Raw genomic sequence first — 56,083 nt, 5'->3', positions numbered from 1 at the left:
GACGTGGCGAAGCCGGCCTGGTAGACGCCATTGTTGAGATCCGGGTAGACGCATTCGTTGATCTTTTCGATCTCCTCGCGCAGGTCCTCCGGGTAGAGCTCGGGGGCGTCGGGCTTGGCACACTCGCCCCACTGCGTCGCCAGGTCCTTGGAGAGCTGATCGAAGTCGTTTGTCACGACGGCCGTCGTCGGAATGTCGACCATGGCCGGCACCGTGATACCGAGCGGATAGTCGGGAACCCGATTGAAGTAGGCCTCCTGCAGGCGCTCGATGCCAAGGACCGGATCCTGGCCGCCCGGATCGAGGTCGAAGGTCCAGGAGCGCTCGTCGTGGGTTGGTCCCGCGAGCCCGAGCGAGATGGCGTCCTGCAAGCCCATGAGCTCGCGGACAAGAATGGTGCGGTGTGCCCACGGGCAGGCGCGTGCGGCGGCAAGGTGATAGCGGCCGGCCTCCACCGGCCAGGTCATGTCACCCACCTTCTCGCCCGTCGGTTCGCCCGCGGGTGCATCCGCAACGATCCGATCCGTGATGTAGCGGGTGTCGCGGTCAAAGGTGCCGCTGGTGTCATCGCTCATGATGTCTCCTCGCGTAGGGATGTGGTTAGCTCCACGGTAGGTCGATGACCCCGACATCCGCGAGGTGAGCGATGCGGGGACGACGAGTCTGCCGCCCCCGCATCGCCGAGCTAGGAGGCGGCGACCGCCCCAGCCTCCTGGAACTCGCGCTTCGCGGGAGTTTCCGCGGTGCGCAGCAACCGGGTAGCGGCCGCCGTCGCAAGGGCGAGTGCGCTGAATGCGGCAAGTCCCAGCAGGCCGCGTTCGTGGAGCCACCCGAATGCGAGCGCAGTGGTAGCGGCGATGCTGAGCGCCGCGAAGCCGAGGATCCCTCCCGAGCGTCGCAGTGAGTGATCGCGCGTCACCGCGAGGACTGTTCGCTGCTCGGTGAGCGTGACCGCCAGCAGGATGAGGAGGTTCGTCCCCATTCCGATCCACACGGGATGGACTCCGAGGTGGAACGTCGCCGGCTGCCAACCACCGAGCTGGTACCAGGCGAGACCCGCGCCGAACCCGCCCGCCATTGCGGAAAGAGCTGCTCGGCGGGTGGCGAGTGGCCAGAACAGCACCCCGATGATGGGGGCGAGCGTAGCGCCATTGCGCAACGTCCACGCGAGCACGTTCCACCAGGCCGATTCGCTCGTACGCGCAAACGCAAAGGCGATCATCACGACGGTAAGCACGACGAGCGATCGCCGTGTCCACGTCACGAGCTGCTCGGGGCTCGCATCGGGGCGGATCGCGAGTCCGACGTCGCGCCCAAGGCTCGTCGCGCCGGAGAACTGGCACGGTCCACCCCAACCGAGGGCGCACGCCCAGATGCCGAGGAAGAACAAGGCCGCCAGGGGAGCGGGCACCGCGGACGCGACGTATTGGGCGACGCCAATGAGACCGTTGGAGGCGCCCGGCAGCGTCAGGGCTGCCGCGATTCCGATGAGGGTACCGATCACGATGAACGGCACCGCGAGCCACGCGGCCGTGATCAGCCCCTGCCGGCCAGCGGCGGGCGTGCGGCACGATAGCGACATCTGGAACGCCGCCTGCGCGAGCAGCACGTTGACGATGAACGTACCGAACCAGGCGACGATGAGCCCGGTTCCGGCGCTGGACAGGGAGAACAGTTCCGGCCGCTGATCGCTTGCGGCTGCGAGCGCGGGCAGCCCCGGTGTGCCAAGGACCGCGACGGCGCCCACGCCCAGCATGAAGGCGAATGCGACACAGTTCGAGGTCTGGGCGAACGCGACCGAGCGCATGCCGCCGGCCGCGAGATAGGCCAACAGCAGCAGGGCAGTAAAGATGACGGTTAGGTGCACGGGCAGGCCGGTCACGACGTGCAGCGCGGAGGCGAAGGCGATTGCCGTCGCCACGGCCCACATGGGGAACGTGAAGGCTGTAATACCGCCCGCAATGCCGCGCGCGAGTCGGCCGTAACGATCGCCGATGAGCCCGGAGACGGTGACGACGAGGCGCTGTCGCAGCGGGGCGACGAGTAGTAGCGCAATGAGCAGGATCTGCGTGATCTCAGCGACGCCGTACCATAGCGCGGAAACCCCGGTGCGGTAGCTCAACTCGAGGATCGCGATAAACGATGAGCCCGAGAACAGGCCGGTGATGCACACTGCCACGGTCCACGGTGAAAAGGATCGCCCGCCGACAAAGAAGTCCGCAGCGCCGCCGGCTCGGCCCGCGAGAGCACGCGGGCCGAGAATAAGGAAGAGGGTGTACCCGAGCGCGAGTGTCACCGTCCAGATGCCGACGCTGCTCACGCGCTTACCTCAGCGCCGTTGAGCAGCCAGGTGACCTCGGGCGTGCAGCCGGCCTGGTGGAACAGGTTGTAGGCCGGGCAGCGCTTTTCTACCTGGTCAATGAGCTCAGCAAACTCATCAGTCAGCGCGGTGGCCTCAACCCACACCGTCGCTTCGAGCGAGGTGAATGACGGGCTGACGTCAGCAAGCCCGGCAAAGCCGCGACGGTCGAGCTTGGCCGTCGCCGTGTGGCGGATGACGGCGATATCGATGCCGCGCTCGCGGGCTACGAGCTCAATGAGCACTGTCAGGCAGCCCAGGAATCCACCGACGACGTAATCCATCGGGGTGGGGGCGGAATTATCTCCGCCGAGCGCGACGGGCTCGCCCGTCGTAAAGGAAAACGAGCCGACCTCAACATCGGTGCGGAGCGCTCCGGTCCAGGTGCCGCGGGCGCGGATCGACTTGAGTTGCGGGGTGGACGCGATCGCAGGGGTATCAACAGTAGTAGCGGTAGACATGAATAGTCCTCACGGTAGGACGCCAACGGCAGGCCGAAGTTGGGCAGAAATCTGCCGTGGCTACGGGATGGGGTGGGGCGTCGTACCCCGAGCAGTGCCGGGGTAACTGCGGTCTCACACCGCGGCGAGCATTCGTGTCATGGACAAAACCTCCATCGCACCTGGCGTTAGCACCGGGGCCGCATGGGCGGCGGGTTGCTGCAGCGTTATCGAGCCAGGACTCTCGGCTGCTCTGGATAGATGTCCCGCCAACCTAACGAGCGCTTGCTCCCATCACCCCCTGCCGTCCGCATGATGGACGCTAGGGTGAGCCTATGAGCTCGACGTTTGCCTGGGAAGAGCGGCTTCGCACCCACCTCGCCTCCGTTCCGAGTGCCGAGCGGCCCCTCGCTGTGACCGACGATGGCCGCAAACTGCGGACGGCCGCAGTCCTTGCCGCCCTCAGCCACGAGGAGGATCCGGTCATCATCATGGTGCGCCGCGCCGCGGCGCTACGATCCCACCCGGGCCAAGTCGCGCTTCCCGGTGGATCCATCGAAGCCGGCGAGAATGCGATTGAAGCGGCGTTGCGCGAAGCCCACGAGGAAGTGGACCTCGCCCCCGAGCGGGTGCGGGTCCTCGGGCATCTCGCGGACCACCGGACCGGTGGCTCGGATTTTGCCGTCACGCCCGTCGTTGGCACGGTGGGGGAGCCGGGCGAGCTTTATGCCAAGGACACCGGCGAGGTCGCGAGTGTCCACCAGCTTCACATCTCCCAGCTCGCCGATCCCGATCATCGTGCGACCGCGACCCTCATGCACGGCTATAAAGGTCCCGCCTTCGTCGTCGATGACCTCTTTATCTGGGGCTTTACCGCTCATCTGCTGGATGGGCTGATCGAGATCGGGGGCTGGGCGCAACCTTGGGACCACGCCAAGCAGCTCGATGTTCCGATGGACTTCTTCCGGCCCGAGGTTCGCTAGGTCGTGTCCTTGCTGCTATGACCGATAAATGCACGAAACCCTGCCGGTAGGCGGGCTACTAGCAGGGCGTGTTTTTCGCATAATCATCGCGAAAAATGTGGCGGAGGATGGGGGATTCGAACCCCCGAGGGCTTGCACCCAACACGCTTTCCAAGCGTGCGCCATAGGCCACTAGGCGAATCCTCCTGGATGGACACATCGATGATGTGCAATCAGTAATATTAGCGGCTTTGTGGGCCAGCGTCGAATCTGGCGCAGCTTTGCCGACGTGACGATGACCGCAACTATCGGTTACAGTAGTCGGTGGCCCCCACGTGACGTTATCTCACCCAACTCCCCCAGGGCAGGAATGCAGCAAGGGTAAGTGAGCTCTGGCGGGTGCGTGGGGGTCCTTGCTATCCCCAGGCTGCTTGACCGGGCTGACGATGTCCGTCCTTCGCCCTATGCTTCAAGGGTGAGTACCGCCCTGTATCGCCGCTATCGACCCGAGACCTTTGCTGAAGTGATCGGGCAAGAGCATGTCACCGAACCGCTGACCGCGGCATTGCGGGCTGACCGAATCTCTCACGCCTACTTGTTTTCGGGGCCGCGCGGCTGCGGTAAAACAACGTCGGCGCGAATCTTTGCGCGCTGCCTGAACTGCGCCGAAGGCCCGACGGACACTCCATGCGGGACATGCCCGTCGTGTGTGGATCTCGCCCGCGGCGGCAGCGGTTCGCTAGACGTCGTTGAGATTGACGCGGCCTCCCACAATGGCGTCGATGATGCCCGCGACCTGCGCGAGCGCGCCGCCTTTGCTCCCGCGCGGGATCGGTTCAAAATCTTCATCCTCGATGAGGCCCACATGGTCACGCCGCAGGGGTTTAACGCTCTGCTGAAGATCGTTGAAGAGCCGCCCGCGCATGTGAAGTTCATCTTCGCGACGACCGAGCCGGAAAAGGTCATCGGCACGATTCGCTCGCGCACGCATCACTACCCCTTCCGCCTGGTTCCGCCCGAGCAACTCTCCGCCTACCTCAACCACCTGTGCGAGGCCGAGAGCATCCAGATCGACAAGGGCGTAGTGCCGCTCGTCGTGCGTGCCGGCGGGGGATCGGTGCGTGATTCGCTTTCCGTGCTCGACCAACTCATGGCCGGCGCCATCGACGGCGAGATTGGCTACGAGCGCGCAGCCCAGCTGTTGGGCTACACCTCGGCGGGGCTGCTTGATGATGCCGTCGGCGCAATGTCGGGCATCGATGGCGCGGCACTGTTCCGCGTCGTTGACCACGTCGTCGAATCCGGTCACGATCCCAAGCGTTTTACCGAGGACCTGCTGCAGCGACTCCGCGACCTCGTCGTCCTCGCGATCGCGGGCGATGCGGGACGTGACGCCATCCACGGCGTTCCCGATGATCAGCTCGAACGCATGGCTCACCAGGCGAGCCAACTCGGGGCCCGCCGCGCATCGGTCTCGGCGGATGCGGTGCACGACGCGCTGATCGATATGTCCGGCGCGACATCGCCCAGGCTGCAGCTCGAGCTGTTGTGTGCCCGGCTCATCCTCGCCCAGACGCAGCCCGAGGCTCCCGCAGCTGAGGCCGTACCGGCGCAGGGGAGCGTTCCTGCCGAGCGGATGCCCCGCCCCGCGGACCGGCCCCTGCCGCAGATGCCAAAATTCGGTAGGGCGAGCGGACAGGAGCAGCAGCCTAACGCCCCGCAACGGCCAGAGCCCGCACCCGCTGCGAGCAAGCCCGAGCCGGCGCGCGAGGAGCGAGCGCAGCAGGTGCCCGAGCCCGAGCGCAAGGAGCAGCCACAGCCCGCGCCGGAGGCACAACGCGAGCCGAAGCAGGCACCAGCACCCGAAGCGCAACGCGAACCAAAGCAGGCGCCCGCACCCGCCGAAGCGGAGCGGGGCGCATCGGCCGAGGACGCCGACATGTTGCGCCGGCGCTGGGACGAAGTGCTGGAGGTGCTCAAAGGCATCAGCCGTGTTACGTGGACCCTCGTGCAGGATCACGCTGTCGTCGGTGCCGTCTCGGGCGATAGCGTCCCCGTGCTCTTCCAGATTGACCCGCTGCGGCAACGGTTTGAGAACGGTCCCCATGCCGAGCACCTTGCCGAAGCGATCTTCCAGGCCGTCGGCCTCCGCGTGACCGTGCACGGCGAGCAGGTCGGCGCGAATGATGCCGCACCGGTTGCGCCCGCGAAGAAGGAGCCGCAACCGGCACCGGAGCCCTCGCCCTCACCGCAGCCCGCGCCGCAGCGGCCCGAGCCCGTCCGGCAGGAGCCCCAGCGGCCTGAGCCCGTCCGGCAGGAGCCCCAGCGGCCTGAGCCCGCGCCCGAGCAGCAGGAGGAACCGGCTACAGGGAACTGGCCGGCGCCGCGCAAGCCTGGTGTGCCAATGCCAGCTGATGCGCCGGCCCCCGCTAAATCCGAAAAACCCGCCCCCGGGGTTCCGATGCCGGGAGTGCCCTTTCCGTCCGATCACGTCGATGAGCGAGGCCGCGAAACGAACACCGCCCAGCCGGAGCTCAAGCGGCCCGATGTCGCCTCCCCGCTGACCGGCTCGGCGACGCCGCAGGCCGAGGCTCATACCGATGGCCCGGAGCCGAGTGAGCCTCCCGACGATGAGGACGAATACGGCGGCGCCAGCGACGATGATCAGGTGGTCGACGATGCCGAGTCCGAACTCAGCGGCGTCCAGCTCTTGAAAGCCGAACTCGGCGGCGTTGTGCTCGAGGAGATTGACGAGACGTAATGGCGATCTATGACGGCGCCCTGCAAGACCTCATCGACGAACTCGGCCAGCTGCCTGGCATCGGCCCGAAGTCCGCTCAGCGCATCGCGTTCTATCTCCTCGCGGCCGACAAGGACCGCGTTGATGCCCTCGCCTCCGCGATCCAGATCGTGAAGGACAAAGTCCACTTCTGCGAAGTCTGCGGCAACGTCGCGGAAGCCGAACTGTGCCGAATCTGCGCCGATCCACGCCGCAGCGATGACATTATCTGCGTCGTCGAAGAACCCAAGGACGTCGCCGCGATCGAGCGCACGCGGGAATTTCGCGGCCGCTACCACGTGCTGGGCGGCGCGATCGATCCCATCAACGGTGTCGGCCCCGGCGACCTACGCATCCAGGACCTTATGACGAGACTCACAACGAGTGACGTCAGCGAGGTCATCATCGCGACCGACCCCAACATCGAGGGCGAGGCCACTGCGGCCTACCTCGCGCGGATGCTGCGCGGCCTCGGGGTGCCAGTCTCCCGCCTTGCCTCGGGCCTGCCCGTGGGGGGCGATCTGGAATACGCCGACGAGGTCACCCTCGGCCGCGCCTTCGAGGGACGCCGACGGCTGTAACTGCCCACATGGTGGTATTCCTGGAAAGTCCTGGCCGCCCGGTGCCTAGCATCGAGCAACACGAGACCCCAGGAAGGTTGCCATGGCGTTAATCGTCCAGAAATTCGGCGGATCCTCGGTCGCTGATGCCGCCGGCTTGGCCCGCGTTGCCGATCGCGTCGCCGCCACAAAGCGGGCTGGCAACGATGTCGTCGTCGTGGTCTCCGCGATGGGCGACTCCACCGACGAGCTCCTCGACCTCGCCGCTGCCATTACGAGCGAGCCACCCGCGCGTGAGATGGACATCCTGCTCACCGCCGGCGAACGCATCTCGATGTCGCTGCTCGCGATGGCGATCAACGCTCGCGGCGTGCCTGCCCGCTCCTACACCGGCCAGCAGGCCGGCGTCCTGACCGATACCGCCTACGGCCGCGCCCAAATCAAGCAGATGGCGCCCGAACGCATCGTGCGCAGCCTCGCCGAGGGCCAGGTCGCCATCGTCGCAGGATTCCAGGGGGTCAACGACGATAACGACGTCACGACCCTGGGCCGTGGCGGCTCCGATACCACCGCTGTAGCGCTGGCGGCAGCCCTGAAGGCCGACGTCTGCGAAATCTACACCGACGTCGACGGCATCTTCACCGCCGACCCCCGCGTCGTGCCCACGGCTCGTCGCATTCCCGTCATCACGACGGAAGAAACCCTCGAACTGGCCGCGCATGGCGCCAAGATCCTGCACCTGCGCGCCGTCGAATTCGCTCGCCGCTACAACGTTCCGCTGCACGTGCGTTCCTCGTTTTCCGACCTGGAAGGCACCTGGGTGCGCAATCCCACCAAGGAGGACCCGATGGAAGATCCGATCATCGCGGGCGTCGCCCATGACGCCTCCCAGGGCAAGATCACCGTTCTCGGCTGCCCCGACCGCCCCGGCGTCGCGGCCCGCATCTTCCACGTGTGTGCCGCCGCCGACGCCAACGTCGACACGATCGTGCAGAACGTCTCCTCGGATTCGGCGCGCACCGATATCTCCTTCACGCTGCCCATGGACCAGGCCAAGTCCACCCTCGCCGCGCTGGAGGCCGCCGAAGACGATCTCGGCTTCACGGGCCTGACCTACACCGAGTCGATCGGCATCCTCTCGCTCGTGGGTGCCGGCATGCGAACCCACACCGGTATCTCGGCCGCGCTGTTTGGCGCCCTGTTCGAGGCCGGCGTCAACATCCACATGATCTCCACCTCGGAGATCCGAATCTCCGTCGTGGTCGCCGCCGAGGATCTCCCCGCGGCGCTCAAGGCCGTGCACGCGGCCTTCGACCTCGATGCATCCACCACCGAAGCCGTCGTATATGGAGGAACCGGACGATGAACCTCACCCTTGCCGTAGTCGGCGCGACCGGCCAGGTCGGCGAAGTCATGCGCGATCTGCTTGCCGAGCGCGATTTTCCCGCCACCGCCATTCGCTTCTTCGCCTCCGCCCGCTCGGCGGGTAAGACGCTGAACTACCGCGGATCGGACATCACCGTCGAAGACGTCGCCACCGCCGACCTTTCCGGCATCGACATCGCCCTGTTCTCCGCGGGCGGCGCCACCTCCACCACCTACGCGCCGAAGTTCGCGGCCGCTGGCGCGATCGTTGTCGACAACTCCTCGGCCTGGCGCAAGGACCCCGACGTCCCCCTCGTCGTCGCCGAGGTCAACCCCGCCGACCTCGCGAACCGCCCCAAGGGCATCATCGCGAACCCCAACTGCACGACGATGGCGGCCATGCCCGTACTCAAGGTGCTGCATGACGAAGCCGGCCTGACGCGCCTCATCGTCTCCTCCTACCAGGCCGTCTCCGGATCGGGCCTGGCGGGCGTTGAGGAACTCACCGGCCAGCTGCGCGCAGTTCTCGCGGCCGAGCCCGCCGCACTCGTCACCGACGGCGCCGCGATCGACCTGCCCGAGCCGCGCGTCTATGTCGCACCCATCGGATGCAACGTCGTGCCGCTTGCTGGCGCGCTTGTCGACGACGGATCGAATGAGACCGACGAGGAGCAAAAGCTCCGCAACGAATCCCGCCGGATCCTGAACATCCCCGAGCTCGCGGTCGCAGGCACGTGCGTGCGAGTGCCGGTCTACACCGGCCACACGCTCACGATCAATGCCGAGTTCGCCGAGCCCATCACGCCACAGCGCGCAGCCGAATTGCTGGCCGACGCTCCTGGCGTCAGGGTCGTGGACGTTCCCACCCCGCTCGCGGCCGCCGGCACCGACCCCTCGCTCGTCGGGCGGATCCGCCAGGATCAGTCCGTGCCGGACGGACGCGGCCTTGCCTTCGTGGTGTCTGGAGACAACCTGCGCAAGGGCGCGGCCCTCAACACGATCCAGCTGGCCGAACTTTTCGCGGAGGAGCTGCGCTCGGCCTGACACCGCCGCGTCGTGCGGATAACAAACCAGATCGCCGCGATCACCGCGACGAGGATGACGGCCACGATGGCGATGAGATTCGCAAAGTGCCCCGGAAGCGTCGGCTTCCGGGGCACTCCTCGTTTTCTAGGCGGTGGCGCCGGGGCGCCCGATCGCCTTCCAGGCAAGGGGGAGGGTCGCGGCGGCAATCGCCCACTTGATTGCGCCGCCGATCAGGAACGGAGTCACGCCCCACTCCATGAGGAGACCAAAGGTCACGGGCGTGCCCGCTGCCGATAAGACCGCACCCATGTAGGGCACCCCGAACAGGAACGGGATGATCGAGGCGAGTCCGAAGCCTGCGATCGCGAGCAACGGCTTGCGGTCCCACGTGCGCTCGGAGAGGTATCCGATGAGCGCGGCGGCGGGAATGAAGCCCAGGATGAAGCCAAAGCTCGGCGCAAGGACCATCGCGGGACCGGCAGCGCCGCCGGCGAAGACGGGCAGCCCGGCGAGTCCAGCGGCGGCATACCCTGCCATCGCGCCTGCGCCGCGCTTCATCCCCAGCGTCGCGCCGACGAGCAGCACAGCGAGAGTCTGGCCCGTGATCGGCACCGGCCACATGGGCACCTCGACGCGCGCGAGCAGGGCGGTCAGCGTGATCCCGGCGACGATGAGACCGGTCGTGCGGGCAATCCGACCGGCACGGCTATCAGCGTGCGGGATTGCCGCGTCGGCGAGGACTGGAGAATACGTAGTCGTTGACATACTCGTCAGATTAGCGGCCGGCCGGTGAAAGCCCGTTGGCGGTCCATGCCAAAAAACTGCCGCCATTTTCGCGTGTTGCCCACGCGACTAAACGCGCGCTGGTCACAATGTGGTTACAGCTTGGCCGCAAGGTCGTAGCCGAGGGGTGAGTTGAGTTACTCTACCGTCAATCACTAATTGTGTCCGCGCACACGTGTGCGAGCTCCGGACCACAACGAGAAAGGGAGGCCGAACGTGACCTTACGTCGCCACTCCGCCCTCGCCGGTATCGCGGCAGCATCCCTCTTGCTGGCTGCCTGCGGCGGGAACTCCTCTAATGGATCAACCGCTACCCCAACGGGCGGCGGCAACGAAACGAGTGATGGTGGTGCCTCAACCGGCGTCGTCACCGTGAACTCCACCGAGCCGCAGAACCCGCTGATCCCGACCAACACGAACGAAGTTGGCGGCGGTAAGATCATCGACCTCGTCTTCGAGGGCCTCGTCTACTACGACGCCAAGGGCGCCGCGCAAAATGCCGTGGCCGAGGACATCTCCACCGAGGACTCCAAGGTCTTTACCATCAAGCTCAAGGACGGCCTGAAGTTCACCAACGGTGACCCGGTCGACGCCGAGTCCTTCGTCAAGGCTTGGAACTACGGCGCTAAGGCCGAAAACGCCCAGCTCTCCTCCTACTTCTTCGAGCCCATTGAGGGCTTTGCGGAGGACAACAACGAGGACCTCACGGGCCTCGAGGTCGTCGACGCCACGACGTTCAAGGTCACGCTGAAGCAGCCCGAGGCTGACTTCCCGCTGCGCCTGGGCTACTCCGCCTTCTACCCGCTGCCCAAGGCCGCGTTTGACGATATGGAAGCCTTCGGCGAAAACCCGATCGGCAACGGCCCCTACAAGTTCGCCAAGGAAGGCGCTTGGGAGCACAACGTCCAGGTCGAGCTCGTCCCGAACGAGGACTACGACGGTGGCCGTAAGGCCAAGAACGGCGGCGTCACGCTGAAGTTCTACGAAACCCAGGACGCGGCCTACAACGACCTGCTCGCTGACAACCTCGACGTCATCGACGCGATTCCGGAATCGGCGCTCGCCAACTTCGAGTCCGAGCTTGGTGACCGTGCGGTCAACCAGCCCGCCGCGATCTTCCAGTCCTTCACGATCGCTCCCAAGACCGAGCACTTCGAAGGTGAGGAAGGCCAGCTGCGCCGCCAGGCGCTCTCGCACGCGATCAACCGCGAGGAGATCACCGAGAAGATCTTCAACGGCACCCGTACCCCGGCCAAGGACTTCACCTCGCCCGTCATCGACGGCTGGTCCGAGTCCGTTCCCGGCTCCGAGGTCCTCGCCTTCGATGCCGACAAGGCCAAGGAACTGTGGGCCAAGGCCGATGAGATCGCCAAGTGGGACGGCGAGTTCACCCTCGCCTACAACGCTGATGGTGGTCACCAGGCCTGGGTCGACGCAGTCGCCAACTCCATCAAGAACACCCTCGGTATCGACGCCGTTGGTAAGCCCTACCCGAAGTTCGCCGAGCTACGCTCCGACGTCACCGATCGCAAGATTAAGGGCGCCTTCCGCACCGGCTGGCAGGCCGACTACCCCGGCCTGTTCAACTTCCTCGGCCCGCTGTACGGCACCGGTGCTGGCTCCAATGACTCGGACTACAGCTCCGAAGAGTTCGACAACCTGCTGAAGGAAGGCTCGGCCGCCAGCGACGTGGCCGACGCCAACACCTCCTTCCAGAAGGCGCAGGAAGTCCTGTTCAAGGACCTCCCGTCCATCCCGCTGTGGTACTCCAACGTCACCGGTGGCTGGGCCAACACGGTTGAGAACGTTGAGTTCGGCTGGAACTCTGTGCCGTTGATGTACAACGTCACCAAGAAGTAATCCGTCCAACTTGCGGTGGGAGCGAGGCCAGCCGGCCTCGCTCCCACCCACACGTGTAAGGAGATCGCATGCTCTACTACGTGGGACGTCGACTGCTTCAGCTCATCCCCGTCTTCCTTGGGGCCACCCTGCTGATCTACGCGATGGTTTTCGCGATGCCGGGCGACCCGATCCAAGCCCTCGGTGGCGAACGCGGCCTATCGGAATCCGTAGCGGCCCAACTTCGCGCCAAATACCACCTCGATCAGCCGTTCTTTTTGCAGTACCTCAACTACTTAAAGAACATCTTCTTCCTAGACTTTGGCACGACTTTTTCTGGCCGCCCCGTCGGCGAAGTGATTGCCCAGGCCTACCCGGTCACCATCAAACTCGCGCTCATGGCGCTCGTCATCGAAACAATCTTCGGCGTCGGCTTTGGCCTCATTGCCGGTCTGCGCAAGGGCGGCATCTTCGATGCGACCGTCCTCATGGTCTCGCTCTTCGTCATTGCGGTTCCGACGTTCGTCATCGGTTTCGTTCTGCAGTTCTTTATAGGCGTCAAGCTGGGGTGGCTCAAGCCAACCGTCGGCGGTGACCATTCGTTTATGACGCTGCTGATGCCAGCCATCGTGCTCGGCGCCGTGTCGTTTGCCTACGTGCTGCGCCTGACCCGCACCTCCGTTGCGGAAGTGGCCTCGGCCGATCACGTGCGGACGGCCACCGCTAAGGGCCTCTCGCGCAAGCGCGTCATGATCGTGCACGTCCTTCGCAACTCCCTCATTCCCGTCGTGACCTTCCTTGGTGCGGACTTGGGTGCACTCATGGGGGGTGCCATCGTGACCGAGGGTATCTTCAATATCCCGGGCGTCGGAGGCACATTGTTCCGAGCAATCCAACAGTCCGAGGCCCCCACCGTCGTGTCGCTGACGACCGTCTTGGTGCTGGTTTATATCGTGGCCAACCTGTTGGTGGACTTGCTCTACGCACTTCTCGATCCGAGGATTCGCTATGCCTGACGAACGAAACATTGATCCGCTGGGCGCCGACGCCATGGGGCAGCGCCCCCAGGACGTCGACGGTCCCGGGCTTGCCGACTCGCAGGCCGAACATGAGGCAGCCGAGGACTTTTTCCCCGAGACGACGCGTCCCGCAGTCCTGGCAGACGCGCCCGTTCAGGAGCGCTTCGTCGCAGAAGAGGACGAAACCGGGCTGGGAGCTGTCGACGCCGTGCAGACGGACGGCGCGCCCTCCTCACTGTGGCGCGAAGCGTGGGATTCGCTCAAGCGACGGCCACTGTTCTGGGTCTCGGCAGTCCTCATCTTCCTGATGATCGCGATCGCCGCTGTTCCGCAGCTCTTCTCCTCAACCGATCCGACGTTCTGCGAGCTCGGTAACTCGCTGGAGCGAGCTCGGCCGGGCCACCCCTTCGGCTTTGACCGCCAGGGCTGCGACATTTACGCGCGGGCAATCTACGGCGCTCGGGCATCGGTGACGGTGGGTGTGCTCGCCACACTCGCGGTGACGATCCTCGGATCGATCATCGGCGCACTGGCCGGCTTCTACGGCGGCTGGGTCGATACGATCCTGGCGCGCGTGACCGACGTGTTCTTCGCCATCCCGATCGTGCTGGCCGCGATCGTCGTCATGCAGTTGTTTAAGCAGCAGCGCAACGTGTGGACGGTGATCGCCGTTCTCGCGATGTTCGGCTGGCCACAGATCGCGCGCATCACGCGAGGTGCCGTCATGAGCGTGAAGAACGAAGAGTTCGTCACGGCCTCGACAGCGCTCGGCTCATCGAAGCTCGCGACATTGGCGCGCCACATCATGCCCAATGCCGCGGCTCCGATCATCGTCACCGCGACCGTCTCCCTGGGCATCTTCATCGTGCTCGAGGCGACGCTGTCCTTCCTCGGGATTGGACTACCGCCCAGGGTCGTCAGCTGGGGCGCCGACATTTCCAAGGCGCAAGCCTCGCTGCGTTCGATGCCGCAGATCCTGTTCTATCCGGCGGGCTTCCTCGCAGCGACTGTCCTTAGCTTCATCATGATGGGCGATGCCGTGCGCGACGCTCTGGATCCGAAGGCGCGGAAACGATGACCACTACTCAGCACACCCCGAAGCGCTCCAGCAGCGAGCCGCTGCTCGAGATCGAAGACCTCAACGTCGCGTTCCGTTCCTCCACGGGCATGGTTCCGGCCGTGCGCGGCGCAAACCTGACGATCTATCCCGGTCAACATGTCGCAATCGTCGGCGAATCCGGCTCGGGTAAATCCACCCTGGCCCACGCCATCATCGACCTGTTGCCGGGCACCGGAAAGGTTACCGGAGGCAAGATCCTGTTCGAGGGCAAGGACATCGTCACGATGAGCCCGAAGCAGATCGTTGGCCTGCGCGGCTCCAATATCGGCCTCGTGCCACAGGACCCGATGTCCAACCTCAACCCCGTGTGGAAGATCGGATTCCAGGTCAAAGAGGCGCTGCGCGCCAATGGCGTCAAGAAAAAGGACCTCGATGCTCGCGTCATCGAAACCCTCGAACATGCGGGCCTCGATGATGCCGAACGGCGAGCGCGGCAGTACCCGCACGAGTTTTCGGGCGGCATGCGCCAGCGCGCGCTCATCGCGATCGGCCTGGCCAACCGGCCCAAACTGCTCATCGCCGATGAGCCCACGAGCGCCCTCGATGTGACGGTCCAGCGCCGAATCCTTGACCACCTCGAGCGGCTCACCGCCGAGATGGGCACGGCAGTGCTCTTCATTACGCATGACCTTGGGCTCGCCGCGGAACGCGCCGAGCACCTCGTCGTCATGCATCGCGGTCGCGTCGTGGAATCCGGACCGGCCCTAGAGATCCTGCGATCGCCCCAGCACCCGTACACGAAGCGACTCGTCGCCGCGGCGCCCTCGCTGGCCTCCAAGCGCATCGAGTCCGCCAAGGCGCGCGCTGCGATCCACGAGAAGCAAGACCTCGATGCAAGGGACCTGGACTCCAGCTTGCTGGAAGTCAAGAACCTCACCAAGGTCTTCCAGATTCGCGGCAAGCTGCCCGGACAGGGAACGGACTTCACCGCGGTAGACGACGTCTCCTTCCGGATTCGGCGCGGCACGACGATGGCGCTCGTGGGGGAGTCGGGCTCCGGTAAATCCACTGTCGCTAACATCGTGCTCAACCTGCTCGAACCCACCGAAGGCGAAGTGAATTTCGATGGCACCGTCGTCGGGAAACTGAACCGCTCGCAGCTGTTTAAGTTCCGGCGCCGCGTCCAGCCGATCTTCCAAAACCCCTACGGTTCGCTCGACCCGATGTACTCGATTTACCGCATCATCGAAGAGCCGCTGCGGGTGCACAACGTTGGCAAGAAGGCGGACCGCGCTAAGCGCGTCGCCGACCTGCTTGAGATGGTTGCGCTACCGAAATCAGCGATGCGTCGCTACCCGAACGAGCTCTCCGGCGGCCAACGCCAGCGCGTCGCGATCGCACGCGCCTTGGCACTGAACCCCGAACTCGTCGTGTGTGACGAGGCCGTCAGCGCCCTCGACGTGCTCGTCCAAGACCAGATCCTGCGGCTGCTGAACGACCTGCAGGCCGAACTCGACCTGTCCTACCTGTTCATCACCCACGACCTCGCCGTCGTGCGCCAGCTCGCCGACGACGTCGCGGTGATGCAGCAGGGCAAGATCATCGAATACGCCACAACCGACGAGGTCTTCAACAACCCCCAGCAGAACTACACCCGCGAGCTGCTGGCAGCCATCCCAGGCGCCAGCCTCAATATCGGCGCCGCCTAGCAGCGCCCAAGCGCCCGCCGCCCCAGCCACCCTGCAGCCGGGGCGGCGTTTGCGTCCCCGGGCAGATTGTTAGCTGGGAATGATTGTCGATACGCATGGGCGCATATATAGTCTCCTCCCCGGAAAGCGCTCTCCATGCCTTCGATCACCGACGGCCAGCTCACCCTGACGAGCAAGGGAAAAATCGCGGGACGATCGGGCTATATCCACCCGCTTGATTCCCACATCGTCTACTCCGGCGCCGCTCGGGCTCGGCGCGCTGCTGCTAGCGGCCGGTGCAGCCATCCTCGCGCTGCGCCGACGTACCCACGCCGGCTAGGGGCGGGGACCAAAGTCGCAGAATTTCGCGGCAACTGGGCTATGGTGAGATTGCCGTCTTGGTACTCCCGTCTCACTCTTTATGGATATCCGTACGCATTTTTCTGCCCTCTTGCCCCAGCGCGAGGATTATTCCCTCGCCGCGCGGTTTTGGCGCACCGACATTCTCGCCGGTATCACCGTCGGGATCGTCGCGCTGCCGCTCGCGCTCGCCTTCTCGCTGTCCTCTGGCCTGAGCGCCTCGGCCGGCTTGGTCACCGCGATCGTGGCGGGGATCGTCGCCGCGATCTTCGGTGGCTCTCACCTGCAGATCTCGGGGCCGACCGGCGCCATGGTCGTCGTGCTTGCGCCCGTCGTAGCCACCCATGGTGCCAGCGTCGTACCGCTGCTGTCGGTGATGGCCGGGATCGCGGTCCTCGCGGCCGGGGTGCTTGGGCTGGGCCGCTCGGTATCGTTCATTCCGTGGCCCGTCGTTGAGGGGTTCACGCTCGGCATCGCTACGATCATCTTCTTTCAGCAGGTTCCGGGTGCCCTGGGGCAAAGTGCCGTGCCGGGAGTCAACGCGGTCCTCGCCGCGTGGCACGCGGCGCTCGATGCGACGTGGTCCATCGCCGCGCTGACGCTGCTCTTGGCGGGAATCGTTGCGGCCACGACGATCGTGGCGCCGCGGATCCATCCGCTGCTGCCCGGCTCGCTGATTGGCGTCATCGTGGCCACGCTCGTCGCGGAACTCGGCGGCCTTGCGGTCCCGCGGATCGGCGAGATTCCGGCGTCGCTGCCTGCGCCCGAACTGCCAGCAATGTCGTTTTCGCTCATCCAGTCGTTGGCTGGTCCGGCGCTCGCGGTCGCACTGCTTGCCGCAATCGAATCGCTGCTGTCCGCCCGCGTCGCGGCCGGGATGATTCCTGGCGGCACGTACCAGCCGGATCGTGAGCTTTTCGGCCAAGGCCTGGCCTCTATTGCGTCGGGGCTGTTTGGTGGGATGCCCGCGACGGGTGCGATTGCCCGCACCGCCGTCAACATCCGATCAGGAGGCCGCTCGCGACTCGCATCGCTCGTGCATGCGCTCGTCTTGGTCGGTGTCGTCCTGCTCGCCTCAGGGCTGGTGTCTCGGATTCCGCTATCTGCGCTCGCGGGCGTCCTTATGGTGACGGCAACCCGGATGACGAGTCGGCACACCGTGTTTTCGGTGCTGCGTTCCACCCGCTCCGACGCGGTGGTATTCCTCGTGACTGCAGGAATCACGATCGGCCTAGATCTCATTCAGGCGATCGCGGTCGGGATCGGGATCGCTGGGGTCTTCATCCTGCGCAAACTATCGGAACGCTCGGGTATCACTCGCGAGGAAGTCCCAGGGGCAACGGAGCAGGATGCGACCATCGCGATTTTGCGGCTCGATGGCGCGATGTTCTTTGGTGTGACTGACCGCATCGAAACGGAAGCCGCGCGGTTGCGTGGCGTGAGCGTCGTAATTTTGCGGCTATCTCGGGTCGGTATCTTGGACGCGACCGGTGCTCGGTCACTGACAGATATCGTGACGTCGCTACGGGAGCGGGGGATGCTGGTGCTAATTAAGGGGTTGAACCCGGCGCATCGGGGCTTGACTGAGCGGCTCGGAGTTGCGGGTGCCCTGGGTGATGCCGAGCATTCCTTTGATTCGCTGGAATCGGCGCTTGCTTACGCTCGGCGCTACGTCGCGGAGCAAGCCGACGCGGCGGCGCGCTAACGCGTGAGCCTCGCGGTGCAGATGCGTACCCCGGTAGCGAGAGTGGTAAATCGCGTGCCGCGTGGACCAGATGAATCGCGGGCTGCACCACTCCTGGGACGGCTTATTCAACACCCATCCGTCTCCGATCGTGACGCACGCATGAACAGCGAGCCCATCGGGCTGCCGCCATACCAAGACCGTGCCAGCATGATCATCAGCTGATCGCCCCCGGATCGGTTGCGGGTGAGCCGCTAGCCACCGTTCAAATGGAGGCTGCTCCATCCATTCCTGGTCGGCTCCGTTGATGCCGGCAGCCGCCATGACCGTGCCGAAACAATTCGGGCCGGAGCGTGGCGCGAATGTTCCCGCAAGCTCTCGCGCGCGGGGCAGAACTTGTTGGGGCCGCCGCCACGTCGCGGGATCGACTTCGGCGTGCTGACTCGGTGTGACGCCGCGGGTGACGTAGCGAAGAACCGGGTCATCTCCTGCATCGCGCAGCGATTGCGGCCACCAGATCAGCGAAAGCCGCGCGCTCTTGTGTGGGCTAGCGCTCGGCGCATTGATAGTGGAAGTGCGGTGAATTGAGCTTCGGAAAGTACCATCCAGCCAGAACTGTAAGCCTAAAGGTGTCGATGACCTCTATGGGAAGATCACCTCGGGAGTCCCTAGGGAGATGCTCTCGTACGTCCTGCGGTAGTTCGGCGACGAAGAACGGTTGAACTTCGGGAGCAGACCACGTGCGCCACTGCTGCAGCAGTTCTTGCCGCACCGGGATGTTGAGGACATTAATTGCGGCGACCGTCGTCATAGTCCTGCTCAGAAACAAAAGTGTGGTGGCACCGAATCAACGATGCCACCACACCTTTTTGTCGGGGTGGCGGGATTTGAACCCACGACCTCTTCGTCCCGAACGAAGCGCGCTACCAAGCTGCGCCACACCCCGTGACCTGAACACTATATCGGGCTTTAGACGCGAAACAAAAACTGGCAAGCGTCCGCTTCGCCACACTTCTGGACGGCTCGCCGTTAGCGAGCGGTGAGCGTCAGCAGGGAGGCCTCGGGGCGGCGGAAGAGTCGAATCGGAGCGTAGGGCGAGGTTCCTAGCCCGGCGCTGATGTGGACCCACATTCGGCTGGCAGGTAGCGCCTCGGGGGAGCGACGCAGCGGTGGCCAGGGGACCGCTGGCGTGCTCGTAGGGTCCGGGTGGCCCAGGGGCCAGCCCTGCAGGCCGCTGGCACGCCAGGAAGGCAGATCGCAGTTGGTGACGAGGGCGCCATAGCCCGGGAGGTTCACCTGGCCGCCATGGGTGTGACCGGCGAGCACCAGATCGATGCCGAGGGCATCGAAGTCGTTCAGTACGCGCGAGTAGGGGGCGTGGGTGAGGCCGAGGCGAAGATCGGCATCGCTCGGCAGCTCGGTCACCGGGAGTTCGTCGTAGTGAATGTGCGGGTCATCGACCCCGACCATGGCGATGCGCGACCCCTTGATCGTGAGGCTCGCGGTGGCGTTACGTAGATCGTGCCAGCCGGCGGCGCGCATGCTCGCGGCCAGCGTCTCGGCGGGGAGGAGTTTGCGGTCCTCGTCGGAGGTTGCCGAGCGGCGTGCCTCGGGCAACAGGTAGCGCAGCGGGTTCTTCCACGTCGGCCCGTAGTAGTCATTCGAGCCGAACACGAAGGCGCCGGGCAGGTCGAAGAACGGCTCGAGCGTCTCCATCACGAGCGCGAAGGATTGGCGCGAGGCCATGTTGTCGCCGGTGTTGATGACGAGGTCTGGCTCGAGGGCGCGCAGGTTCTGGATCCAGCGCGACTTCAGCTTCATGCTCGGCAGGAGGTGGAAGTCCGAGAGGTGCAGGATGGACAGATCCTTGGACCCGGCGGGCAGGATCGGCAGGGTGTGCTCGCGGCGGATGAAGCCGGCGCGTGCCTCGACGATGGCGCCGAGACTCACGGCAGCTCCGAGGGCCGTGACCGCCCCGAGGCCGCGCAGCGCCCAGGTGGTCGCCGAGGTTCCTGGTGACGAACTCATCGGCGGCTAGTTACCGGGGCCAGAGGACGGATAGATCGTGATCGTTGCGCCGCGGGGAGCGCGGCTTGGCGACTGGCCCATGATGACGCCGGCCTGCCACTCGGAGGAGCGGGCCTCACCGACCGCGACGTTGAAGCCCGCGCGGCGCAGCACCGCGGTGGCATCGGCCTGGGAGTAGCCGACGACGCCGGGCACGGCAACGTCCTCGGTGCGATCGCTGCTGCGCTCCCCGCGCCGGTTCTCGCGCTCGTTCGGCTGCGACCGGTCGCCACTGGGACGCTCGTCGAGATTCTGCGGGCCCTGCACGAGGCTCTGATCCGGGGCGGGAAACTGCGCGGCTGGGACGCCGTCAAGGGCCACCTGCATGAAGTTCTTCCACGTCGGCGCCGGGATCTTGCCACCGAAGACCATGCCGGTCCACTCGCCGTTAATGCGCTGGTAGCTCATCGACTTATCGCCATCCGCGTAGCCCATCCAGACCGAAGCGGCCAGCTGCGGCGTGAATCCGACGAACCAGGCGTGCTTGTTGTCGTTGGCGGTACCGGTTTTGCCGGCGGCCGGGCGGCCGGGCAGGATTGCGCGGTTAGCGGTGCCTGTGGGGGAGATGACCTGCTGCATCGCGTAGACGGCCGTGTTGATGACGTTCGGCTCCACCGTCTGTTCGCAGCTGATCTGCGGGACCTCGATGGCATCGCCATTGGGCTTGGTGACCTCGGTGAGGAAGACCGGGGTGCAGCGCTTGCCGCCGGCGGCCATCGTCGCGCCGACGTTCGCCATCGACAGCGGGGTCAGCTCGTTTGCACCGAGCGTCATCGCGGGCAGGGCGTTCAGCGGCTTGCCGTTACCGAGGGTCAGGGCGCCGAGGTCATTGGCCGTCTTGCGGATATTGCACAGGTTCAGCTTCGTCGTCATGTCCATGTAGGGACGGTTGACCGAGTGCTTGGTCGCATCGAGCACCGACATCGAGTAGCCGCCCGGGCCGAGCTCCATGTTCCTGACCTTGTAGGGCGTATTGGCGAGGTTCTCACACGACTGGAAGTCGCGCTTGATCATGTACTCGCCGCGGTTGGTCAGCACGCGATCGGACAGGTGGCGCCCGGAGCGCAGCCATTCGACGAGGGTGAAGACCTTGCCCGTCGAACCGGTGTGGAAGCCGGAGCCGCCCGCGAGGTCCCGGCCAACCGAGAGGTTGATCTTGCGGGCGTGCGGGTTGGCCTCCGTCGGATCGCCGTAGGGCGAGTTCTGGGCCATGGCAAGGACCTTGCCGGTGCCGGGCTCGACCGCGTTGACGGCGATCGAAATGCCGGAGGGATCGTCGACGGGGACCGAGCTAACGGCGGCGTCGTAGGCCGCCTTCTGCTTGGCCGGATCGAGCGTCGTCTTGATCGTCAGGCCGCCGCGGTACAGCAGCCGGCGGCGCTCATCGGCATCCTTGCCGAAGTGCTCATCAGTCAGGATCTGCTGGATGACGGACTCGCAGAAGTAGGCGGCGGTGCCGGCCGTCGAGCAGCCCTGGCGCATGTCCTGGACGTTAAGCAGCTCCTCCACGGGCTGGGCCGCGGCTTCCTTGCGCTCCTCGGCGGTGATGTGGCCATCGCGCTCCATGGCGGCAAGGACGAGGGCGCGGCGGTTGGCGGCCGACTCCGGGTGCTTGATCGGATCGTGGCGCGCCGGCGACTGCGTGATACCCGCGAGCAGGGCCGCCTCGGAGATCGTGAGATCGGCGGCGTGCTTCGAGAAGTAGTGCAGGGAGGCGGCTTCCACGCCGTAGACCGAGGGGCCGAACGGCGCGATGTTGAGGTAGCCGTTGAGGATTTCCTGCTTGGTCGCGTGCTTTTCCAACGTGATCGCGAGCTTGGCTTCGCGCAGCTTTCGGCTGTATTCCTGCTTCTTCGCGTCGTGCACGGCGCCATCATCGCCCGAGACGCGGGCTCGCTCGATCAGCGCGTTCTTCACGTACTGCTGGGTCAGCGTCGAGGCGCCCTCGACGTCGTCGTGCAGCGCATTGTTCACGAGCGCGCGAGCGATGCCTTCCGGATCAACGCCCTTGTGGTCAAAAAAGCGCCGGTCCTCAATGGAGACGACGGCGTTCTGAATGTTCTCGCTGATCTTCTCAATCGGCACGACGATGCGGTTATCGGCGTAGAACGTCGCGATGCGAGAGCCGTCGGCCGCGAGCATGACCGAGCGCTGGGAGGGCGCATCGATCTGGATCTCGTCGGGCAGATCATCAAACAGCGAGGTGCCGGCGGACGTCGTCGCTGACGCCGCGAGGACGACCGGCATCGTCAGACCAGCCATCGCGACCCCGCCCGCTCCCACGGCCAGGACAAAGGCCAACAGGAGCGCCAGGATCTGCGCCGGTCGCTTCGCCCGAGATTGCTGGGCGGTATGAGGTTTCAGCGGCATGTGTTCAACCTTAGTTCGGTTGTTGGCTACGGTCACCTGTGCGATTCGTCAAATGCATCTCCCTTCTCGTGTTAATGGTGAATTTCACACGTTGGCAAATCCGGGGTACCTTTGAGACTGTCAGTCCGATTATCGGGAGGGACCATGTCAGTCGACGACGACCAAACGTGGGCCGCCTACGCGGCATGCGCCAAGGATGAGCCGGATGCGCTTTTTGTGCGCGGCGCTGCGCAACGTGAAGTGCGGGTCATGTGCTTTTCGTGTCCGGTCAGAATGGAGTGTCTGATCGATGCCTTAGAGTCCAACGTGACATACGGGGTCTGGGGTGGGCTCACGGAACGAGAGCGACGAGCTCTCATGCGGCAATATCCGGATGTCACCGACTGGCGGCAATGGCTGCAAACCGACGACGATGACGTCGTCGCGGAGCTGAAGTCCCCGGTAGCGCCGCGAATCATTACGCGGCTGCGTCGCCGGCAGGCCGCACAACGCGCCACGGTGAGCTAACGCTTTTTCTTCGTCGTGGGCCCGGCCGAATGGTTAAGCTGGGCCCATGACTACATGGGAGTATGCAACGATCCCGTTGCTCATTCACAACACCAAGGCCATCCTCGATCAGTGGGGCGCTGACGGCTGGGAACTCGTCCAGGTCGTACCCGGCCCCGATGGCTCAACCAACCTCGTCGCCTACCTCAAGCGTCCCAAGGATGACGCGTGAGCGGGGTCAAGCCCTCCGAGCGGCTCGCTGAGCTCGGCCTGAGTCTGCCCAAAGTGGCGGCGCCCGTTGCCGCCTACGTCCCGGCCGTGCAGCACGGGGACCTCATCTTTACCTCGGGCCAGTTGCCCGTGGTTTCGGGCCAACTGACCGTGGCCGGCGTGGTCGGCAGCGACGTCAGCGTCGAGGATGCGACCGAGGCGGCGAAGACGTGTGCGCTCAATGCGCTGGCAGCCGCCGCCGAGCTTGCCGGTGGGATCGACAATATTTCGCGGATCGTCAAGGTCGTCGGCTACGTTGCCTCGGAGCCGGGCTTTACCGGTCAGCCCGCGGTGATCAACGGTGCCTCCAACGTCATTGGCGAGATCTTCGGGGAGGCCGGCGCGCACGCCCGCGCCGCCGTCGGGGTGGCAGCCCTGCCGCTCGGCGCGCCCGTCGAGGTGGAGCTCACCGTCGCCGTGACGCACTAGCAGCTCGCACAACGAAGCGGCCCCCGCTCCAGGAGGATTCCTGGCGGGGGCCGCTTGGTGTATGCGTCTTAGCGGGCGCGGCGACGCAGTCGCTCGATGTCGAGCAGGTGGACGCCGCGGTTTTCTAGGGCGAGCCAGCCGCGGGAGCCGAACTCGGCAAGCGACTTGTTGACCGTCTCGCGGGAGGCACCCACGAGCTGGGCGAGCTCTTCCTGGGTGAGATCGTGCGGCACGTGCACGGTGCCGTCGGCGCCCGCGTGTCCGAAGCGATCAGCCAGGTCCAGCAGGGCCTTGGCCACGCGGCCGGGGACGTCGGAGAAGACGAGATCGGCGAGCGCGTTATTGGTGCGGCGCAGGCGCTGGGCCAGGGCCTTGAGCATGTGCTTGGACAGCTCGGGGTGGGCGTCGATAAAACGCATCATCGCGTCGTGATCGAGCTCCATCATGCGGGTGGCCGCGACGGCCGTCGCCGTCGTCGAACGTGGGCCCGGATCAAAGAGCGTGAGTTCGCCAATCATCTCGCCGGGGCCAAGGACGGCGATGAGATTGTCCCGTCCGTCCCCGGAGGTGTGGCCGAGCTTAACCTTGCCTTCGACGATGAGGTATAGGCGATCACCCGCTTCGCCCTCATTGAAGAGTCGTTCTCCGCGACGCAGTGACACTTCAGACATCATCGAGCGGAGCTCGTCTTGGTCCTCAGCATTCAACGCGGAGAAGAGCGGAACGGATCTGATCATGTTTTCGTCCACGTGGGTCCCTTTTCTCCGATGTGGTTGGACACGTCACATTGTCTCATGTGATGTGAGATCAAGCACTACGATCATATCGGTCAGTGCCCCTGGACCGTCAATACATACGCGCTAGGGACGCGAGGGTTAGTCTGGCGCTATGCTCGCCAATGCCGTGATCGTCGACGATATCCTTGCTCAGGCCTATCCGGACGCCCGGTGCGAGCTGGACTTTTCCTCCCCCTTCGAGCTGCTGGTGGCTACCGTGCTGTCGGCTCAGACGACCGACGTGCGCGTCAACCAGGTGACGCCCGAGCTGTTTGCGCGCTTTGCCGGGCCGAAAGAGATGGCTGCGGCCAAGCGCTCCGAGCTGGAGGAGATCCTGCGGCCGCTGGGGTTCTTCCGCGCGAAGACGACGTCGCTGCTGGGGCTTTCGACCGCGCTGGTGGAGGATTTTGCTGGTGAGGTACCCGCGAACCTTGCCGACCTGGTCTCGCTGCCGGGGGTGGGACGCAAGACAGCGAACGTCGTGCTGGGCAACGCCTTTGGTGTTCCGGGGATCACCGTCGATACGCATGTGGGGCGGCTCTCGCGGCGCCTGGGGTACACCGCCGAGACGGATCCGCTCAAGGTGGAGCGCGACCTCATGGCGCTGCTGCCCGAGGAAACGCTGGACGGATGCGTGCCATCGGTTGATCTTCCATGGGCGGCGCTGTTGCACGGCCCGCCGACCGGCGTGCGAGGCGTGCCCCGTTGCTCAGTTGTGCCCCCGCCTTGGGGTGTGAGCGGGGGTTAGGGGCTCTTGTGGAGAGAACGGGGTGGGGGCCGCCTGCCTAAGTCTCCACAGCGCTACCGTTTACTCGCGCTCCGTGGCAGCGGCGGCGATGGCGGCGATGATCGGCTCGGGACTTTCCTCCGGCAAGAAGTGCCCGCCCGGCACGCAGCGTGCGTCGTCGGCGAAGGAGGCGGGCGCAAACAGCTGCTCGGCCTCGCCGTAGAGCTCGGTGACCGGCACAATCCAGTAGGCGCGCTCGAGCTCGGCGAGGAATTGGCGGCCGGAGGGGCGGCGGCGCGCGCGGATGAGCCAGCGCAGTTGCTCGACGACGCAGCGCGCCGCGAACGGCGAGCGCAGGTCCGTGGCGTAGGAGGCGGCGAGTTCGCGCACGGGCGAGGTGGGTTCGGTGAGCTCGGTGATGGCGGTGGCGACGGCGGTGCCGCGGGTGTGCCCGCGTTCGGGCAGCTGCGGGGCGAGCAGATAGGCAAGGTGGGCGCGTAGCCGCGCGGAGCGGTGCAGCTGCCAGGTGGCGGGATGCGGGGAGGAGACGGTGATGACGCGGGTGACGGACTCGGGCACGCGGGCGGCGGCCCCGCGCGCGACCACGCCGCCGAGGCCGTGACCGACGAGGATCGCCTCGCGCGCACCCAGGGTGGAGATGACGCCCGCGACGTCGGCCGCGAGGGTGGGCAGGGCGAACTGGCTCGGGGGTTTGTCGGAGGCGCCGTGGCCGCGCAGGTCGAGGGCGACGAGGGGCAGGCCGATCTCGGGTGCGGCGGCAAGGACGTGGCGCCAGGCGTACCAGTGCTGCGGGTAGGAATGCAGCAAGATGACGACGCGGTCGGGCGTCGTGTCAGGGTCCAGATTCGCCGTGACCGCATGCAACCGGGCCCCGTTAGCGTCGAGAAAACGATGCGAAAAGGGCCCGGTGGCAAAGAGGTTTGAGGCGCTGGAACTCACGTCCACACGCTACCGCATGCTAGCGGCCGAGCCCCTTGGAGATGAGGTCCATGACCGAGGAGTCGGCGAGCGTCGTGACATCGCCGATCGCACGGTTTTCCGCGACGTCGCGCAGCAGGCGTCGCATGATCTTGCCGGAACGAGTCTTGGGCAGCTCCGGCACGATGAGGATGTCGCGCGGCTTGGCGATGGGGCCGATCTCGCGCCGGACGTGCTCGCGCAGCGTGGCGACGAGGTCCGCGCCTTCGCCTTGTTCATCGGCCTGGGCGATGTACTCCTCGCGCAGGATGACGAAGGCAACGACCGCATGGCCCGTCGTGTCATCCTTGGCTCCCACGACGGCGGCTTCGGCGACCGCGTCGTGGGCGACGAGCGCGGATTCGATCTCGGCGGTGGACAGGCGGTGGCCGGAGACGTTCATGACGTCATCGACGCGGCCCAGCAGCCAGATATCGCCGTCCTCGTCGTAGCGTGCCCCGTCGCCGGCGAAGTAGATGCCCTCAAAGCGGGCCCAGTACGTTTCCTTGAAGCGCTCCGGATCGCTCCAGATGCCGCGCAGCATAGCGGGCCACGGCTCGGCGATGACGAGCAGGCCAGGGGTTTCGTCGGTGATCTCCTCGCCGAGGTTGTCGAGGATCTTGGCGGTGATGCCGGGCAGCGGGCGTTGGGCGGAGCCGGGCTTGGTGGCGGTGATGCCGGGCAGCGGGCTGATCATGATGCCGCCGGTTTCCGTCTGCCACCAGGTATCGACGATGGGGCAGCGTTCGCCGCCGATGACGCGGTGGTACCACAGCCACGCCTCGGGGTTGATGGGTTCGCCGACGGTGCCGAGGATGCGCAGCGAGGTGAGGTCGTGCGCAGCGGGGAATTCCTCGCCCCACTTCATGCACGTGCGAATCGCGGTGGGCGCGGTGTAGAAGATCGTCACGCCGTACTTCTCGATGATCTCCCACCAGCGGTCCTTGTTCGGGGTGGCGGGGGTGCCCTCGTAGATGACCTGGGTGGTGGCGTTCAGCAGCGGGCCGTAGGTGACGTAGGTGTGGCCGGTGATCCAGCCGACGTCGGCGGTACACCAGTAGACGTCGGTCTCGGGGTGGACATCGAAGACGTTCTTGTGGGTGAAGGCGGCCTGGGTGAGGTAGCCGCCCGTGGTGTGGACGACGCCCTTGGGCTTACCGGTGGTGCCCGAGGTGTACAGGATGAACAGCGGGTGCTCCGCCTCGACGATGACCGGCTCGTGTTCGCTGGAGGCGGCATCGACGACGTCGTGCCACCACACGTCGCGGCCATCGGTCCATTCGACGTCCTGGCCGGTGCGGCGGTAGGTCAGGACGTGCTCGACGGGCGTGTCGCCCGCGCTGATGGCTTCGTCGACGGCGAGCTTGAGGGGCAGGGCCTTGCCGCCGCGGAACTGGCCGTCGGAGGTGATGACGACGCGGGCGCCGGCATCCTGGATGCGCGAGTGCAGGGCGTCGGCGGAAAAACCTCCGAAGACGACGGAGTGCGGGGCGCCGAGGCGCGCGCAGGCGAGCATCGAGATGACGGCGATGGGGCCCATCGGCAGGTAGATCGCGACGCGGTCGCCGGTGGCAACGCCGAGGCTCGCGAGGGCGTTGGCGGCCTTGCTGACCTCGTCCTTGAGTTCGGCGTAGGTGTAATCGGTGCGGGTGCCGTCCTCGGCTTCGAAGTGCAAGGCGATCCGATCGCCGAGGCCGACTTCGACGTGGCGGTCGACGGCGTTGTAGCAGGCGTTCAGGCGCCCGTCGCCGAACCAGGCCGCCGTCGGCGCATTGGACCAATCGAGCACGGAGGTGAAATCGGTGTCCCAGGTCAGGTACTCGCGCGCGATATCCGCCCAAAAGCCTTCCCGGTCCGCGGCCGCGCGCTCGAAAAGCTCTTCGCTGGCGACGGCATTGGCGACGGTGGTCTCCGAGGGCGGGAACGTTTCGGGGGCCGCGGGGGCGTCGTGCGACATTTTCTCTCCGTATGTGAGCGGGGACACGTGGTTCAGCTCACTATTGTGCGTCGTAGCGGCGGTGGTGTCTAGCGCTGTCTCGCAACCGCGGGCCGGGGGAGGCATCCGCGCATACACAGCGCCGCCCGCACCCCAAGCGGCGCGGGCGGCGGTGGTGGGGTGGCGGTCAGCGCTAGTAGGCGCCGCCGCGGCGTTCGAAGGCGGCGCGCAGACGCTCGTTGCGGCGGCCCGCGGCGCGTGCGGCGTGCGAGATGAAGCCGGCGAGCAGGAGCGCGATGCCGTAGGCCGCGAGGCGTCCCGTCGAGCCGTCGGCGATGAGGTGATGCGAGGCGTTAGCGCCGATCTGGTGCAGCTCGGAGAGCTGGTTCAAGGTGCCCTCGGAGTAGTCCTGCACGAGACGCGGGGCAACGATGAACGCGAAGCCCGCGATCGTCAGGAGCGTTCCGGTGATCCATGCGCCGAGCGAGGAGGCCTTAATGAGGAAGGCGATGACGACGGCGATGACGATCCCGCCGAGGAACTCCGCGATTGCCGCGAGGTTGATCTGGCCGCTCGTCCAGGGGGCGTTTTCGGCGAGCGTGAAGCGCGCGCCGGCATCGGTGATGAGGTACCAGGCAAGCGGGGTGAGCAGCAGGACGAGCAGCGCCGAGGCGATGTGTGCGCCCGCGCGCGAGCGGGGGGCTTCGAGCTCTTCGCCCGCGAGGATGTCGTCCTCGTAGGCGCGGGCCGGATCGTAGCCGGAGCGGTCCAGGGGACGCTCGCGGGTCGTTGCGGCGGCGCCCGCGGCGGCAGCGCCACCCGCAGCGGCGGCGCCCGTCGGGAAGGTGGCGGTCGCGTCGGAATCGGCTACCTCGGCTTCGGTGGGCTCGTTCTTCCACAGCGAGGTGCGGCGCACCATCGTGTTATCGATGTCGTCTTCGCGGGAGTGGACCTCGCCGTCGTCCTCGGCCACGCGCGCAGTGCCGCCGAAGGAGAGGCCCTCATCGCTTGCCGGTGGCCGGGCGTCGGGGGAGAACCGCGGGGGCGCCGTCAGCGGGGATTCCGCCTCCTCCGCTGCGGCCTCGCGGCTGTGCAGCTCACCGTCGTCGGCAATATCCGCGACGCGAGCGCTGCCGCCATAGGATGCTTCTTCGCTGACCTGCTCCTCAAAGCGATCCTCAAGCGGCGGGGCGGCGGGGGTGGTGTCCTCGGATTCGCGGGGTTGCGCGACGGGCGGCTCGGCCGCGACCGGCTCGGCGGCGCCGTCGTCGATACCCTGCGCGGGGCTCTCAGCGGGGACCGTCTCCAGCGGCGCATCCGGCTCACCCGGGGCAGCCTCGGGAGTGCGGCCGCCGTCAGAAAACTCGCCGAAAACGCCCTCGCGATCGAAGTCCGACTCGGGCGCCTTGAAACTCGGCATGTGCTCCTCGGTGGGAGCCGTGTCGTACGGGGAGGACATCTCGAAGTCCTCGTCCCGGGAAAATTCGCGGGGATCGCGGTTGCTTTCGCGGTTGTCGGTCATGAGTCCTCCGATGCTGATGAGTTAGCCCAACGCTATCGAGGCGGGGGCATTATGGCGCGGCGGGCACGCCGATTCGGGCTTCTTTGGGGCCGTTTTCGCCGCGATTACTACACTGATCTCGATGACGACCTCCCTTGCCGCCGCCCTTAATTCGCTCGCGGGCGATGACACGCTCGCCCAGCTCGCTCGCGAGATCTCCGAGCAGGCCGCCGAGCTGCGCTTTCACGAGGCGCTGCGCCGCCGCTCCCGCGAGGCACGCGCCGCCGCCGCCGTCGCGACGACCACCCACCTGGCAAACGCTGCGGGACTTCCTCCGCGCGGTGACCTCGCAGCAATGATCGTTTCCGGGCAGGCTGATGGAACGGATGCGCGGTGGCGCACCTGGCGCATGCTGCGCCGCTCGCTGGAGTATTACGGCGCGCTCGGTGGCACGCCCGACCGCACCCCGGCGGGCCAGCTCATGACGGCGCTGCGGCGCGACGGCGGCCTGCCCGCGCCCGATCCGGCTGCGGCGCGCCACCAGCGCATCATCGCCGCCCTGCTATCGGCAGGCGGCCCGGCCTTTGTGACGACGGCGCTCATCTGGGCGCACGGCCAGGGCGCGGGGTGGGCCGGGACGGCCGGGCCGCCCGCGAGCGCGTTCGGAGCGAGCCTGGCAAAAATCCACGCGGTGCGCTCCGGCCTGGAGCCAGCGGGCGTCGCGGTGCTCGACGATGTGGGCGAGCCGGAGGCGCTCGCGGACTACCTCGCGGGCGACTGGCAGGCCGCGGCCACCTGGTGTGAGGCGTGTGGGCTGATGTGGCGCGCGGGCCTTATCGCCGGGCGTGCCGTGTGCGACGACGTGCTGGCTGGGGCTCGCGGCGGCGCCACCACCACCAGATAGCGCCCGCCACGCCGAGGGCCGCAAGCACGCCGAGCAGCGGGATCGCGTCCTGTGGTTTGAGCGGCACCGGGTTCACGAAGTGGGCGATGTCCCAGCCGCCTTCCATCGCGAGGGCGGCTAGCGCGCGATCGGGGTTGACCGCGACGGGATGGCCCACCGCCTGGAGCATGGGGGCGTCGGTGATGGAATCGGAATACGCCCACGACTGGGAAAGGTCCCAGCCGTAGCGCTCGGCCAGGCGCGCCATCGCCTCGGCCTTGGCGGGGCCGTAGACGTAGTCGGAAATGACGCCCGTATAGCGACCGTCGACGACCTCAAGTGTTGAGGCAACGACGTGATCGGCGCCGAGCATCTGCGCGATGGGTGCGACGATCGCCTCGACGGAGGCGGAGACGATGACGACGTCGTGGCCCGCGGCGTGATGGGCGGCGATCGCGTCGAGTGCCTCGCCGAAGACCTCCGGCTCGATGCGGGTGGCGAGCGAATCTCGCACGACCTGCTGGAAGGCCGCGGCATCCCAGCCCGTCACCAGCGCGGACAGGCGTTCGCGTACCCGCTCGGAGCGATCATGATCGGCGTCGAGGAAATGGTAGGTCAGCTGCGCATGGGCCGAGCGCGCCACATCGGCGTGAGAGAGCAGGCCGGCGGCGAGCAGGGGGCGGAAGAGCGCGAGCGTGGCGGATTTTGCCAGCACGGTTTTGTCGAGATCGAAGAACGCGGCCGCCCGTAATGTGCGCATGTTTCTAGCGTACTGGCCGGCGCGGACAGCGTCGATGCTGGGGATAGGTGAAGCCAGCACGCCCGCCCGGCTGTGGATGGGCGCCACGCCATCGTGCCGTGGCGCACCGTTGAGGCCATGAACACTTCTGCCGCACCGACCGCCCGCACCGTCGTGATTCAAGTGGCCGACGACGAGCTCCGCACCGCGGTACGTGATCTCGCGGAACTCGCGGGCGCGCTGATCCCGCCCCGGCCGTGGGATACGGACCTAGCCGATCCGAACTGCGTCCTCGTCCTCGGCGAGCCCATCAACCGGGCGACCCTTGAGGAGCTCGATGCCGCGAGCGCCGAACGCACGGTCATCGTCGCGGCCGAGCCGGCCGCGCAGCCGCCACCGGTCGGGCGCCGCTACGTCCTGCCCGATGATGCCGCCGCGCTGCTGCAGCGCTTCGGTAAACTCGCCGCCGCGGCCCCCGTCGTGCGCGTTGCAGGGCTGCATGGCGCGGCGGGCGCGACCCGTCTGGCGGCGTGCTTTGCGCGGCTCGCCGCCCAGGACGGGTTGCGCGTCATCTACGTCGATACCGATCCGCGCGCTGGGGCGGGCGCACTGCTCGAGCTGGAAACCGGCGAGACCTATGCCGCGATCGCCGCCGATGCCGCCTCCTGGGCCGACGTCGGCGATGGTCACGCCCTGCTGCCGCTGCGCCTGGCGCGGGCGCTCCCGAGCTATCAGGGCATCGGGGTCCTGACCGGGGTCGCGCCGGAAGCCGCAACGTGCTGGGCCGTTGCCCAAGTGCTGCGGCACGCGTGCGACCTCGTGGTGATCGACGGCTGCCTGCCGCTGGGCGCGCTGGCCGGCACCGTCGCGGACCTAGACGTCGTCATCGGGGTGCCGGGGGCGGAAAGCGTGCGTACCTTCCAACTGCTCGCGCCCGATCCGGCCCGAATCCTCGTTCTTCGCACTCCGGGCGTTCGCTCCGCCGACGAGGTGATCGCGGCGTGCGCGCCGCTGCGTGCGGAGAGCTTTCGCACCGAGCGCCACGTGGCGGAGGCGATGGAGCACGGCATCGGGCCGGGCGATTCGCCGCGGGGAGCCGCCATGCAGGTCGCGCGCCGACTATGGCGGCAGGCGAGCGGCACATGAGCTGGCAGAGCCGGGCGAGCGCGCTGGCCCGCGGTTCGAGCCGGGCCGATGCACTGGCCGATGCGCCCGTGCGCGCCAGGGAACTCGCGCGCAGCCACCGCGACGCGACCGCCCGCGAGGCCGGGCTCACTGGCGAGCTGCTCGATCTCCTCACCGACGCGGCCGTCACCGACGTCCTCATCAACCCCGACGGCAGCGTCGTCATCGAGCGCGCCGGCGAGCTGCAACCGCTCACGATGCGGATCGAGGACACGCGGGCGCTAGCCGTCCGCCTCGCCGCGAGCGCAGGCCGTCGCCTGGACGACGCGGCCCCGATCGTCGACGGCACCATCATCGGCAACGTCCGGTTGCACGCGATCCTCTCCCCGCTCGTCAGCGGCGGGGCCGCGATCAGCCTGCGAACCGCCCGCCACCACGCCTTCAGCCTGACCGAGCTTGCCGCGCGCGGCGCCCTGCACCCGCGGATCGAACAGGGGGTGCGCGCGCTCCTGAGCCGCGGCGCAAACGTCGTGATCTCCGGGGCGACGGGCACCGGCAAGACGACGCTGCTCTCGGCCCTCCTCGCCTCCCTGCCCGCCCGCGAGCGACTGCTCATCATCGAGGAATCGCACGAGCTTCGCCCGCCCCACCCGCACGTTGTTGCGCTGCAGTCGCGCACCGCGAACACCGAGGGGCGCGGTGCCGTCACCCTCTCGGAGCTCGTGCGTGCGGCCCTGCGGATGCGCCCGGACCGGCTCGTCCTCGGGGAGGCTCGCGGCGCCGAGATCCGCGACGTGCTCGCGGCACTAAACACGGGTCACGCCGGCTGCTGGTTCACGCTGCACGCGAACTCCGCCGCCGACGTGCCGGCCCGCCTGCTGGCCCTCGGCGCGCTAGCCGGGATGTCCGAGGCGGCGCTCGCGGCGCAGGCGGCGGCCGCGCTCGATGCGATCGTCCACCTCCGGCGCGACGGACCGCGCCGCTACGTTGCCGAGCTAAGCGTTCTGCAGCGCCGCGGCAGCGACCTCATCGTCGTGCCCGCGCTGCACGTGAGCGCCGCTGGTGAGCTCACCGAGGGACCGGGGCTTGCGGGGCTGCGCGGCGAGGCGGCAAGGACGCAGCCGTGACCGGCGCGTTCGTGGCGATCTTCGCCGCCTGCGCGTGGGGGCTGGCCCACGTCCCGATCGGTGCGAGCGGGACGCGCCGGCTGCGCTCGCGGGCGCCCGCGCGAGCGCGCATCGACGTCGGTACCCTCGCCCTGGACTTTTCCGAGCGACTGCGCGCCGGCGCGCCACTTGAAACGGCCTGGCAACACGTCGCCCGCACCCACCAGCTCGCCGAACGCTTCGATCCGGAGTTGGGCCCGCCCCGGCTCGCCGAGCTCGGACCGGGCGGCGTCACCCTCGCGGCCGCCATCCGCCTCGCGCTGCGCACCGGAGCGCCCCTGACCGATGTGCTGCAGGCGTGCGCGAGCGCCGTCGCCGGCGCCGACGATGCCGCCGCCGCCCGCACCATCGCGCTCGCCGGCCCGCGTTCCTCGGCCCGCATCCTGTCCGCCCTGCCCCTCGTAGGGCTCGCCGGGGCCGCGCTCCTCGGCGTTGATGTCATCGCCCGGCTGACCGACGGCGGCATCGGCACCCTGTCCGCGCTCGTGGGCTGCACGGCCTGGCTGGCTGGCCGCGCCTGGACGAGCCGGCTCATCGCCGCCGCTGCCCGCGCGCCCGCACGCTCGGACCACGTCACGTGCGAGCTCGCCGCGGCCGCGCTCAGTGCCGGCGCCCCCATCCCCACCGTGCTCGAAGTCTTATCGGAGGTGGAAGACGCGCCCCACCTCGCGCACGCCTCGCGCGCCCTGCTCCTTGGCGTCAGTTGGGAGGAAGCCTGGGGTGAGCACGCCGACGGGCCCCTCGCCCAGAGCCTCACGGTTGCCTGGACCTCCGGAGCGAGCCCCGTCGCGCTACTGCGCCGCCGCGCCGAACGGCTGCGGGCAGCGCTCGACGCCGAGGCGCGTTCGGCCGCCTCCCGTCTCGCGGCGCGTCTCGTGCTGCCGCTCGGCATCTGTTTCCTGCCGGCCTTCGCATTCCTCGCCCTGATCCCCGCCATCATGTCGATCTTCTCCACGATCACCTTCTAGCCGGCCGTCGCCGTCCACAGCCCCACCCGGTCCGTCCTGCTCACCTGGGCATCCACACGGCTGGCATAAGGCCCGTCCGGCCCAGCACACACTGGGCCTACCTCCAACCGAAAGGACCGACATGTTCCCGATCCACCGCACCTACACCGCGCTCGTCACCGGCGTGACGCGCCTCGCGGCTCGAGTTCACGCCCATCAACTCATCCGCAGCGAACGAGGCTCGGCCACTGCCGAGTACGCCATCGCGGCGCTCGCGGCCGCTGCCTTCGCCGCGCTCCTCATCGCCGTGGTCAGCTCCCCGGAAATTCGCAAACTCCTCACCGGCATCATCTCCAAGGCGCTGAACACGAAATGAGCCCTCGCCGCAGCGCGCGCACCACCGGCGAACGTGGCTCGGCGACGGTCGAAATGGCCCTTGTCCTTCCCGTCATCGTCATGATGCTGGCAGCCCTGCTCGTGACCGCGCTCGCGGGCGTCCAGCAGCTCAGCGTCACGGAAGGTGCGCGCGCTGCGGCCCGAGCCCTCGCGATCGGCCACAGCCCCGAACAAGCGCGAACCATCGCCCAACGCGTCTGCCAATGCGCCGCGGACATTACTGTCAGCGAGGGCGCCTGGGTTCAGGTCCACGTCCGATCGACCTCCCGGTCGCTGAGCTGGCTACCGGGCCTGAGGGTAAGCGCGAGCGTGACCCTGCCGGCAGAGCCGGGCGGCAGCCCATGAAGCGCCGGCACGATGAATCCGGCGGTATTTCGGTGATTGCCGCCGCACTCATGGGGCTGGCCACACTTCTCATTCTTGCGATCGCGGCGAGCGCGACCATCCGCGCCCACCGCAGTTACGCGCAGGCGGTCGCCGATCTCGCTGCGCTCAGTGCCGGCCCTGACCTGTCGCGCGGCTGCCTGCGCGCCGGTGAGATCGCCGCGCGCAACGGGGTGCAGCTTGCCGAGTGTGAGCGCCTCAGGTTAGATCTGCGGGTCCGCGTCACTGTTCCCGTCCTTGGCATAGGCGAGGTCAGTGCGCGGGCTCGGGCCGCGCCGATATTTGCGCCGCCATGATGTCAAGGACGGCGATCGCCCCAGGCTTGGATAGCGGCTCGTTTCCGCTGCCGCACTTCGGAGAGACGATGCACCGCGGGCAGCCAGCCTCGCAGGGGCAGTCAGCGACCGCGTCGCGAGTGCGCGCCACCCACGCCGCTCGGTGCTCGAACCCGGCGGCCGCGAAGCCCGCGCCGCCGCGAGCCCCGTCATAGACAAAGATCGTTGGCTCCAAACTCTCGCCGTGCAGCGCGAACGAGACGCCGCCGATATCCCAGCGATCGCAGTGCGCGATCAGAGGCAGCAGCGAAATCAGGGCATGCTCCGCGGCGTGAAGCGCGCCCGGGATGTCCCCGGGAGCAAGGCCGGCCGCCTCAAGCGAACCGGCGGGCACATGCCACTGCCAGGCAACGGTCTGCAGATGACGTTGCGGGAGCTCGAGGCGCTGGGATGAAATGATCTCGCCGGTCTTCGCGCGACGGCGATCAAAACCCGTGACCTGCGTCGCCACATCGACGTGAGCGAGCGCCACCGTGCCAGCAGAATCGATGACATCGAGGACCTCGACGCTGGTTTCGCTGCGTGCCACCGTCCGCAGTTCCTGGGGCTGAATCGGCTCGGCGACTGCGGCCTGTCCGTCATAGTCCCGAACGAGGAACTGTTGCCCCTGGTGCAGGTAGATCGCTCCCTCATGCACGCTCGAATCCGCCGAACCGGCGCTCACCGTCCCAAGGAGACGGCCGGTTTCGCTTTCCACGACTGCCACGTCCCTGGCGCCGGAGCCTCGCAGGTCCGTCAGGTCATGGGCACGCCGCTCGAGCAGCGTGTTGTACATCCAGCCGGCGGGCCGCGACTTCAGCAATTCCCGGGCGAGGAGTTCCTCGATGAGTGGCGGCGTCACGGACTCGGTGGCGGGCCCGAGCCCAAAGAGCGGGAAGTCGGCTGGGGTGAGCGGAAACTCGGCTGCGGCAGCCAACAGGTGGGGGACGAGGACGTGGGGATTGGCGACGTTGATCACCGTGGGCTCCACACCGGCGGCGAAAATCTCTTCGGGGTGTTCCACGAGATAGGAGTCCAGGGCATCATCGCGTGCCGCGAAGATCGCGACCCCATCGCTTCCTGCTCGTCCCGCGCGGCCCGCCTGCTGCAACAGAGATGCGCGCGAGCTGGGCCAGCCCGAGGTGATGACGGCGTCCAACCCGGAGATATCGATCCCGAGTTCCAGCGCACTCGTTGCCGTGAGTCCAACGAGCCCGCCGCTACGCAATTCAGCCTCGAGTTGGCGGCGTTCTTCGGGAAGATAACCGCCACGGTAGGAGGCGACTCGCTTCGCATCCGCTGCCGCGACCAGTTCCCGAACGTGGGCGGCCATGGCTTCAGCGCCATAGCGCGACCGCACAAACATCAGGGTTCGGTGGTGGCGGGTGACGAGGTCCGCGAGCAGCGGGGCGGCATCGGAGCTGCCGTCGTCATCGGGCCGCACCAGGATATGGTCGCGGGCACCGGTGGGGGAGCCGTCCTCGGTGATGGTCTGTGCGCGTCCACCAGACTCGCCAAGCATCGCCGCAGCCAGACCGTGCGGATCGGCCGCGGTCGCGGACAAAAACACGACGACCGGATCGGCGCCGTAGGCACGGGCCGCGCGGATGAGTCGGCGCAACACGAGGGCGACGTGGGCGCCAAAGAGGCCCCGATAGGCGTGGGCTTCGTCCAGCACGATGAGGTGGAGGCCGCGTAGCAGCCGGGCCCAGCGCGCATGCGAGGCGAGGAGGGAATAGTGCACGAAGTCTGGGTTGGTGGCAATGACATCTGCGCGTGCGCGCGCCGCCTTTTTCTCTTCGCCGGTGGAATCGCCATCGCACGTGGTCACGACTGCGGGGAGGTTTCCGGCCGCGATGATGCCGCGCGCGGCCGCCACCTGATCAGCGCCGAGCGCCTTTGTCGGAGCGAGATAGACCATGGTTGGGCGGACCATCCGTCGCGCGATGGAACCCGCGGCTCCGGTGGCAATCGCCTCCTCGTGACGGGCCAGCAAGGAGAACATCTCGGCCCACACGGGAAGGGACTTGCCGGACCCGGTCCCGGTAGCAATGACCGTCGACTCGCCGTGGTCGAGAGCGTGCAGGGCTTCGGCCTGGTGTCGCCACGGCCGGGTCACGCCGATACGTTCGTATGCCGCCACGACATCGGGATGAACCGCCTGTGGCCACGGCGCGAATTGGGCCGACCGCGCCGGGGTGCGGTGCACGTGGGCGATCCGGTCCTCGCCGACGATACGCCGCACCGACGCGACGATGTCATGATTCGGCCCGGCACCCATAGGGCTATTGTGCCGGTCCCTTACAATGTTCGCGTGCCCGAGCCGATTCCGCCGATTCACCGCCGCCCCGCGCACCCGCGCCCTGCGCGACCGGCCCGCTCGCACGTGCAAGCCACCTCCCGGGAGATCAGCGGGACCCTGCGGCCGCGCCGCGCCCACACCAGGCGGATGGCCGGCCTGATCGTCTGCGTGGTGGCCGTCCTCGGATTGTGGCTCGGCGCGGTGATGACGAGGCTCGGCCAAGCTGTCGATACCCTCGCCATGCTGCGCCTGCGGGAGCTTTCGAGCATCGATCCGATCGATATCTCCTTCACCCACACCGTCATCTCCTATGGCGGCCTCGCCGCGATCGTGATCGCCGTCGCACTGATCGCGATCGTGCGCAAGCGATGGCAGCTCGCGATCCGAGCGGTCATTGTGCTGGCGGGCGCGAACCTCACCACGCAGCTGCTCAAGACCTACCTGTTGCCGCGCCCGGACCTTGGCATCAACTGGGCGACGCCACCCTCCCTACCGTCCGGTCACACGACGGTCGCGGCAGCGACGGCGGTCGCCCTCATCATGGTGGTGCCGGTCGCGTGGCGCACAGTCTCGGTCCTCATCGGCACCGGCTGGACTCTCTTCATTGGTTTTACGACGCTCGTCAACGGCTGGCACCGGCCCTCCGATGTCGTGGCCGCGATCCTCGTGGCCGCGGCGTGGGGTTTCGCGCTCGCACCCAACGAGGTAGGCCCAATTGCGGCGGCGCGACTGCGCCTCGTGATCTTGCGGATCGCGATGGCTGCCGCCGTGATCGGAGGGGTGGGGATCACGGCCGTTGCGATCCGGGTCGCGAGCGCCGGATTCCTTGACGCCGAGCGCCTATCGGGCCGGGTCCTGACAACTGCTGCCGGGCACGGCCTAACCGGGGCGATCGCGGCCGCGAGCGCGGCGCTGATCTTAACTGGCGTGTGTGCCCTCGCATTCCGCCAAATCGACCTCATCCGTACCGAGGCCGGCGGCGCGGGATAGCGCGTTAGGCGCGGGCGAGGATATCGACGAGGAAATCCGAGGCGGCGCCGAAGGGCTCGAACTGCCAGGTGGAGAACCTCGACTGGCTCACCCATCCCGATGACGCAAGGTCGCCCTCGTAGCGCGCGAGCGAATAGCCGCGACGCAGCCCAAACCCGATCACCATGCGCCCACCGGGAGCTAGGGAGTTACCAATGTGGGTGAGGAAATCGGCCGGTGATTCACCATCGAGGAAGGTGATGACATTGCCCGCGCACACGATGAGATCGGCTTTCGGGACATCCATCGGGACGGGCTCACAGATATTGGCTTCGATGAAGCGCACCTGACCGGGGGAAATGTCCTCGGTCTCTACTGCCGGGTCGAGCCCCACGCCGGCATCGGCGGCGACGGTGGTGCCTTCGGCAATGAACTCGGGATCGATGTCGAGACCAATGACCCGGTGTCCGCGCTTGGCGAGCTCGATGGCTACCCGGCCCGGCCCGCATCCCGCATCGATAATGAGCGCCCCACGCGCGACGAGGGCATCGGCCGCGCGGGCCTCGCCGTGCAGATCGAACCCGCGGGCCGCGAGTTGTTTGAACCGATCGATATAGCGCGCGGAATGCTCGGGATTGGCACTCGTAATCCGCTGCCAGCGGGTCTGGTCTGTCATGTCTCCCATTGTGCCTCACGTGGGACCAACGTCCCGACTCACTTCAGAGTTGAGGAAGAAAAACCACAACATGCGGTGGTTTGTGCGTGTCGCTGACACAATATGTAGTGGTGGGTCCTAACGTCGGTAAGGCGCGCTTGACGATGAGCGGCACCACGAAGCACGAGTAAAAACCGAGATTGGGGAGTCCAACATGACCACCTCCGCCACCCGCCACGAGACCATTTCCGCACAGCCGTCAACGAGGACGGCGCCCGTCAAGGTTGACGCGGTGGCAACGATCGAGGAGTACCTCGATCGCTCGGATTGGCGGGTGAACGCCAACGCCAATCAGGGCTACTCGCTCGGCGGCATGATGCTCAACACCTCGGGCAAGATGATCGCCAACTACTGGCTCTCGCGGGTCTACCGTCCCGAGGCCGGTGCCGCGCACCGCGAAGGCGATCTGCACATCCACGATCTCGACATGTTCGCCGGCTACTGCGCAGGGTGGTCACTGCGCACGCTGCTGGAGCAGGGGTTCAACGGTGTGCCGGGTGCGATCGCGGCCCGTCCCCCCAAGCACTTTTCCTCCGCCATTGGCCAGATCGTCAACTTCCTGGGCACGCTACAAAACGAGTGGGCTGGCGCTCAGGCCTTCTCTTCCTTCGATACCTACATGGCGCCCTTCGTCCGGCTGGACAACATGACCTACGACCAGGTCGAGCAGTGCATGCAGGAACTCATCTACAACCTCAACGTGCCCTCCCGCTGGGGCACCCAAACGCCCTTCACCAACCTCACCTTCGACTGGACCTGCCCCAAGGACATCGCCGACGAAGCTCCCCTCATCGGCGAGGAAGTATGCGACTTCACCTACGGTGAGCTCCAAGAAGAAATGGACATGATCAACCGCGCCTACATGGCGGTCATGACCGACGGCGACGCGGAAGGCCGGGTCTTCACCTTCCCAATCCCCACCTACAACATCACCGAGGACTTCGACTGGGACAGCGAAAACGCCACCTTGCTGTTCGAAATGACCGCGAAGTACGGCCTGCCCTACTTCCAAAACTTCCTCAACTCCGAGCTCGATCCGGGCATGATCCGCTCCATGTGCTGCCGCCTGCAGCTCGACCTGCGCGAACTGCTCAAGCGCGGCAATGGCCTGTTCGGCTCGGCCGAGCAGACCGGCTCCCTCGGGGTCGTCACGATCAACTGCGCGCGGCTGGGCTACCTGCACGCCAAGGACAAGGATGGCCTGTTCACGCGCCTCGATGAGCTGCTCGAGATCGCCCGCGACACACTGGAGAAAAAGCGCGTCGTCATCCAGCATCACATCGACTCCGGGCTCTTCCCCTTCACCAAGCGCTACCTCGGAACCCTCGAAAACCATTTCTCGACGATCGGTGTCAACGGCATCAACGAAATGATCCGCAACTTCACCCTCGATGAGCACGACATCACCGACGAGACCGGGCACGCGCTCGCGGTCGAACTCCTCGACCACGTCCGTGACGCGATGGTGCGTTTCCAGGAAGAAACCGGCCACCTGTACAACCTGGAGGCCACGCCCGCCGAGGGCACGACCTACCGCTTCGCCAAGGAAGACCGCAAGCGCTACCCCGGCATCATCCAGGCAGGCACCGACGCCAACCCCTACTACACCAACTCCTCCCAGCTGCCCGTCGGCTACACCGATGACGCCTTCCAGGCCCTCGCCGAGCAAGAAGAGCTGCAGGGCAAGTACACGGGCGGCACCGTGCTGCACCTGTACCTGCCGGAAAAGGTGTCCTCGGCCGAAGCCTGCAAGACGCTCGTGCACCGCGCGCTTGCCAACTTCCGCCTGCCCTACATCACCATCACCCCGACATTCTCGATCTGCCCGACCCACGGCTACCTCGCGGGCGAGCACTTCACCTGCACCCGCTGCGAAGAGGAGTTCGACGAGACCCAGGCCTGCGAGGTCTGGACCCGCGTCATGGGCTACTTCCGTCCCGTCTCCTCTTTCAACATCGGCAAGAAGGGCGAGTACGCAGAGCGCGTGATGTTCGACGAGCCGGCGCTGGTCTAGCAATGCCCACGACGACCGCCCGGCCAGCTGCCCACGACCTGCCGATCGCGGGACTTGTTCCGCTGTCGACGGTCGACTGGCCGGGCCGGCTCGTCGCCACCGTCTTCGTTCAGGGCTGCCCGTGGCGCTGCACCTACTGCCACAACACCGACCTGCTCGACTGCGCGAGGCCCGGTGTCGTCGGTTTCTCCGACGTCACCGCCCTGCTGGCAAAGCGGCGCGGCCTGCTCGACGGCGTCGTCTTCACCGGGGGAGAGGCAACCCGTCACCCTGCCCTGCCCGCCGCCGTGACGGCGGTACGCGAGGCCGGATTCGAGGTCGGGTTGCACACGGGCGGCGCCTATCCGCGTCGCCTCGCCGAGATTCGGGAGCAGCTGACATGGGTCGGATTCGATGTGAAGGGCCTGCCCGAGGACTACCCGAGTGTCGTCGGTGTGGGGGAGAGCCTCGGCGAACGGGCCTGGCAGGCGCTCGGCGAGCTGCTTGCTGGCGCCGCGCCACCCGAGGTCGAGGCGCGCCTGACCGTCTACCCCGGATCCCATTCACCGGAAAGCATCCGCGAGTGCGCGCGCCGCGCCCTCGCGCTCGGAGCCGGGACCTTTGCGCTACAAGAGGCGCGCACCGCCGACGGGGCACGGCCGCTGCGCCTACCGGTTTCCAGGGGCGCGGAAATTCTCGAGTTTGCCGAGCTTGCCGAGCTCGTGCGGGAGGTCGCCGGAGAGCGCGCAATCATCCGAAGCGCCAAGGATTGATTCTTCATTTCGGCGATTCGGGTGCCATTCGTTGGTATATCGTGACGCCGACGGGCAGAATCCTTCATAGACTTCACGGACGTTACACGCGGAAGGATCCTCCATGGCGCCCCACACGTTCGACCCGAACGCCGAGCACTCCGGTGACGACGCCCTCGTGCGCAACCCGGATGCCACCCCCGCTGACCTGCACCGGCTCGCCGCCGAGCGCCCGGACCTGCGCCCCCTCATTGCGAACCACCCGAACGTTTATCCCGAACTACGGGACTGGCTCGCAAGCGTGAGCGAACCCGAGCCCGCCGAAGACAGCGAACCGGCTGAGCAGCCGCAGCCGAACGACCGCAACGCCGAACTCGTCCACGATCCCGAGGCAAGCGCGTCCGATCTGCATCGCATCGCGGGCGAACGCCCCGATCTGCGGGCCGCGATCGCCGCCCACCCGAATGCCTATCCTGACCTGCTGACCTGGCTCGGCACGTGGAATGACCCGGAGATTAACGAGGCGCTCGCGGCCCGCGAGGATGTCGCAGCGCCGGAGGAGAGCCCAAAGGACGATGACCGCACCGCGGTCCTCGGCTCGGGCGCAGCCATCCTGCCGGCCACCGACGCCGCTACCGCCGAGCCGCCCACGCAGCGCATCGCGCCGCAGCGCTTCGAACCCGCCCTGCAGCAGGCCCCGCGCTACGACGCGCCCGTCGCTGCCGCGCCCGCAGCCCACTACACCCCAAGCGAGCCGCAGCGCTCCGGCTCGGTCGCCTCCTCGGTCGTCCTCGGCGCGCTCATCGGCCTCGTCGTCATCCTCCTCGCCGTCGTCCTCATGCTTTGGCGGCCCTGGGAGTCAAACGATCCGGTCGTCGCTCCGACGACATCGGCCCCGACGCCGAGCGCAGCCGAATCCGCATCGCCAACGGAAACCGCGTCGCCCACGGAATCCCCGACGCCGAGCGAGAGCCCCACCGAAACCGAAACCCCCGCGATGCCCTACCTGCCGGAGGGCGCGGCCCCGGTCACGCACTTCACGGCGCCCTCAGGCAATATCGCCTGCCGCTCCGATGGCGACCAGGCCTTCACCTGCACGATCTACGAGCACAACATCACCGATGCCGACGGGCAGGGCCTGAACTGCGAGGGCCCCCTGACGATCCACTGGCCGTACGCCTCCGAGCCGGATTACTCGTGCGAAGCCACCGTCGCGAAGGGCGGCACGACGCTGCAGTACGGCACCTCGGCCCTGCTCGGCCAGGGCATCGCGTGCACCTCGGAACAAGCTGGCATGTCGTGCTGGGATAGCGAATCGGGCCTCGGCGTGCAGCTCGCGCGCCGCGGCATCAGCTCCGTCAATAAGGCCGGATAGGCGCGCGTGGTGGGGGCTGCGCGGGCTCGCGCGGGCGTCGCCCTCGGTGTGGCGCTGCTATGCTGCACCGCCGCCTGCACCTCCTCGGTCGCGCCCTCGCCGCCGCCCGTCACCGCCGCGCCCACCCCGGTCGCGAGCGCATCGCCCAGCCCGGCAAGCACGTCCGCGCTCTCCTTCACGCTCGCCCTGGATCCCGGTCACAACGGCGGCAACGCCACCCACGTCCGCGAGATCAACGCCCCCGTGCCCGATGGACGCGGCGGCACCAAAGCGTGCAACACCGTCGGCACCGCGACGGCCTCCGGCTACCCCGAGCACGCCTTCAACTTCGACGTCGCCACGCGCATGATCCCCACCCTTGAGCGCGCCGGCATCACGGTCATCACCTCCCGCGACAGCGACGACGGCGTCGGCCCGTGCGTCGATGAACGCGGCACCTTTGCCGCCGGCGCCGACGCGCTCGTCTCGCTGCACGCTAACGGCTCGGCAACAACGACGCCGCATGGTTTCTTCCTCATCGTCACGCCCGAGGGCGCGGCCGCCTCGTCGCCCACGTCGCAGCTCGCTGCCGAGGTCATCGCCCAGCTGCGGCAGGCCGGCTTCGAGGAGAATTCGGGCGTGGCCGGCGCGCTGCAACAGCGCACCGATATCGCCGGCCTCAATCACGCCGCGGCCGCCTCCCCGCAGCTGCCTGCGGTCCTTATCGAGCTCGGCGAGATGCGCAATCCCGACGACGCCGCGGTCATGGAGTCGCCGGCGGGCCGCCAGCGCTACGCCGACGCCCTGGCCGCAGCAATCATTTCCTACGCATCTAGGCCTTAGGGCCCACGGGTATTTACACCTGTGTCCATAAAATATGGAGCAGAGGGTCGTATGCCAACGGTGGCGACGGCACTCAAACGGAGCTGACACCCAGGGAGGAGCGCAGTAGCGGTGGGTAAGCTACGAAGCTTCATCACTCAGCAGATGCTGACGCCCGGGTTCATCATGCGGGCCCTTGCCGTCTTCGTCATCGGATCCCTGTTCGGCGTTGGCCTGTTCACCTTCGTCTACGCCCGCGGCTATTCCTACCTCGGCAATGACCCGACGACCTGCATCAACTGCCACGTCATGCAGGATCAATACGACGGCTGGAAGGCCGGCCCGCACGCGAACGTTGCCACGTGCAACGACTGCCACGCCCCGCACGACAACATCGTCCACAAGTACATCGTCAAGGGCGAAAACGGCTTTTGGCACGGCCTGAAATTCACCACCGGGTGGTACCCGGAAAACATTCGTATCCGCGAGACGAACCGGCAGGTCACCAACGACGCCTGCCTGTACTGCCACGCGGAAGTCACCAGTGACATGCACCTGACCATCGACGACGGCGCCACGCTGAGCTGCGTGCGCTGTCACGACGACGTCGGACACCAGTAGGGAAGAGACTCATGAGCGACGCGACCGAAGAACAGCCCCCCGAAACCGCCAAAAAGCGCGGCCGCCGCCAGTGGATCTGGATGGGCGCCATCGCTGTCACGGCGCTCGTCACCTTCGGCCTGACCATGCTGCTGCTCAACATTTTGGAGCGCAAGACCGAGGCCCACGCCCCCTACACGCCCGTCGTCCAGCTCGATGAGACGACGGTTGATCCCGCGATCTGGGGCCGGAACTTCCCGATCCAATACGAGCAGTATTTAAAGACCGAGGAATTCACGCCCTCCAAGTACGGCGGCGCCTCGCTCGAGCCGCACACGCCGACGGCCGATGATCCGCGCACCGAGGTGCCGGAGTCCAAGATCGAGCAGGACCCGCGCCTGAAGGACATGTGGGCGGGCTATGCCTTTGCCACCGACTACCGCCACGCGCGCGGCCACATGCACATGCTCAATGACCAGCGCTACACGCTGCGTGTCACCCAGTTCGATCAGCCCGGCACCTGCCTGAACTGTCACGCCTCGACGGTTCCCGTCATGCAAGAGCTCGGCGATGGCGACATCCGCAAGGGCTTTGACGTCATGAACAAGATGACCTACGAGGAAGCTACCAAGCTCGCGGACCATCCGGTGACGTGCATCGACTGCCACGATCCGGAAACCATGAAGCTCACGATCACCCGCCCCGCCTTCATGGATGGCATCAAGGCGCTGAAGGCCTCCGAGGGCATCGAAAACTATGACGTGAACAAGGACGCGACGGCCCTGGAGATGCGCACCTACGTCTGCGCCCAGTGCCACGTCGAGTACTACTTCAAGGGCGAGGATAAGACGCTGACCTTCCCGTGGGCCAAGGGCATCGACATCGATGACATTTGGGACTACTACCAGGAAGACGGCCACATCGACTGGACCCACAAGACTACGGGCGCCAAGATGCTCAAGGCTCAGCACCCCGAGTTCGACATCTGGTCCAACGGCATCCACGCCGCCAATGGCGTCAGCTGCGCTGACTGCCACATGGCCTACCAGCGCGAAGGCGCCCACAAGGTCTCCAACCACCAGATCACCAACCCCATGGTCGATGCGAACGCCTCGTGCGGCACCTGCCACAAGGCCGACTCCGATGAGATGAAGCGCCGCGTGGAGGTCATCCAAGATCGCTTCGTGCACACCCGTGACGTCGCCTTCGACGCCCTTGTGGCACTGATCCGCGATATCGAAAAGGGCATTGCCGACGGCGTCGACGAAGCCCAGATCGACCTGGCTCGCGAATACCAAAACAAGTCGAGCTTCTACATCGACTACGTCTACTCCGAAAACTCCTACGGCTTCCACGCCCCGGATTACACGCAGCGCATCCTGTCCGACGCGCTCGACGCAGCACGCAAGGGCCAGCTCGCCCTGCGTGGCGCCAGCGCCGAAGAACTCGCTGCCTCCGACATCACGGAAGCGAACAAGGAGTGGTTCGGAGAAGAAAGCGCGGCTCATGAGCAGTAGGGCAGAGCGCCGTCCCGGCGAACCGGACAAAGAGCTCCAATCGATAAATCCGGACACCGCCGAGCGGATCCTCTCCTTCCTGCAGACCGCACCCGAAGAGATCGCCGAGTGGGCGAGCGCCCAAGAGGCCGCCGTCCGGCGCGCGAGCGCTACCCGTGAGACCGTCGCTGAAGTGGCGCCTCGCGAGCAGCATCCAGACGACATCCTGCTGGCCGAGCTCGGCGAAGAAGACGACGACATCGTCACGAGCCGGCCCAAGGCTCGGGGCCGAAAGAACCGCCCAACTCTCAGCCAGGACGCGACGGGCGATGCCACGACCGCCGCGGTCGCAAGTGCGAGCACCGCGGCACGCGCCACGCGCGCGGCGAGCGGCCCGACGAACCCGAAGTACCTGAAAAAGCGCACCTCCTCCGGCGGAAAAATCGCGCTCGCGCTGATCTTCGCATTCTCGGTGGTCTTCGCCATCTACCTCGCGGGCAAGCCCACCCCCGAGGCCACCCAGCCAGCGAACCACCCGACGATGGGCGAGCAGCAGCAGGCACCCTCGGCCGCCGAGCGCGCCGAGCGGATCGCGCAGTTGCAAAGCCAGATCGAGGCGGATCCGAGCGATACCAAGGCCCGCCTGGAGCTCGGCGTCCTGCAGTTCAACCAGCGCGAGACCGCCAAGGCCGAAGAGCAGTGGACCGCCGTCATCGAGGCGGATCCGAGCGAGGTCCAGGCCTGGTACAACCTCGGCTTCCTCTACCTGTCCAAGGATCCGGCCGAGGAGGACAAGGCCCGCGAGGCCTGGGGCAAGGTCGTGGAACTGGCGCCCGATTCCGATCTCGCCCGCACCGCCCAGATGCACCTAGGAGGGCTGAACGATGGCAAGGAGTGATCTCGCGCCAGCACCGAGCCCCACCCACGACGACGTTCCGGTCACCGAGTTCTTCGTCCGCATCTACCGCTTCTTCTATTCCAAGACGGTCGGCCTGCTGCTCATCCTCGCGATGGCTGTGGTGACCCTGCTCGGCACGATCATCACCCAGGCCCCCGGATCGACTCTCGCGACCGCCGAGGGGGCGGAGCACTTCCTTACCGAGATGCGGCCCCGCTACGGCGGCTGGACCTCGATCCTCTACCACCTCGGCTTCTTCAACATCTACACCTCGTGGCTGTTCCTCATCATCACGGCGCTGCTCGCGATCTCGATCATCGCGTGCACCGTGCACCGGATTCCGCAGCTGTGGCAGCGCGCTACCCGGCCGCGCACCCACGTCTCGGGAGCGTTCTTCACCCACGCTCGCTACCGTGCAGAGCTCCCGGCAGAAGGCGATGCCGCTAGCGTTCTTGCAGCGCTCGACGAAGCGGCCGCGGCCAAGGGCCTGCGCGTCGTCGCCGATGAGAAAGACCCGCACGCCCGCTATCTCGACAAGAATCGGTGGGGTCCGTTTGGAACCGTCGCGGCGCACGCCTCCTTCGTCATCATCCTGGCGGCGTTCGCGATCTCCTCGCTGGCAGGTATCGACGAACAGCTGACCGTGCCGGTGGGATCATCTGTTCCCGTCGGCCACGACTCCGGACTCACGCTCGCCGCGGAGTCCTTTACCGAGTCCTTCTACGACGATGGCAGCCCCTCCGATTACGTCTCGCACCTGCGCGTCCTTGACGGCGATGCGGTCGTCGCCGAGCAAGATGTGCGCGTCAATAGCCCCCTGAAGTACGGCGGATTCTCCTTCCACCAAGCCTTCTATGGCATCGCGGCGGACCTTCGCATCGTCGATGAAGACGGCAGCGAAATCTACGCCGGCTCCGTCCCGCTGCGCTTTACCTCCGAAGACAAGATGAACTCGATTGGCCGGATCGATCTGCCCGAGGCTGGCATCGATGTCATCGTCGTCACGCCCGCCTCCGGCCGCGCCGATTCCCCCATTCCGGCCGGCACCGCTGTCATCGAGATGTATCCCACCGGCCAAACCCAGCCGCTTGACGTCAAGCCCGTGACCCAGGGCCAAGAGGCAGCCGTCGCGGGCAAGACGGTGACCTTTGAGCGCGAGCGCCAGTACACCGGGATCAACCTGCGGCAGGATCCGGGCACGTGGTGGATGTGGATCGGCTCGATCCTGCTCGTGGGCGGCTCGCTCATGACCTTTGGGATGCGCCACCGGCGGATCTGGGCGCGCGTGATCGAGGGCGAGGATGGCCCGAGCGTGCAGTTCGCCTCCGCTGAAAAGACTGACTCCGGCTTCGGCCGATTCTTTACCGACACCGTTACCGCCGTCAACGAGCGGCTCTTAGAAAGGCCGACCGATGCTTGAAATCGCTGAATACCTCCTCATGGCGGCGCTCGCGTTCACGACCCTTGCGCTCGTGAGTTTCGCCGTCGTGTTGACTTCCAAGCGCCGCGCCGCGGCACCTGCCAGCGAGCGGGAACCCGCCGTCGTGGGCGCTGCCACCGGCGGGCGTGTCGCGACGATTGCGACGCCCGAGGGCGTTCGCGAACTCCGTGAGACGGTGCCCGAGGAGGGTGGGCCCGCCCCCGCGCATGGATTAGCGTGGTATGCCAATGCGTTCTTGATCGGCGCACTCATCTTGCTGACGGCTTACCTCGGGATCCGGATGTCGATCACCGGGCACGGCCCGTTTGCCAACCAGCACGAGTTCGCGGTCTCCTTCACGTGGGGCATCCTGCTCGCCTACGTCGTGTTTGCGCTGCGCTACAAACTGCGCGCGTTGGCCCTCGTCGTGCTGCCCGTGACGGCAGCGCTGCTCGTCTACGCGCTATCTCTCGATACCGGCATCAAGCCGCTCATTCCGGCCCTGCAGAACAACCTGCTGCTGACGCTGCACGTCGGGTTTGCGATCCTGTCCTACGGTGCAGCGTGTGTGTCCTTCGGGGCGGCGGTGCTCTACCTGCTGCGTGGCCGCATCACCTTGCGCGGGCTGCCGAGCGAGGAGACGCTTGATGAGATCGGTTACAAGGCCGCCGTCGTGACCTACCCGCTGCTCACCATCATGATCGTGCTCGGCGCGGTCTGGGCGAATACCGCGTGGGGCAGGTACTGGGGCTGGGACCCCAAGGAGACGGCCGCCTTCGTCACGTGGCTGATCTACGGGGCCTACCTGCATGCCCGCGTCGTGCGGGACTGGCGGGGACGCAAGGCCGCCTGGCTGTTGATCATCGGCTTCATCTCGGTTCTCTTCGCCTACTTCGGCAATCACTTCTTTGGTGGCCTGCACTCCTATGCATAAGCGATTCGTTCCTATTGCCGTCGTCGCGGTCATCGCCGTCGTCCTCGTGCTAGCGGCATCGGCGCTGAAGGGCGGCTTCATGTCGACCTCGGCCGATGCCAACACTCCCGACCGCGCCAACGCCGCCAATCCCGCGAGCTTCGCAACCTCCGGGCAAGTGTCGGAAGGCCAGGGCGCTCGGCCCGAGGTCGGCGAGCAGGCGCCGGAGTTTTCCGCCACCGACTGGGAGGGCAATGAGGTCGCCCTCGCTGACTACAAGGGCGCGCCCACGTGGCTGGTCTTTAACGCCTCGTGGTGTGCGGCCTGCCGTGCCGAGGCGCCCGATGTGCAGGCCGTGCACGAAAAAGTTGGCTCGAATGCGAATGTCGTCGCCATCTACCTCAACGAGGATCTCGGCAAAGTCGCCACCTTCGCCGGGCGCCTCGGCTTGACCTACCCCCACATTCCGGACCCCGATGGCGCTGTTTCCGCGCGGTTCCACGTCATCGCGATCCCGCATCACGTGTTCCTCGACGCGAATGGGACGATCACCGGCATTCACGCCGGCGGCATTACCGAAGCACAAGCGCTAGCAAAGCTGTCCGAGGCGGGGTTGAGCCTGCCGGAATAATCCGTTGCGCATAACTGCGCTTGCTCGTCTCATGGCGCCAACGCCGACAGTAGGAGCTAGCCATGACCGCGCGCATCGATGACCAGGGCAGAGCCGAGCCACCCCTGGCGGGTTCGGAAGTTCAGAGCCTGACGGGATTCCTCTCCTATCTGCGCTCGACGCTCGAATGGAAGACTCGGGGGCTGTCGACAGCCGAACTCGGGCGAGCGATCGATCCCACGACGATGACGCTCGGCGGCTTGCTCACGCACCTGGCCTGGGTCGAGGACTTTTGGTTCGGCACCGTGCTTGCCAAGACGCCTCCGAGCGAGCCATGGGCCGGCATCGATTGGCAGGCCCATCACGATGGCGATTGGGAGCTTGCTGCCACGCTGGAGGCCGATGAGATGCGTGCGCTCTGGCGTCAGGCCGTCGGGCAATCCGAGGCCATCGTCGATCGCGCCTTGCAGCACGATGGAGCCCTGGCAGAAACACACCCGGCATGGGGCGGTCGGGACGATGTCTCGCTGCGCTGGATACTCCTGCACATGATCGAGGAGTATGCCCGGCACAACGGCCACGCTGACCTGTTGCGCGAAGCGATCGACGGCGAGACCGGCGAGTAACGACAAAACCGGGCGGGAACTGGATGATTTCCAGCTCCCGCCCGGTGATGTGTCAGGTGACTAGCTCAGCACGCGGCGACGGTGTGCGGCGAGCACACCGAGTCCGAGAGCAAGCAGGCCGGCGGCGCCAAGCGCGATACCGGTCGAGTCCGCACCCGTCACCGGCATCCCCGGCTTACCAGGCTGGCCAGGCTTACCCGGGGTGGTTGGCTGGCTCGTGGGCTGCTCGGTCGGGTCCTCGGTCGGCTGGTCCGTGGGCTGTTCCGTGGGCTGCTCGGTCGGCTGCTCAGTCGGCTGTTCCGTGGGCTGCTCGGTCGGGGTGACCGAGGCGGTGACGAGCTTCCAGTTGTCTTCGAAGAAGTCCTTCGGGTCGATCGTGCCGACCTTCTGAGCCCAGTCGATGATGAGCTGACGGATCTCGAGCAGATCGTTCCACACCTCGGGGGCGTCAACGGCGACCGGGTAGCCGCCACCGCCGTTTTGGCGGTAGTTGTTGACAGCGAGGATGAACTCATCGGTGTCCTTGATCGGCGTACCATCGGGCATCCGCAGGTTTTCGATGCGCTCGCCGACCGGCTTGGAGATGTTGATCTCGTAGAAGACTCCGGTCAGGGCGTCGTAGTTGTAGTCCGGGATGCCGCGGGTTGCGCCCGGGTACTGGCAGTTGGTGCCGGTCTCGGGATCGAAATCAGCGCCCTCCTCAACCTGGCAGAAGAAGCGAGCAGAGTACTCCAGGTACTCCTTCATGCCCTTGCCATCGATCTTGACCGCGGCCAGGGTGTTGTCGTAAATGTACAGACCCGCGATGTCCTTGATCGTCACGTCGCCCTTGGGGAAGACCGACTCGCGCGAGAACGGAGAGGTCTGCGCGATGACAGGTAGGTTCGCGTATTCGGTGCCCGCGAGGTTTTCCTTGACGGACTCCACCATGACGTGACCGATGAGATCGAGAATCGGGGTGTCCTCATAACGCGAGCTCTCCGTCTTCATCTCCTGGGTGGACTGCGCGACGACCGTGTTGACGTAGTCGACGGTGGCCTTGTGGGCCTTGGTGAGCTCCACGTTGCCGGTGATGCGCTCGGAATCGGCGGCCTCCGACGCGGCGTGCGTCGTCGAAGTCGTGTTGTCCCAGTCGATGGCGAAGGTGCCGTTCTCGCCTTCCACGAGCTTCAGCGTCACTTCGGCGACGGACTGCGCCCAGAACTTGGGCTGGGCGAGGAGCACGGGATCGCCGTCGGGGGCCGTGAACTTCTGGCCCTTGTTCTCCACGTGCGAGTGGCCCGCGATGACGACGTCGAGATCGTTGACGTGCGTGGCCAGCGAGCGGGCGACATTCTCGCCAAGTTCGGCGGGATTCCACGTCGCGCCATCCGGATCCTGGCCGGTGTGGGCGAGGGCCACGACGACATCAGCGCCGGCGTCCTTCATGATCGGCACGTACTTCTGGGCCGTCTCCACGATGTCCTTGAAGTCGAGCTTGCCCTCGACCAGGGCCTTATCCCAGGTGCGAACGCCCGGGGTCACGAGGCCAAGGACGCCGACCTTGACGGTCTTGCCGTCGATCTCGCGCTCGAAGATTTCATAAGGCTTTTGGGCCGGACTACCGGTCTCGACGTTGATGACGTTCGCGCCGAGCAGGGGAGCGTTCAGCTGCGAATCGTACTTGGCGAGCAGCGGCAGGCCGTAGTTGTATTCGTGGTTGCCCACCACGAGCGCGTCATAGCCGATCGTGTTGTAGGCAATGGCCATCGGGTGCTGCGAGATGTCGAGCTTTTCGGGCTGGACGGCAGCAAGGTAGGTCAGGGGAGTGCCCTGAATGGCATCCCCGTTATCGAACAGCATGACCGAATCCGGATCGGCAGCCGCGGCGCGCTTTTGCTGCACGATCGAATCCACCCGGGCGAGGCCGAGTTCCTTACCGGGGCCGTAAGGCGCGTCCCGGAAGTAGTCCCAGTTCATGACGTGCCCGTGCACGTCGGTGGTGGCGAGCAGCGTCAGGTCCACGGAGTCTCCGGGGGCTGCGCTAGCAGGAAGTATCGTCGAAGCGGTGAGGGCCGCAGCGACGAGACCACTGGCGAAGAAGCGAGATCGCATGAAGGTCCCTTCATCGTTGATGAGGTTCGCCCAGCATAGGCGAGCCGGCTTCACTGCACCAGACGTTGGTGAATATTGGGTGACATCGTGCTGTGAGCTCAACCACAGCCAGATTGACGCCTCGCGACGATCCTCATCAAACGCCGCACGTCCCAACGCCGCTGCTCAACCAGATCACCGAACTCGAAGGCGAATGGGGCTTCGAGATGGTCCAGGAGGGTCCGACCGACTGGATCGTGCGCGTCGCCCGCCAGTCCTAACGTTTCAGGGTGTCTAGGCTGAGGGCATGCCAGCACCCGATATCCGGTCCATCGGCGATGACGAGCGCGCTGACGTGGCCGCACCACCGCCGCCGAACCTTGGCGACCCCGCACTTGCGGCCGACCTGCGTGCCGACCTTGTTGGCTACACCTCCGATGCACTCGATGAGCTGCTCGGACCCGTCGCCGCTGCCGCCCTCGCTCGCGAACAGCTCATTCCCGCCCGAATCGCGCTCACCGAAAGTAGCGAGCCGCTGGCGCTGCTGGCTCGACTCTTCCTCCTCGGCGACGAACTGACCGGCGCCGAGGTCGAGCGGGCCCTGCCTGCTACGACGCCCGCGCGCGCCGAAGCCGCGCACCTCATTACCCGCAGCGCGACCGGGCGCTTTCGCGCCGCGGTCGATATCTCGCCCACCGGCATCGATCCGTCAGACGGCCCAGCCTGGATCGTCTCCGACCTGCCCGAAACCGTCCTCGGCCATGCCCTGCCGCCCTGGCACGTCCTCGGCGTTGGGGGAGCGAGCCAGACCCTGCACGCGCTGCTGCCGCAACCCCCGGCAGGTGGCAGCCTCGGCACCGTGCTCGATCTCGGCACCGGATCGGGCATTCAGGCGCTCACCCTCGCTCGCCGCGCCGAACGGGTCATCGCCACCGACCTATCCGAGCGGGCCCTCGCCTTCCTGCGCGCCAATGCGGCGCTCGCGGACATCCCCGACGGCGTCATCGAGGCTCGCGCCGGTTCGCTCTTCGAGCCGGTGGCGGGCGAGACGTTCGACCTCATCGTGTCCAACCCGCCGTTCGTCATCACGCCCGCCGCGGCCTACGACGCCGGCCTGCCGGTCATGGAATACCGCGATTCTGGCACCGGCGCGAGCGGCGATGAGCTCCTCGCGCGCCTCATCGCCGATCTCGGCACCCACCTCGCGCCCGGCGGACGCGCCATCATCCTGGCCAACTGGGAAGTGCGCGCGGACGAGGACGAGTTCGCGCGGCCCCGCGCCTGGGTGGCGGCCGCTGAATCTCGCGCGGGCGCGCCCCTGGATTCGTGGATCATTCGTCGCGAGTTTCAAGACGCCGCAGAGTATGCCGAGATGTGGCTGCGCGATGGGGGCCTGAGCGATGATTACGACGCGCTGTACCGCGCCTACCTCGCTGATTTTGCCGCGCGGGGCGTGCGCTGGATCGACTTCGGCTACCTCCTGCTCACCCGTCCGCTGAGCGGCGAGCGCGGCGTGCACGAGACCTCCGACCTCACCGGCCATGCAGCGCCCGACGGCGAGACCTTGTGGCGGCTAGCGACCGAGCGCGCCCGCCTGGAACGAACCTCCGATAGCGACCTCGCCGCGAGCCGTATTACGGCGGCGGACGATGTCACGCTCGAACATCATTTCCGCATCGGCGAATCCCAGCCCGAGGTCATCACCGCTACCCAGGGCGGCGGCCTGCACCAGGTCGTTGCCTGCCCAACCGAGATGGCGGGCCTGCTGTCTGCCGCCGATGGCAGCCTCGCCGTGGGCCAAATCGCCGCCGCCCTCGCCGCCCTGCTCGACGTAGACGGCGAGGCCATGGCTAAGGTCTGCATCGCCCACACTCGCCGGCTGGCGAGCATCGGAATGCTGAGCGTCGACTAGGTCGCGATTCGATCACGACGGGGGGCATCCCCGCGACAACCTACGGAGCCGTAAGTTACGGTGGCGTAGTGAGTATCAAGCCGACACCCGCCGCGCGCCGCAGGATGCTCTCGCGCGTGCGCTCCGGCGCGGGGCGCATCGCGGCCTCCCTCGCCACCCCGCTCGTGCCCGGCGACTACCTCGATCTCATCTCGCCCCTGCGCTCCGGCGCCGATCTGCGCGCCCGCATCATCGCCCGCCACCGCGAGACCGAGCGCACCGCCACCCTGACGCTGCGCCCCTCCGGCGCCTGGCGCGGCCACATTCCCGGCCAGTACGTGCGCATTGGCGTCGATATCGACGGCGTGCGCCGCTGGCGCGCCTACTCGATCACCTCGCCGCGGTCGGGCGACGCCGCTGATTTCACCATCACTGTCACGATGATCGATTCCGGCCTGGTCTCCGCCCACCTCGTGACCGGCGACGTCGTCGGCTCCCTCATCGCGCTCGACCAAGCCACGGGCGACTTCATCAGCCCCACGCCCGCCCCCGGCCGCGTCCTGCTGCTGACCGGCGGCTCGGGCCTCACCCCAGTCCTCGGGATGCTGCGCTCCGGCGTCTTTGCCGGCGCCGACGTCGTCCTCATCCACTCCATCCGCCGCGCCGCCGATTTCGTCGCCGGCGAGGAACTGGCCGCCTGGGCCCGCGAGCACAGCAACCGCCTCGTCGTTCGAGTGACCGACGACGACGGCCAGCTGCGCCTATCCGACCTCGATCACCTCGTGCCCGACTGGCGCGAGCGCCACACCTTCGCGTGCGGCCCCACCGCCCTGCTCGACGACTGCCAGGCCCACTGGGGCGAGTTCGAGATCGGTGATCGCCTCACCGTCGAACGCTTCCGCCCCACCCTCGCCGCCATCGGCGACGGCGGCACCGCAACGTTTTCCCGCAGTAACACCACCGTCGTCGCCGACGGCGGTAGCGCGCTGCTGGATGTCGGCGAGGACGCGGGCGTCCTCATGCCCTCCGGCTGCCGGATGGGCATCTGCTTTGGCTGCCTCGCACCCCTGAAAGAAGGCAGCGTGAAAGACCTGCGCAACGGCGAGGTCACCACCGCCGCCGACGGCGAAACCGTACCCATCCAAACCTGCATCTCTGCCGCCGCCGGCCCCTGCACGATCGAGCTGTAACCACCGAGAATCTGGAGCCCTCCCCATGACCACTCTCGCCC

At 66.8% G+C, this 56,083-nt stretch carries 52 protein-coding genes, 2 tRNA genes, 1 other RNA gene, 1 pseudogene and 1 riboswitch (1 of these 57 cut by a window edge); of the genes and pseudogenes, 39 read left to right on the top strand and 17 right to left on the bottom strand.

Annotation, left to right across the window (positions count from 1 at the left end; all coding sequences use genetic code 11):
• The 3 genes from MUN85_RS11060 to MUN85_RS11050 all read right to left on the bottom strand — a co-directional run.
• Positions 1 to 575, bottom strand: partial view of a glutathione S-transferase family protein gene (locus tag MUN85_RS11060; RefSeq protein WP_250506742.1) — the 5' portion only. The gene continues 382 nt to the left of window position 1, outside the view; only the first 575 of its 957 coding nucleotides appear in the window; the start codon lies at positions 573 to 575; its stop codon lies beyond the left edge, outside the window.
• A 110-nt stretch (positions 576 to 685) separates the two neighbouring features.
• Positions 686 to 2,320 (bottom strand): sodium:solute symporter family protein, encoded by a 1,635-nt coding sequence (locus tag MUN85_RS11055; protein ID WP_250506741.1) that lies wholly within the window; start codon positions 2,318 to 2,320, stop codon positions 686 to 688.
• The gene (locus MUN85_RS11050) at positions 2,317 to 2,820 is read right to left on the bottom strand and encodes an OsmC family protein (protein WP_092561642.1); all 504 of its coding nucleotides are present in this window, start codon (positions 2,818 to 2,820) and stop codon (positions 2,317 to 2,319) included. The genes MUN85_RS11055 and MUN85_RS11050 overlap by 4 nt, the downstream gene beginning before the upstream one ends.
• 149 nt (positions 2,821 to 2,969) lie before the next feature.
• Positions 2,970 to 3,063, bottom strand: a riboswitch (SAM riboswitch).
• A 71-nt stretch (positions 3,064 to 3,134) separates the two neighbouring features.
• Here MUN85_RS11050 and MUN85_RS11045 point away from each other — a divergent pair.
• The gene (locus MUN85_RS11045; protein WP_092561644.1) at positions 3,135 to 3,782 is read left to right on the top strand and encodes an NUDIX hydrolase; all 648 of its coding nucleotides are present in this window, start codon (positions 3,135 to 3,137) and stop codon (positions 3,780 to 3,782) included.
• A gap of 98 nt (positions 3,783 to 3,880) precedes the next feature.
• Here MUN85_RS11045 and MUN85_RS11040 read toward each other — a convergent pair.
• Positions 3,881 to 3,968, bottom strand: a tRNA-Ser gene (locus MUN85_RS11040).
• 116 nt (positions 3,969 to 4,084) lie between these two features.
• On the opposite strand from MUN85_RS11040, the gene ffs reads away from it, so the two are divergent.
• The 5 genes from ffs (at position 4,085) to MUN85_RS11015 (ending at position 9,509) form a co-directional block, all read left to right on the top strand.
• An RNA gene (ffs, locus tag MUN85_RS11035) (signal recognition particle sRNA small type) lies at positions 4,085 to 4,179 on the top strand.
• 57 nt (positions 4,180 to 4,236) lie between these two features.
• Entirely contained in the window at positions 4,237 to 6,522 is a 2,286-nt protein-coding gene (locus tag MUN85_RS11030) for a DNA polymerase III subunit gamma and tau (RefSeq protein WP_348647977.1), read from the top strand.
• A complete protein-coding gene (recR, locus tag MUN85_RS11025) occupies positions 6,522 to 7,121 on the top strand; it encodes a recombination mediator RecR (RefSeq protein WP_250506740.1) in 600 nt (199 codons plus the stop codon). The genes MUN85_RS11030 and recR overlap by 1 nt, the downstream gene beginning before the upstream one ends.
• Before the next feature lie 82 nt (positions 7,122 to 7,203).
• Positions 7,204 to 8,466 (top strand): aspartate kinase, encoded by a 1,263-nt coding sequence (locus MUN85_RS11020; protein WP_250506739.1) that lies wholly within the window; start codon positions 7,204 to 7,206, stop codon positions 8,464 to 8,466.
• Entirely contained in the window at positions 8,463 to 9,509 is a 1,047-nt protein-coding gene (locus tag MUN85_RS11015) for an aspartate-semialdehyde dehydrogenase (protein WP_250506738.1), read from the top strand. The genes MUN85_RS11020 and MUN85_RS11015 overlap by 4 nt, the downstream gene beginning before the upstream one ends.
• 126 nt (positions 9,510 to 9,635) lie before the next feature.
• On the opposite strand, the gene MUN85_RS11010 is transcribed toward MUN85_RS11015, so the two are convergent.
• On the bottom strand, positions 9,636 to 10,256 hold the full coding sequence (locus MUN85_RS11010) for a biotin transporter BioY (RefSeq protein ID WP_250506737.1): 621 nt from the start codon (positions 10,254 to 10,256) through the stop codon (positions 9,636 to 9,638).
• A gap of 234 nt (positions 10,257 to 10,490) precedes the next feature.
• On the opposite strand from MUN85_RS11010, the gene MUN85_RS11005 reads away from it, so the two are divergent.
• The 6 genes from MUN85_RS11005 (at position 10,491) to MUN85_RS10980 (ending at position 17,945) form a co-directional block, all read left to right on the top strand.
• Positions 10,491 to 12,134: a peptide ABC transporter substrate-binding protein gene (locus MUN85_RS11005; protein ID WP_250506736.1), complete on the top strand. Its 1,644-nt coding sequence runs from the start codon at positions 10,491 to 10,493 to the stop codon at positions 12,132 to 12,134.
• A 68-nt stretch (positions 12,135 to 12,202) separates the two neighbouring features.
• Positions 12,203 to 13,129 carry an ABC transporter permease gene (locus MUN85_RS11000; RefSeq protein WP_250506735.1) on the top strand — a complete coding sequence of 309 codons (927 nt, stop codon included), beginning with the start codon at positions 12,203 to 12,205 and terminating at the stop codon, positions 13,127 to 13,129.
• Positions 13,122 to 14,210 carry an ABC transporter permease gene (locus tag MUN85_RS10995; protein ID WP_250506734.1) on the top strand — a complete coding sequence of 363 codons (1,089 nt, stop codon included), beginning with the start codon at positions 13,122 to 13,124 and terminating at the stop codon, positions 14,208 to 14,210. Before MUN85_RS11000 ends, MUN85_RS10995 begins: the two co-directional genes overlap by 8 nt.
• Complete coding sequence (locus MUN85_RS10990; RefSeq protein ID WP_250506733.1) at positions 14,207 to 15,901, top strand: dipeptide ABC transporter ATP-binding protein; 1,695 nt, start codon at positions 14,207 to 14,209, stop codon at positions 15,899 to 15,901. The genes MUN85_RS10995 and MUN85_RS10990 overlap by 4 nt, the downstream gene beginning before the upstream one ends.
• A 214-nt stretch (positions 15,902 to 16,115) precedes the next feature.
• Positions 16,116 to 16,220, top strand: a complete 105-nt coding sequence (locus MUN85_RS10985) for an LPXTG cell wall anchor domain-containing protein (RefSeq protein ID WP_250506732.1) — start codon at positions 16,116 to 16,118, stop codon at positions 16,218 to 16,220.
• 111 nt (positions 16,221 to 16,331) lie between these two features.
• On the top strand, positions 16,332 to 17,945 hold the full coding sequence (locus tag MUN85_RS10980) for a SulP family inorganic anion transporter (RefSeq protein WP_250506731.1): 1,614 nt from the start codon (positions 16,332 to 16,334) through the stop codon (positions 17,943 to 17,945).
• A gap of 526 nt (positions 17,946 to 18,471) precedes the next feature.
• Here the strand turns inward: MUN85_RS10980 and MUN85_RS10975 are convergent.
• The 4 genes from MUN85_RS10975 to MUN85_RS10960 all read right to left on the bottom strand — a co-directional run bounded on the left by MUN85_RS10975 (position 18,472) and on the right by MUN85_RS10960 (position 22,361).
• Positions 18,472 to 18,735, bottom strand: coding sequence for a hypothetical protein (locus MUN85_RS10975; RefSeq protein ID WP_250506730.1), 264 nt, complete (start codon positions 18,733 to 18,735; stop codon positions 18,472 to 18,474).
• Between the two features lie 61 nt (positions 18,736 to 18,796).
• Positions 18,797 to 18,870 (bottom strand) — tRNA-Pro (locus MUN85_RS10970).
• 83 nt (positions 18,871 to 18,953) lie between these two features.
• On the bottom strand, positions 18,954 to 19,952 hold the full coding sequence (locus MUN85_RS10965) for a metallophosphoesterase (RefSeq protein WP_250506729.1): 999 nt from the start codon (positions 19,950 to 19,952) through the stop codon (positions 18,954 to 18,956).
• Between the two features lie 6 nt (positions 19,953 to 19,958).
• Positions 19,959 to 22,361 carry a penicillin-binding protein gene (locus tag MUN85_RS10960; RefSeq protein WP_250506728.1) on the bottom strand — a complete coding sequence of 801 codons (2,403 nt, stop codon included), beginning with the start codon at positions 22,359 to 22,361 and terminating at the stop codon, positions 19,959 to 19,961.
• A 144-nt stretch (positions 22,362 to 22,505) separates the two neighbouring features.
• Here MUN85_RS10960 and MUN85_RS10955 point away from each other — a divergent pair, with 144 nt between their 5' ends.
• The 3 genes from MUN85_RS10955 to MUN85_RS10945 are packed head-to-tail and all read left to right on the top strand — an operon-like array spanning position 22,506 to position 23,546.
• Complete coding sequence (locus MUN85_RS10955; protein WP_250506727.1) at positions 22,506 to 22,868, top strand: WhiB family transcriptional regulator; 363 nt, start codon at positions 22,506 to 22,508, stop codon at positions 22,866 to 22,868.
• 46 nt (positions 22,869 to 22,914) lie between these two features.
• Positions 22,915 to 23,079 carry a Sp36 family protein gene (gene sp36, locus MUN85_RS10950; RefSeq protein ID WP_092561675.1) on the top strand — a complete coding sequence of 55 codons (165 nt, stop codon included), beginning with the start codon at positions 22,915 to 22,917 and terminating at the stop codon, positions 23,077 to 23,079.
• Positions 23,076 to 23,546 (top strand): RidA family protein, encoded by a 471-nt coding sequence (locus tag MUN85_RS10945; RefSeq protein WP_250506726.1) that lies wholly within the window; start codon positions 23,076 to 23,078, stop codon positions 23,544 to 23,546. The genes sp36 and MUN85_RS10945 overlap by 4 nt, the downstream gene beginning before the upstream one ends.
• Positions 23,547 to 23,614: 68 nt before the next feature.
• Here the strand turns inward: MUN85_RS10945 and MUN85_RS10940 are convergent, their stop codons facing one another.
• Complete coding sequence (locus MUN85_RS10940) at positions 23,615 to 24,283, bottom strand: Crp/Fnr family transcriptional regulator (RefSeq protein ID WP_250506725.1); 669 nt, start codon at positions 24,281 to 24,283, stop codon at positions 23,615 to 23,617.
• 151 nt (positions 24,284 to 24,434) lie between these two features.
• On the opposite strand from MUN85_RS10940, the pseudogene MUN85_RS10935 reads away from it, so the two are divergent.
• Positions 24,435 to 24,890 (top strand): annotated as a pseudogene (locus tag MUN85_RS10935) (endonuclease III domain-containing protein); the annotation flags it as partial.
• On the top strand, positions 24,850 to 25,059 hold the full coding sequence (locus tag MUN85_RS12965; RefSeq protein ID WP_348647979.1) for a hypothetical protein: 210 nt from the start codon (positions 24,850 to 24,852) through the stop codon (positions 25,057 to 25,059). The pseudogene MUN85_RS10935 and the gene MUN85_RS12965, both read left to right, overlap by 41 nt.
• 71 nt (positions 25,060 to 25,130) lie before the next feature.
• Here MUN85_RS12965 and MUN85_RS10930 read toward each other — a convergent pair whose 3' ends face one another.
• From MUN85_RS10930 to MUN85_RS10920, 3 genes are all read right to left on the bottom strand, one after another.
• Positions 25,131 to 26,009, bottom strand: a complete 879-nt coding sequence (locus tag MUN85_RS10930; RefSeq protein ID WP_250506723.1) for an alpha/beta fold hydrolase — start codon at positions 26,007 to 26,009, stop codon at positions 25,131 to 25,133.
• A 19-nt stretch (positions 26,010 to 26,028) separates the two neighbouring features.
• The gene (gene acs / locus MUN85_RS10925; protein WP_250506722.1) at positions 26,029 to 27,984 is read right to left on the bottom strand and encodes an acetate--CoA ligase; all 1,956 of its coding nucleotides are present in this window, start codon (positions 27,982 to 27,984) and stop codon (positions 26,029 to 26,031) included.
• A 172-nt stretch (positions 27,985 to 28,156) separates the two neighbouring features.
• Positions 28,157 to 29,485, bottom strand: a complete 1,329-nt coding sequence (locus MUN85_RS10920; RefSeq protein ID WP_250506721.1) for a DUF1761 domain-containing protein — start codon at positions 29,483 to 29,485, stop codon at positions 28,157 to 28,159.
• Between the two features lie 121 nt (positions 29,486 to 29,606).
• On the opposite strand from MUN85_RS10920, the gene MUN85_RS10915 reads away from it, so the two are divergent.
• The gene (locus MUN85_RS10915; RefSeq protein ID WP_250506720.1) at positions 29,607 to 30,368 is read left to right on the top strand and encodes a hypothetical protein; all 762 of its coding nucleotides are present in this window, start codon (positions 29,607 to 29,609) and stop codon (positions 30,366 to 30,368) included.
• Here the strand turns inward: MUN85_RS10915 and MUN85_RS10910 are convergent.
• Positions 30,298 to 31,107 (bottom strand): HAD family hydrolase, encoded by an 810-nt coding sequence (locus tag MUN85_RS10910; RefSeq protein ID WP_250506719.1) that lies wholly within the window; start codon positions 31,105 to 31,107, stop codon positions 30,298 to 30,300. The two genes, MUN85_RS10915 and MUN85_RS10910, sit on opposite strands and share 71 nt — an antisense overlap.
• Before the next feature lie 117 nt (positions 31,108 to 31,224).
• Here MUN85_RS10910 and MUN85_RS10905 point away from each other — a divergent pair, with 117 nt between their 5' ends.
• From MUN85_RS10905 to MUN85_RS10880, 6 genes are all read left to right on the top strand, one after another.
• Entirely contained in the window at positions 31,225 to 32,232 is a 1,008-nt protein-coding gene (locus MUN85_RS10905; RefSeq protein WP_250506718.1) for a hypothetical protein, read from the top strand.
• Positions 32,229 to 33,338 carry a TadA family conjugal transfer-associated ATPase gene (locus tag MUN85_RS10900; RefSeq protein WP_250506717.1) on the top strand — a complete coding sequence of 370 codons (1,110 nt, stop codon included), beginning with the start codon at positions 32,229 to 32,231 and terminating at the stop codon, positions 33,336 to 33,338. The genes MUN85_RS10905 and MUN85_RS10900 overlap by 4 nt, the downstream gene beginning before the upstream one ends.
• Positions 33,335 to 34,345 (top strand): type II secretion system F family protein, encoded by a 1,011-nt coding sequence (locus tag MUN85_RS10895; RefSeq protein WP_250506716.1) that lies wholly within the window; start codon positions 33,335 to 33,337, stop codon positions 34,343 to 34,345. The genes MUN85_RS10900 and MUN85_RS10895 overlap by 4 nt, the downstream gene beginning before the upstream one ends.
• Positions 34,346 to 34,466: 121 nt before the next feature.
• Positions 34,467 to 34,700 (top strand): DUF4244 domain-containing protein, encoded by a 234-nt coding sequence (locus tag MUN85_RS10890; RefSeq protein ID WP_250506715.1) that lies wholly within the window; start codon positions 34,467 to 34,469, stop codon positions 34,698 to 34,700.
• On the top strand, positions 34,697 to 35,065 hold the full coding sequence (locus MUN85_RS10885) for a TadE family protein (RefSeq protein WP_250506714.1): 369 nt from the start codon (positions 34,697 to 34,699) through the stop codon (positions 35,063 to 35,065). The genes MUN85_RS10890 and MUN85_RS10885 overlap by 4 nt, the downstream gene beginning before the upstream one ends.
• Positions 35,062 to 35,400, top strand: a complete 339-nt coding sequence (locus MUN85_RS10880; RefSeq protein ID WP_250506713.1) for an Rv3654c family TadE-like protein — start codon at positions 35,062 to 35,064, stop codon at positions 35,398 to 35,400. Before MUN85_RS10885 ends, MUN85_RS10880 begins: the two co-directional genes overlap by 4 nt.
• On the opposite strand, the gene MUN85_RS10875 is transcribed toward MUN85_RS10880, so the two are convergent.
• The gene (locus MUN85_RS10875) at positions 35,357 to 37,699 is read right to left on the bottom strand and encodes a DEAD/DEAH box helicase (RefSeq protein ID WP_250506712.1); all 2,343 of its coding nucleotides are present in this window, start codon (positions 37,697 to 37,699) and stop codon (positions 35,357 to 35,359) included. The two genes, MUN85_RS10880 and MUN85_RS10875, sit on opposite strands and share 44 nt — an antisense overlap.
• 33 nt (positions 37,700 to 37,732) lie before the next feature.
• Between MUN85_RS10875 and MUN85_RS10870 the strand changes: the two genes are divergently transcribed.
• Positions 37,733 to 38,710, top strand: coding sequence for a phosphatase PAP2 family protein (locus MUN85_RS10870; RefSeq protein WP_250506711.1), 978 nt, complete (start codon positions 37,733 to 37,735; stop codon positions 38,708 to 38,710).
• A gap of 4 nt (positions 38,711 to 38,714) precedes the next feature.
• Here the strand turns inward: MUN85_RS10870 and MUN85_RS10865 are convergent, their stop codons facing one another.
• Positions 38,715 to 39,365: a class I SAM-dependent methyltransferase gene (locus tag MUN85_RS10865; RefSeq protein WP_250506710.1), complete on the bottom strand. Its 651-nt coding sequence runs from the start codon at positions 39,363 to 39,365 to the stop codon at positions 38,715 to 38,717.
• Positions 39,366 to 39,558: 193 nt separating this feature from the next.
• Between MUN85_RS10865 and MUN85_RS10860 the strand changes: the two genes are divergently transcribed.
• The 11 genes from MUN85_RS10860 to MUN85_RS10810 all read left to right on the top strand — a co-directional run bounded on the left by MUN85_RS10860 (position 39,559) and on the right by MUN85_RS10810 (position 50,888).
• Complete coding sequence (locus MUN85_RS10860) at positions 39,559 to 41,418, top strand: ribonucleoside triphosphate reductase (protein WP_250506709.1); 1,860 nt, start codon at positions 39,559 to 39,561, stop codon at positions 41,416 to 41,418.
• A 2-nt stretch (positions 41,419 to 41,420) separates the two neighbouring features.
• Positions 41,421 to 42,170, top strand: coding sequence for an anaerobic ribonucleoside-triphosphate reductase activating protein (locus tag MUN85_RS10855; RefSeq protein WP_250506708.1), 750 nt, complete (start codon positions 41,421 to 41,423; stop codon positions 42,168 to 42,170).
• A gap of 103 nt (positions 42,171 to 42,273) precedes the next feature.
• The gene (locus MUN85_RS10850; protein WP_250506707.1) at positions 42,274 to 43,524 is read left to right on the top strand and encodes a variant leucine-rich repeat-containing protein; all 1,251 of its coding nucleotides are present in this window, start codon (positions 42,274 to 42,276) and stop codon (positions 43,522 to 43,524) included.
• A 9-nt stretch (positions 43,525 to 43,533) separates the two neighbouring features.
• Complete coding sequence (locus MUN85_RS10845; protein WP_250506706.1) at positions 43,534 to 44,346, top strand: N-acetylmuramoyl-L-alanine amidase; 813 nt, start codon at positions 43,534 to 43,536, stop codon at positions 44,344 to 44,346.
• Between the two features lie 111 nt (positions 44,347 to 44,457).
• Positions 44,458 to 44,946, top strand: coding sequence for a cytochrome c nitrite reductase small subunit (gene nrfH / locus MUN85_RS10840; RefSeq protein WP_250506705.1), 489 nt, complete (start codon positions 44,458 to 44,460; stop codon positions 44,944 to 44,946).
• Between the two features lie 11 nt (positions 44,947 to 44,957).
• Positions 44,958 to 46,442: an ammonia-forming cytochrome c nitrite reductase subunit c552 gene (locus tag MUN85_RS10835; protein WP_250506704.1), complete on the top strand. Its 1,485-nt coding sequence runs from the start codon at positions 44,958 to 44,960 to the stop codon at positions 46,440 to 46,442.
• The gene (locus MUN85_RS10830) at positions 46,432 to 47,319 is read left to right on the top strand and encodes a tetratricopeptide repeat protein (RefSeq protein WP_250506703.1); all 888 of its coding nucleotides are present in this window, start codon (positions 46,432 to 46,434) and stop codon (positions 47,317 to 47,319) included. The genes MUN85_RS10835 and MUN85_RS10830 overlap by 11 nt, the downstream gene beginning before the upstream one ends.
• Positions 47,306 to 48,739, top strand: a complete 1,434-nt coding sequence (gene resB / locus MUN85_RS10825) for a cytochrome c biogenesis protein ResB (protein ID WP_250506702.1) — start codon at positions 47,306 to 47,308, stop codon at positions 48,737 to 48,739. The genes MUN85_RS10830 and resB overlap by 14 nt, the downstream gene beginning before the upstream one ends.
• Positions 48,732 to 49,673 carry a c-type cytochrome biogenesis protein CcsB gene (gene ccsB / locus MUN85_RS10820; protein WP_250506701.1) on the top strand — a complete coding sequence of 314 codons (942 nt, stop codon included), beginning with the start codon at positions 48,732 to 48,734 and terminating at the stop codon, positions 49,671 to 49,673. The genes resB and ccsB overlap by 8 nt, the downstream gene beginning before the upstream one ends.
• Positions 49,666 to 50,283 (top strand): TlpA family protein disulfide reductase, encoded by a 618-nt coding sequence (locus MUN85_RS10815; protein ID WP_250506700.1) that lies wholly within the window; start codon positions 49,666 to 49,668, stop codon positions 50,281 to 50,283. Before ccsB ends, MUN85_RS10815 begins: the two co-directional genes overlap by 8 nt.
• Positions 50,284 to 50,345: 62 nt before the next feature.
• Complete coding sequence (locus MUN85_RS10810) at positions 50,346 to 50,888, top strand: DinB family protein (protein WP_250506699.1); 543 nt, start codon at positions 50,346 to 50,348, stop codon at positions 50,886 to 50,888.
• Positions 50,889 to 50,948: 60 nt separating this feature from the next.
• Here the strand turns inward: MUN85_RS10810 and MUN85_RS10800 are convergent, their stop codons facing one another.
• On the bottom strand, positions 50,949 to 52,982 hold the full coding sequence (locus MUN85_RS10800; RefSeq protein WP_284501128.1) for a 5'-nucleotidase C-terminal domain-containing protein: 2,034 nt from the start codon (positions 52,980 to 52,982) through the stop codon (positions 50,949 to 50,951).
• A 92-nt stretch (positions 52,983 to 53,074) separates the two neighbouring features.
• Between MUN85_RS10800 and MUN85_RS10795 the strand changes: the two genes are divergently transcribed.
• The 3 genes from MUN85_RS10795 to MUN85_RS10785 all read left to right on the top strand — a co-directional run bounded on the left by MUN85_RS10795 (position 53,075) and on the right by MUN85_RS10785 (position 56,042).
• Complete coding sequence (locus tag MUN85_RS10795) at positions 53,075 to 53,242, top strand: sulfurtransferase TusA family protein (RefSeq protein WP_250506698.1); 168 nt, start codon at positions 53,075 to 53,077, stop codon at positions 53,240 to 53,242.
• 26 nt (positions 53,243 to 53,268) lie between these two features.
• Positions 53,269 to 54,873 carry a DUF7059 domain-containing protein gene (locus tag MUN85_RS10790; protein WP_250506697.1) on the top strand — a complete coding sequence of 535 codons (1,605 nt, stop codon included), beginning with the start codon at positions 53,269 to 53,271 and terminating at the stop codon, positions 54,871 to 54,873.
• A gap of 68 nt (positions 54,874 to 54,941) precedes the next feature.
• On the top strand, positions 54,942 to 56,042 hold the full coding sequence (locus MUN85_RS10785; RefSeq protein WP_250506696.1) for a ferredoxin reductase: 1,101 nt from the start codon (positions 54,942 to 54,944) through the stop codon (positions 56,040 to 56,042).
• Positions 56,043 to 56,083: the final 41 nt, after the last annotated feature.

The organism is Bowdeniella massiliensis (genome assembly GCF_023634005.1).
Classification (GTDB): Bacteria; Actinomycetota; Actinomycetes; order Actinomycetales; family Actinomycetaceae; genus Bowdeniella; species Bowdeniella massiliensis.
Note: the sequence above shows the minus strand (reverse complement) of the source record. Positions and strands in the feature narration are given on the sequence as shown.

Excerpts from the sequence above, each read along its gene's own strand:
- MUN85_RS11050 (WP_092561642.1), bottom strand. The coding sequence starts at position 2,820 with ATGTCTACCGCTACTACTGTTGATACCCCTGCGATCGCGTCCACCCCG.
- MUN85_RS11045 (WP_092561644.1), top strand. The coding sequence starts at position 3,135 with ATGAGCTCGACGTTTGCCTGGGAAGAGCGGCTTCGCACCCACCTCGCC.
- recR (WP_250506740.1), top strand. The coding sequence starts at position 6,522 with ATGGCGATCTATGACGGCGCCCTGCAAGACCTCATCGACGAACTCGGC.
- MUN85_RS11020 (WP_250506739.1), top strand. The coding sequence starts at position 7,204 with ATGGCGTTAATCGTCCAGAAATTCGGCGGATCCTCGGTCGCTGATGCC.
- MUN85_RS11015 (WP_250506738.1), top strand. The coding sequence starts at position 8,463 with ATGAACCTCACCCTTGCCGTAGTCGGCGCGACCGGCCAGGTCGGCGAA.
- MUN85_RS11010 (WP_250506737.1), bottom strand. The coding sequence starts at position 10,256 with ATGTCAACGACTACGTATTCTCCAGTCCTCGCCGACGCGGCAATCCCG.
- MUN85_RS11000 (WP_250506735.1), top strand. The coding sequence starts at position 12,203 with ATGCTCTACTACGTGGGACGTCGACTGCTTCAGCTCATCCCCGTCTTC.
- MUN85_RS10995 (WP_250506734.1), top strand. The coding sequence starts at position 13,122 with ATGCCTGACGAACGAAACATTGATCCGCTGGGCGCCGACGCCATGGGG.
- MUN85_RS10990 (WP_250506733.1), top strand. The coding sequence starts at position 14,207 with ATGACCACTACTCAGCACACCCCGAAGCGCTCCAGCAGCGAGCCGCTG.
- MUN85_RS10975 (WP_250506730.1), bottom strand. The coding sequence starts at position 18,735 with ATGACGACGGTCGCCGCAATTAATGTCCTCAACATCCCGGTGCGGCAA.
- MUN85_RS10965 (WP_250506729.1), bottom strand. The coding sequence starts at position 19,952 with ATGAGTTCGTCACCAGGAACCTCGGCGACCACCTGGGCGCTGCGCGGC.
- MUN85_RS10960 (WP_250506728.1), bottom strand. The coding sequence starts at position 22,361 with ATGCCGCTGAAACCTCATACCGCCCAGCAATCTCGGGCGAAGCGACCG.
- MUN85_RS10955 (WP_250506727.1), top strand. The coding sequence starts at position 22,506 with ATGTCAGTCGACGACGACCAAACGTGGGCCGCCTACGCGGCATGCGCC.
- sp36 (WP_092561675.1), top strand. The coding sequence starts at position 22,915 with ATGACTACATGGGAGTATGCAACGATCCCGTTGCTCATTCACAACACC.
- MUN85_RS10940 (WP_250506725.1), bottom strand. The coding sequence starts at position 24,283 with ATGATCAGATCCGTTCCGCTCTTCTCCGCGTTGAATGCTGAGGACCAA.
- MUN85_RS12965 (WP_348647979.1), top strand. The coding sequence starts at position 24,850 with ATGTGGGGCGGCTCTCGCGGCGCCTGGGGTACACCGCCGAGACGGATC.
- acs (WP_250506722.1), bottom strand. The coding sequence starts at position 27,984 with ATGTCGCACGACGCCCCCGCGGCCCCCGAAACGTTCCCGCCCTCGGAG.
- MUN85_RS10920 (WP_250506721.1), bottom strand. The coding sequence starts at position 29,485 with ATGACCGACAACCGCGAAAGCAACCGCGATCCCCGCGAATTTTCCCGG.
- MUN85_RS10915 (WP_250506720.1), top strand. The coding sequence starts at position 29,607 with ATGACGACCTCCCTTGCCGCCGCCCTTAATTCGCTCGCGGGCGATGAC.
- MUN85_RS10910 (WP_250506719.1), bottom strand. The coding sequence starts at position 31,107 with ATGCGCACATTACGGGCGGCCGCGTTCTTCGATCTCGACAAAACCGTG.
- MUN85_RS10905 (WP_250506718.1), top strand. The coding sequence starts at position 31,225 with ATGAACACTTCTGCCGCACCGACCGCCCGCACCGTCGTGATTCAAGTG.
- MUN85_RS10900 (WP_250506717.1), top strand. The coding sequence starts at position 32,229 with ATGAGCTGGCAGAGCCGGGCGAGCGCGCTGGCCCGCGGTTCGAGCCGG.
- MUN85_RS10890 (WP_250506715.1), top strand. The coding sequence starts at position 34,467 with ATGTTCCCGATCCACCGCACCTACACCGCGCTCGTCACCGGCGTGACG.
- MUN85_RS10885 (WP_250506714.1), top strand. The coding sequence starts at position 34,697 with ATGAGCCCTCGCCGCAGCGCGCGCACCACCGGCGAACGTGGCTCGGCG.
- MUN85_RS10880 (WP_250506713.1), top strand. The coding sequence starts at position 35,062 with ATGAAGCGCCGGCACGATGAATCCGGCGGTATTTCGGTGATTGCCGCC.
- MUN85_RS10875 (WP_250506712.1), bottom strand. The coding sequence starts at position 37,699 with ATGGGTGCCGGGCCGAATCATGACATCGTCGCGTCGGTGCGGCGTATC.
- MUN85_RS10865 (WP_250506710.1), bottom strand. The coding sequence starts at position 39,365 with ATGACAGACCAGACCCGCTGGCAGCGGATTACGAGTGCCAATCCCGAG.
- MUN85_RS10860 (WP_250506709.1), top strand. The coding sequence starts at position 39,559 with ATGACCACCTCCGCCACCCGCCACGAGACCATTTCCGCACAGCCGTCA.
- MUN85_RS10855 (WP_250506708.1), top strand. The coding sequence starts at position 41,421 with ATGCCCACGACGACCGCCCGGCCAGCTGCCCACGACCTGCCGATCGCG.
- MUN85_RS10850 (WP_250506707.1), top strand. The coding sequence starts at position 42,274 with ATGGCGCCCCACACGTTCGACCCGAACGCCGAGCACTCCGGTGACGAC.
- MUN85_RS10835 (WP_250506704.1), top strand. The coding sequence starts at position 44,958 with ATGAGCGACGCGACCGAAGAACAGCCCCCCGAAACCGCCAAAAAGCGC.
- MUN85_RS10830 (WP_250506703.1), top strand. The coding sequence starts at position 46,432 with ATGAGCAGTAGGGCAGAGCGCCGTCCCGGCGAACCGGACAAAGAGCTC.
- resB (WP_250506702.1), top strand. The coding sequence starts at position 47,306 with ATGGCAAGGAGTGATCTCGCGCCAGCACCGAGCCCCACCCACGACGAC.
- ccsB (WP_250506701.1), top strand. The coding sequence starts at position 48,732 with ATGCTTGAAATCGCTGAATACCTCCTCATGGCGGCGCTCGCGTTCACG.
- MUN85_RS10815 (WP_250506700.1), top strand. The coding sequence starts at position 49,666 with ATGCATAAGCGATTCGTTCCTATTGCCGTCGTCGCGGTCATCGCCGTC.
- MUN85_RS10810 (WP_250506699.1), top strand. The coding sequence starts at position 50,346 with ATGACCGCGCGCATCGATGACCAGGGCAGAGCCGAGCCACCCCTGGCG.
- MUN85_RS10800 (WP_284501128.1), bottom strand. The coding sequence starts at position 52,982 with ATGCGATCTCGCTTCTTCGCCAGTGGTCTCGTCGCTGCGGCCCTCACC.
- MUN85_RS10790 (WP_250506697.1), top strand. The coding sequence starts at position 53,269 with ATGCCAGCACCCGATATCCGGTCCATCGGCGATGACGAGCGCGCTGAC.